We start from the raw sequence: 54,589 nt of genomic DNA, 5'->3' as shown, positions 1-54,589 counted from the left end.
GATCCGCCTGTCGTGCGGGATCACGTAGTCGCGCCACTGCGGCGTGATGGGGCGGCGGTTGGCGCCGGTCATCATGCCGCCGGCGTGCAGCTCGACGCGCAGGCCCGGCACGGTGCGCGCGGCCTCGACCAGCGGCGCGGCGGCGTAGCACCAGCCGCACAGCGGATCGAAGATGCAGTGCAGGGTGGCGGAGTCGGCGTTGTTGTTGGTTATTGCGGCCACTTCATTTCTCCCTTGATGACCTTGGCGCCCAGTTCGAGCGACGAGGCGTCTTCGAGCTTCGGGTAGCGCTGCTTCATGGCGGCGATCAGTGCGGCCGAGTCCTTGGCCTTGGTGGCTTCGGTCTCGAAGGCCTTCAGGTAGTCGCGCGTGAACTTCACCGACGCCACGGTGTAGGGCGCCGAGCCGTCGGCGTTCGGCAGGTAGTGGCCGGGCACGACGGTCTTGGGGTGCAGCGCGGCGATGCGGTCGAGGGTCTTGAGCCAGTCGCGGCGCGACTGCACCGTCTGCGTGTCGGCCACCCAGACGTGGATGTTGGCCGACACCGGAATGCCGCCGACCACCGCCTTCAGCGAGGGAATCCACGCGAACGTGCGCGCGGGCGAGGGGCCGTCCAGGCCGACGACCTGGATCTTCTTGCCTTCGAGCACGAGGCTGTCGCCGGCCAGCGGCTCGGGCACGACCAGCGCCTGGGGCGCGTTGTCCTTGAGGATCGGGCCCCAGTGCGCGAGCTTGCCGTCCTTGGAGGCCTGGATGGCGGCCACGGTCTGCGGCGTGGCGACGATCTTCGCGTCGGGGAAGGCGGCGCGGATCACGTCCAGGCCGAAGTAGTAGTCGGGGTCGCTGTGGCTGATGTAGACCGTGGTCAGCTTCTTGCCGCTGTCCTTGATCTTCTGCACCAGCGCCTGCGCGTCGTTGCGCTGGAACTGGGCGTCGACCAGCACGGCGTCGGTGGCGCCGGCGACCAGCACCGACGACACGGGGAACATCGACTTCGTGCCGGGGTTGTAGACGTCGATCTTCAGCGGCTGGGCGGCTTGGGCGGCGAGCGGCGCGAGGGCGAATGCGGCGGACAGGGCGGCGGCGGCAACGAGGGTTCTGCGGAACATGGCGGTGTCTTTCGGTCGATGGGTTGAGGGTGACAGCGTGAACAGACCGGATGTTAGGTTGCGCGAAACGAAACAAAAACCACCGCCAGCACAATGGATCGTTTCTGATATCGGACGAATCAGGCGGCTTCCGCGCGGTCCGTGGCGCAGCGCTCGAGGTGCGCGACCAGCAGCTGCGCCGAGGGCGACAGCGCCGCCTCGCTGCGAAAGCAGATCGCGAAACGCCGGCGCGCCCAGTCGTCGGTGAGCGGCATCAGCCGCAGTCCGAAGGCCTCGGTGAAGGGCCGGGCGACCTCCGCCGGCACGACGCTGATGGCCAGCCCGGCGCGCACCACGCGCAGCGCGGCGTCGAAGTTGGACACCAGCACGCGGTACACGAGCGGCTTGCCGGCCACGGCCGCCTCGCGCGCGAGCATCAGCTGCACGGCGCTGAGCGCGGGCATGCCGACGAATTCGTGGTCGAGCACCTGCTCGAAGCGCACCGCGTCATGGCGGGCCACGGGGTGCGACGGGTGGGCCACGATGGCCAGGTGGTCGGAGCGGTAGTCGCGCCGCTCCAGCCCGTCGAGGTCGGCCGCGTCCCAGCACAGGCCGATGGACGCGATGCCCTCGCGGATGCCGCGCACGATCTCGGGGCTCACGCGCTCTTCCATGTCGACGCGGATGTTGCGGTGCGCCGGGTCTTGCAGAAAGCCCGCCACGTCCTCGGCCAGCGACTCGGCCATGACCGAGGCCGACGCCAGGATGCGCACATGCCCGCGCGCGCCGCCCGCGTAGGCGGCCATGTCGCGCTCGATGCGGGTGGCGCTGCCGAGCATGGCGCGCGCGTGTTCGAGCAGCGTTTCGCCGGCCGGCGTGGGCACCACGCCGCGGCGCTTGCGCAGCAGCAGCGGCGTGCCGACCGTGTCTTCGAGCTGGGCCAGGCGCTTGCTGATCGCCGAGCCGACGATGTTCGCCTGCTCGCCCGCGCGCGCGATGCTGCGGCTGTCGCAGACAGCGACGAACAGGCGCAGGGTGGTCAGGTCGAGGTCTCTCATGAAGTTCCAATTTGGAAGCAAACGGCTTCCAAAATATACCTTCAGGACTGAATCGGAACTTCTACGATCGGCGTCATTCCCTCACGACGGAGACACGCTCTTGATTCACGCCTTCCTGCCGCCGCGCGCGGTCGTCCGCGAAGTGGGCCTGCGCGACGGGCTGCAAAGCATTGCCCGCGTGCTGCCCACGGCACGCAAGCTCGAATGGATCCGCGACGCGCACGCGGCCGGCCAGCGCGAGATCGAGGTCGGCTCGTTCGTGCCGGCGCACCTGCTGCCGCAACTGGCCGACACGGCCGAGCTGCTGGCGTATGCGAAGACGCTGCCGGGGCTTTTCGCCTCGGTGCTCGTGCCCAACCTGAAGGGCGCCGAGCGCGCCATCGCGGGCGAGGCCGACCTGATGATGGTGCCGCTGTCGGCCAGCCATGCGCACAGCCTGGCCAACCTGCGCAAGACGCCCGACGAGGTGGTGGCCGAGGTCGGCCGCATCCGTGCGGCGCGCGACGCGGCGGGCGCGAAGACGCTGATCGACGGGGGCGTGGGCACGGCCTTCGGTTGCACGCTGCAGGGCCATGTCGACCCCGACGAGGTGCTGCGCCTGATGCAGGCGCTGCTCGACGCTGGCGCCGACCGCGTGAGCCTGGCCGACACGGTGGGCTACGCCGATCCGGCCATGGTGCGCAGCCTGTTCGAGCGCGCACTGCGCATCGCGGGCGACCGCCTGTGGTGCGGGCATTTCCACGACACGCGCGGGCTGGGCCTGGCCAATGTCTACGCCGCGCTGGAGGTCGGCATCACGCGCTTCGACGCCTGCCTGGCCGGCATCGGCGGCTGCCCGCATGCGCCGGGCGCGAGCGGCAATGTCGACACCGAAGACCTCGTCTTCATGCTCGAGAGCATGGGCGTGCAGACGGGTGTCGATCTGCCGAAGCTGCTCGATCTGAGGAAGCGCGTGGCCGGCTGGCTCGACGGCGAGATGCTGCAGGGCACGGTGTGGCGCGCGGGCTTTCCGAAGACCTTTGCACCGTCGGAAGGCGTCGCCGCATGAGCACCGAAGCCAAACGCCTGCCGCTCGCGGGCATCCGCGTGGTCGAGTTCACGCACATGGTCATGGGGCCGACCTGCGGCATGGTGCTGGCCGACCTGGGCGCCGAAGTCATCAAGGTCGAGCCCATCGACGGCGACCGCACGCGGCACCTGCTGGGCGCGGGTGCGGGCTTCTTCCCGATGTTCAACCGCAACAAGAAGAGCATCGCGCTCGACCTGCGCCATCCGCAGGGGCTCGAGGCCGCGCTGCGCCTGTGCGCCACGGCCGACGTGGTGGCGCAGAACTTCCGGCCCGGCACGATGGACAAGTACGGCCTGGGCTACGCCGCGCTGGGCAAGCTCAATCCGCGCCTCGTGTACGTGAACCACACGGGCTTCCTGCCCGGCCCCTACGAGCACCGCACCGCGCTCGACGAGGTGGTGCAGATGATGGGCGGGCTCGCGTACATGACCGGGCGCCCCGGCGATCCGCTGCGCGCGGGCACGAGCGTGAACGACATCATGGGCGGCATGTTCGGCGCCATCGGCGCCATCGCCGCGCTGATGCAGCGCGCCGAAACCGGCCAGGGGCAGGAGGTGCAGTCGGCGCTCTTCGAGAACAACGTGTTCCTCGTCGGCCAGCACATGCTGCAGTACGCCATCACGGGGCAGGCGGCCGCGCCGATGCCCGAGCGCATTTCGGCGTGGGCGCTGTACGACGTGTTCACCGTGAAGGACGGCGAGCAGATCTTCCTGGCGGCCGTGAGCGACGCGCAGTGGAAGACCTTCTGCGATGCGCTGGGTTTCGACGACCTGAAGGCCGACGCCACGCTGCAGACCAACAACGACCGCGTGCGCCTGCGCCCGACCTTGCTGGCCGCGTTGCGCACCCGCCTGGCCGACCGTTCGGCCGCGGAGCTGTCGGCGATCTTCGAGGCGCGCGGCCTGCCGTTCGCGCCGATCACGCGGCCCGAAGACCTGTATGCCGATCCGCACCTGCAGGCCACCGGCGGCCTCGCCGACATCCGCCTGCCCGATGGCGAGCGGGCCGGCGAGATGGCGCAGACCACGCTGTTCCCGATCACGCTCGGTGGCGAGCGCCTGGGCGTGCGCCTGCATCCGCCGACGCTGGGCGAGCACACGCGCGCGCTGCTGGCCGAGCTGGGCTACGCGCACGAGCAGGTCGAGGCGCTGCATGCCGAAGCGGCCGTGGCCTGATTCTTCAAGCACCGACAAAGACAAAGAGAGACAAGACCCATGAGCCCGATTCCGTTTTCCTCTTCTTCATTCAACCGCCGTGCGCTGCTCGGCCTGGGGGTGTCGGCGGTCGTGCTGTCGGCCGCCCGCCCGGTGTTCGCGCAGGGCGGCGACAAGCCCGTGCGCTTCATCCTGCCGATCAGCGCGGGCTCGGGCGTGGACGCCATCGCGCGCGCCGCCTCGGTCGCGCTCGGCAAGGCGCTGGGCCAGCCGGTGGTGATCGAGAACCTGCCGGGCGCCGGCGGCATCACCGGCACCTCGGCCGTGATCAAGGCGCCGCCCGACGGGTTCACGCTCGGCATGGTGTCGAACAACCACGTGATCAACCCGAGCGTGTTCAAGAAGATGCCCTTCGACGCCATCGCCGACATCACGCCCATCAGCGTGGTCGGCGCCACGCCGCTGGTGCTGGCCGTGAACCCGAAGCTGCCGGCGAAGAACGTGAAGGAACTGGTGGCGTTGCTGCGCGCGAAACCCGAGGGCTACAACTACGCCTCGTCGGGCAACGGCACCATCATCCACCTCGCGGGCGAGATGTTCATGGACGAGGCCGGCGTGAAGGCGCGGCACATTCCGTACAAGGGCACCGGGCCGATGGTGACCGACATGATCGCGGGCCAGGTCGAGATGGGCGTGGTCGCGCTGCCGGCGGTGCAGCCGCATCTGAAGAGCGGCGCGCTGCGCGCCATCGGCCTGTGCGGCCCGGCGCGCTCACCGGCCGCGCCCGAGATTGCGACGATCGCGGAGCAGGGGCTGCCGAACTACGCGGTCGAGGGCTGGTTCGCGGTGATCGGCCCGCCGAAGATGCAGCCGGCCGACGTGAAGCGCGTGCACGAGGCCATCGTGGCCGCCTTTGCCGCGCCCGAGGTGCGCGAGGCGATGGACAAGCAGGGCAACATCGTCAAGCCCACGTCGCCCGAGCAGGCGGCGAGCTACTTCCGCAGCGAGGCCGCGCGCTATGCGGCGCTGGTGAAGAAGGCGAACGTGGTGCTGGAGTGAAGCCTTGCGCCTTCCCCTTCGCGAGAAGGGGGAGGCGAGGTGCGGGCGCTACGCCGGGCTCACCGCGCGGTACAGCGCCCGCACGAAATCCGACTGCGTGATCATCCCCGTCAGCCGCTTCTCTTCATCGATGATCGGAATGTGGTGGTGCCCGCCTTCGGAGAACAGCGGCACCAGCTCGACCACCGGCCGGTCGGCGCTGGCCACGCGCACCTGGCGCGTCATGATCTGGCCGACCACCTCGGGCTTGTTCGACATCACCGTGCGCGTGGCGCGGATCAGGTCGCGCAGCCGGCCGGCGATGCCGTCGTGGTGCTGCAGGTCGAGCTGGCGGAAGAAGTCGGCCTGCGTGACGATGCCGACCACGCGGCGCGTGCGGTCGGTCACCGGCAGCGCCTTGATGCGGTGCTGGTGCATCAGCGTCCAGGCTTCCTGCAGCGGCGTGCCGAACTCCACCGAGATCGGCGTGCGCGACATGATGTCGGCGCAGTGCAGCGTGCCCAGGCGGCGCTTGTATGACTCGAGCTCGGTCTGTTGAATGAGCGATTCGAGGTCGTCGCGGCTGATGTCGAGCACCTGGTTGTAGCGCGCCAGCACGGCGTCGATGTCGGCCTGGCTGAAGCGTGCGTCGGGCGAGGGCGGGCGCGCCACTTGCACGTGCGGATAGCGCCGCCCCGTGAGCGTGTTGTAGGCCACGCCGGCCAGCACCAGCAGCAGCGAGTTCACGAGCACCGGGAACAGCGCCGCCGAAAAATCGGTGGTGTGCGTGAGCACCGCCAGCAGCGCCGCCGCGCCGCCGGGCGGGTGCAGGCAGCGCGTGAAGAACATCAGGCCGATGGCCAGCGCCACGGCCACGGCGGCGGCCACGGCGGTGTCGGGAATCCAGCTGGCGCAGGCGATGCCCACCAGCGTCGACAGCGTGTTGCCGCCGATCACCGACCAGGGCTGCGCCAGCGGACTGGCGGGCACGGCGAACACGAGCACGGCGGTGGCGCCCATCGGCGCGACCAGCCACACCGCATGCTCCAGCGGCACGGCCAGCCAGCGGCACAGCAGGCCGGTGATCAACAGCCCGATGCCTGCGCCGCCCACGGCGCGCAGGCGCTCGCGCGCGTTGACGTTGGAAGGGCCCGGGAGCCAGGCGCGCAGATAGGTCCACAGTGCGGCGAATCGCATCCCCCCGTCCCCCTCAGGCTTCTTCGTGGGCCACCCGACGCCCGATGTCGGGCCAGCGGTGGTGCAGCCAGACCCAGGCGACCAGCCCGATCGTGAGCATCAGCGCGGAGGTGAGAGCCAGTGCCAGCGTGGAGTGCATCACCAGCGGCGCCACCGCGCCGGCCACGACGCCGTTGGCGGTGGAGCCGATCACGGCCTGCAGCGACGAGGCCATGCCGCGGCGCTCGGGGTGCAGGTCGAGCACCAGCAGCGTGACCACCGGCACCATCAGCGCCCAGCCGAAGGCGAACACCGCCAGCGGCCACACGGCCCAGGCCACGTGCGCCTGGAAGAAGATGTTGGCCACCACGTTGACCACCGAGGTGACCATCATGATCAGGAAGCCGTCACGGATCTGCCGCTTGGGCGCCACCTTGCCGGCCATGCGGCCGCTGGCGCGCGCGCCGAGCATGATGCCGCCGATGGTCAGCAGGAAGAACCAGAAGAACTGCTGCGGCTGCAGCGCCAGGTGGTCGCCCAGGAACGCGGGCGCGGCCAGCACGTAGAGGAACATGCCGTTGAAGGGCACGCCGCTCGCGAAGGCCAGCAGCAGAAAGCGCGGGTCGGAACACAGGTCGCGGTAGCCGCGCATCAGGTGGCGCACCTGGAAGGGCTGGCGGTGGTCCTTGTGCAGCGTCTCGGGCAGCAGCTTGTAGTTGGCGACGAACAGCACCACGCCCACGGCCACGAGGAACCAGAAGATCGAGTGCCAGCCCGCGTGCACGAACAGGAAGCCGCCCACGATGGGTGCGATGGCCGGCGCGACGCCAAAGTAGATCGTGACCTGGCTCATCACCCGCTGCGCCTCGGCCGGCGGGAACATGTCGCGGATGACGGCGCGCGACACCACGATGCCGGCGCCGGTCGACAGGCCCTGCAGGCCGCGGAACAGCACCAGCTGCGTGATGTTCTGCGACAGCGCGCAGCCCAGCGAGGCCAGCGTGAACACCGCCAGCCCCCACAGCACCACGGGCCGGCGGCCGAAGCTGTCCGACAGCGCGCCGTGGAACAGGTTCATGAAGGCAAAGCCGAACAGGTAAGCCGACAGCGTCTGCTGCATCTCGGCCGGCGTGGCGCCGATCGATTTCGCGATGCCCGAGAAGGCCGGGATGTAGGTATCGATGGAGAAGGGCCCGAGCATGCCCAGCACGGCGAGCAGCACGGCAAGCGCCCAGCGCGGGGCTTGCCAGAGTTTGTCTGCGTCGGGATTCATGGAAAGGCGGCTCCGTTGTACTTGTGTGTTGTGTGTCGGTGGAAAACGAGAACGCCCGCCGCCCGGGTGAGGGGCAAGGCGGGCGCTTGGGCTTCAGCGAACCTGGATTACAGGGTGTCGATGAAGCTGCGCAGCTTGTCGGAACGCGACGGGTGCTTCAGCTTGCGCAGTGCCTTGGCTTCGATCTGGCGGATGCGCTCGCGGGTCACGTCGAACTGCTTGCCGACTTCTTCCAGCGTGTGGTCCGTGCTCATCTCGATGCCGAAGCGCATGCGCAGCACCTTGGCTTCGCGCGGCGTGAGGGAGTCGAGGATGTCCTTGACCACGTCGCGAAGACCCGCTTGCATGGCGGCCTCGATGGGGGCCGTGTTGCTGCTGTCCTCGATGAAATCGCCCAGGTGCGAATCGTCGTCGTCGCCGATGGGGGTTTCCATCGAGATCGGCTCCTTCGCGATCTTCATGATCTTGCGGATCTTGTCTTCCGGGATCTCCATCTTGGCGGCCAGGATGCCGGCGTCGGGCTCGAAGCCGAACTCCTGCAAGTGCTGGCGCGAGATGCGGTTCATCTTGTTGATCGTCTCGATCATGTGCACCGGGATGCGGATGGTGCGCGCCTGGTCGGCGATCGAGCGGGTGATGGCCTGGCGGATCCACCACGTCGCGTAGGTCGAGAACTTGTAGCCGCGACGGTATTCGAACTTGTCGACCGCCTTCATCAGGCCGATGTTGCCTTCCTGGATCAGGTCCAGGAACTGCAGGCCGCGGTTGGTGTACTTCTTGGCGATGGAGATCACGAGGCGCAGGTTGGCCTCGATCATTTCCTTCTTGGCATCGCGCGAGGACGATTCGCCCTCGTTCATGCGCTTGTTGATGTCCTTGAGCTCGGTCAGCGGCACCACCACGCGCGACTGGATGTCGGTGAGTTTCTGCTGCAGTTCCTGCACCGGCGGGATGTTGCGCGCGAGCACGGCGCTCCAGGGCTTGCCGGCCGCGGCCTGCTTCTCGACCCACTTGAGGTTCAGCAGGTTGGAGGCGATGCGGTTGCCGTTCTTGTCGAAGCCGCTGAAGTCGCGGATGAACTCGTCCTGCGGGAAGCCGCACTTGTCCACGATGATGCGGCGCAGTTCGCGTTCCTTCTTGCGCACGTCGTCCACCTGGGTGCGCACCAGGTCGCACAGCTTCTCGATGGTCTTGGCCGTGAAGCGGATGGTCATCAGCTCGTCGGACACGGCCTGCTGGGCCTTGGTGTACGCGGGCGTGCCGTAGCCTTCCTTCTCGTAGATCTTGTGGATCTTCTCGAACATCTCGGCGATGCGGTCGAAGCGCGAGAGGGCTTCGTTCTTGAGTTCTTCGAGCTTCTTGGTCAGGGCCTTGGAGCCGCCCTTGCCGTCGTCGTCGTCTTCTTCGTCGAATTCGTCGAAGTCTTCTTCGGCCACGTAGTCGTCGGCCTCGTTGGGGTTCGAGAAGCCGTCCACGATGGTCGAGATGACGACCTTGCCTTCACGGATCGTCGCGGCCATTTCGAGGATCGCGGCGATGGTGGCGGGGGAGGCCGAAATGGCTTCCATCATGGCCATCAGGCCGCCTTCGATGCGCTTGGCGATTTCGATTTCGCCTTCGCGCGTCAGCAGCTCGACCGTGCCCATTTCGCGCATGTACATGCGGACCGGGTCGGTGGTGCGGCCGAATTCGCTGTCCACCGTGGACAGGGCGGCTTCGGCTTCTTCTTCGGCTTCTTCCACCGTGGTGGCGGTGGGCGCGGTGTTGTTCAGCAGCAGGGTTTCGGCGTCGGGCGTCTGCTCGTACACCGCCACGCCCATGTCGTTGAGCATGGTGACCACGACTTCCATGGTCTCGGCGTCGACCAGCTTGTCGGGCAGGTGGTCGGAGATTTCGCCGTGCGTGAGGTAGCCGCGGGTCTTGCCCAGCGTGATCAGGGTCTTCAGGCGCGAGCGGCGCTTGGCCAGGTCTTCTTCGGAGAGCACGGTCTCGTCGAGGCCGAACTCCTTCATCAAGGCGCGTTCCTTCGCCTTGCTGATCTTCATGCGCAGCGGCTTGACCTTCTCTTCGGTGGTCGCGACGGCCGCGGGCTCGTCACCGGCCAGGTCTTCCTCGATGTCCGACAGGTCGATGTCGCTCTCGCCGGCTTCCTTGGCGGCCTTGGGCTTGCGCCCGCGCTTGGCGCCGGTGGCGGGCGTGGCGGCAGCGCCGGCGGCCTTGGGCGGACGGCCAACTTTCTTGGCGGCGGGGGCAGCCGTGGCAGTGGCCGCGGCTTTTTTTGGATCGTCGAGAGAGGTCGATTTCGTGGGCACGGTTTTCACTTTCGTTGCGGCTGCCGTTTTGGACGCGGCGGCAGCCGTCTTGGTTGCCGGTTTGGCACCGGCTTTCAGCGGTTTCTCTGCTGCGGGCTTGGTGGCAGCGCTCTTGGCGCTTTTGGCAAGTGAAGGAGCAGGCTTCTTTGAACTGGGCATACGACCTCGTTACGACAAGAAAAGACAAGCGGGATCACAGGCGCGCTGTCACGCGGACAGCACCACCATGCCCGTGCACAGGCACGGACAAAACAATTGGGAAACGAGGAATTAATTCCTCACCAGGCAAGATGTCGGGCGAACATTTGGTGTGCAGTCCTTGCGGTTATTGACCCTTTCCGCCGGAATTTACCGTTGGAGTGCGTTGCGCTAGGGGTCGGCCCGGAGGTGCTGCTGTCGCTCTTGCCTAATTTCGCCAGTTGCGAAGCCCTACATTATAGCCTGTTGCGCAAATTTCAAGCAGTATCTGTCCCCGACGCGCGAATGCGGTCACGCAATTCGAGCCGGCGGGCTTCCAGTGCCTTGTAGCGTTCCAGGGCTTTCGGGTCTTTTCCGACCGAAGCGATGGCCTCGCTCTGCTGGGCCTTGAGCCGGTCGTCGAGCATGAAGTCGAGCACGCTCCCCAGCTCCTTGGCAGCCTCGGCCAAGTGCTGCTCTTCCTCGCCCTCGGGCACCGGCCCGGCCTCGGAAACGCTCATGAGGCGCTCGGCCAGCGGCGCGAAATCGAGCCCGCGCAGGCCTTCGCGCAGCGCCGCCCAGGGTTGCACGCCGTGCTCGTGCAGCTGGCTGTCCAGCCAGGTGAAGAGGGCGCCGTGCTCGCCCGGCAGGTCGCACAGCATCACGTGCAGCTCGTGCGACAGCGCCTCCCACTGCGCCATGTTCGACAGCACCAGCCGCACCGCCACGTCGGGCCGGCTCGGCGGCTTGCCGCGTCCGCGCAGCGGCTCGATGGGCTCCTCGAACTTGCCGCCCCAGCGCTTGCCCTTGGTGAACTTGCGCGGCTGGAACTTGGGCTTGCTCTCGTTTTCGTAGCGCGGCGGCTCATAGTCCTGCGTCGGCGGCATGTCCGGGTAGTAGTCGCCGGGGTCGTTGCCGTAGCTGTCGGGTTCGCTGTGGCGCTGCGGGGCCTGGGGCGGCGCACCGGCGCCCTTGCGCGGGCCGGGCGCGGCCGTGGCCCACAGGTCGGACAGCGCGGCGGCGTCGAGCTGGACCAGCGTGGCGATCTCGCTGAGCAGCTGCCGCTTGAGCGCGCCGTCGGGCATCGCGCTCCAGAGCGGGCGCACGTTGCTCGTCATGTGGGCGCGGCCCTCGGCGGAGCTCAGGTCGCAGCCTTCGCGGGCGGCTTCGAGCATGAAGCGCGACAGCGGCGTGGCCTCGGCCACGAAGCCCGCGAAGGCCTCGGCGCCGTGTGCGCGGATGTAGCTGTCGGGGTCGTGCTCGGCCGGCAGGAACAGGAACTTGATGCTGCGCGTGTCGGTGGCGTAGGGCAGGGCGCCGTCGAGCGCCTTGCGTGCGGCGCGGCGCCCGGCCGCGTCGCCGTCGAAGCTGAACACCACCGATTCGGTGAAGCGGAAGAGCTTTTGCACATGCTCGGTGGTGCAGGCCGTGCCCAGCGTGGCCACCGCGTTCGGGAAACCGAGCTGGGCCAGCGCCACCACGTCCATGTAGCCCTCGGTGACGAGCGCGTAGCCGCGGTCGCGGAAGGCGGCGCGGGCCTCGTACAGGCCGTAGAGTTCGCGGCCTTTGCTGAAGACGGGCGTCTCGGGCGAGTTCAGGTACTTGGGCTTTTCGTCGCCGAGCACGCGCCCGCCGAAGCCGATGCACTCGCCCTTGACGTTGCGGATCGGGAACATCACGCGATCGCGGAAGCGGTCGTAGCGCTTGGCCTCCTCGTCGCTGAGCTTGCCTTCTTCGTTGTTGACGATCACCAGCCCGCTCTCGGCGAGCAGCGGGTCGTCGTAGTCGGGAAACACGCTGGCCAGCGCGCGCCAGCCGGCCGGCGCATAGCCGATGCCGAACTGCTTGGCGATCTCGCCCGACACGCCGCGGCCCTTGAGGTAGTCGATGGCGCCGGGCGCCTGGCGCAGCGCCTTGCGGTAGGCGTCGCCGGCCTTCTCGAGCACGTCGGTCAGCGTGGCCTGCTTCTGGCGCTGGCTGGCGGCGCGGGCGCGTTCGGCGGGCGAGACGTCGTCCTCGGGCACGACCAGGCCGTACTGGCCGGCCAGGTCGTGCACGGCCTCGACGAAGCCCATGCCCGCATGTTCCATGAGGAAGCCGATGGCGTTGCCGTGCACGCCGCAACCGAAGCAGTGATAGAACTGCTTGGTCGGGCTGACCGAGAACGAGGGCGACTTCTCGCCGTGGAAGGGGCACAGCCCCATGAAATTGGCGCCGGCCTTCTTGAGCTGGACGTAGCGGCCGACGATTTCGACCACATCGGCGCGCGCGATGAGTTCCTGGATGAATGAAGCGGGGATGGTCATGGCTGCGGGGAGCGGCAAATCATACGCAAGCGCACGGGCGGCATACTGAACCCCGCCGCAAATCCACATCACGCATGAAGACGCCACTGCCTTTGCAACACGCCGCGCCGCTGCTGCGCCATCCGCTGCGCTTCGTCTGGGGCGCGCTCAAGGACTTTCGCGCCAACCAGGGGTTGCTGCTGGCGGGGGCGGTGGCGTACTACGCGCTGCTGTCGATCGTGCCGCTGTTGATCGTGAGCGTGATGGCGCTGTCGCACGTGATCGACCAGGCCGAGCTGCTGCGCACCATCGGGCGCTACCTCGAATGGCTGCTGCCGGGGCAGTCGAAAGCGATCGTGGCCGAGCTGTCGAGTTTCCTGGACCACCGCTCGGTGCTCGGGCCGGTGCTGCTGGTGACGATGATCTTCTTCAGCTCACTGGCGTTCAGCGTGCTCGAAAGCGCGATGGCGGTGATCTTTCACCACCGCAAGGACGATCACAAGCGCCACTTTCTCGTGTCGGTGGCGATGCCGTACCTCTACATCCTGAGCCTGTGCGCGGGGCTGCTGCTGGTCACGCTGGTGTCGGGGGCGCTGCAGCTGGTGGGGCAGGAAAGCGTCGACCTGCTGGGGCGCAGCTGGTCGCTGTCGGGTATTTCGGGCCTGCTGCTGTACCTGCTGGGGCTGGGCGGCGAGATCTTCATGCTGACCTCGCTCTACCTCGTGATGCCGGCCGGGCGCATGTCGCTGCGGCATGCGCTGCTGGGCGGCGTGACCGCCGCGCTGCTGTGGGAGGCCACGCGGCGCGTGCTGATCTGGTACTTTTCGACGCTGTCGCAGGTGAACATCGTCTACGGCTCGCTCACCACGGCGATCGTGGTGCTGCTGAGCCTGGAAATCGCCGCCATGCTGGTGCTGCTCGGGGCCCAGGTGATCGCGAACTACGAGCGCCTGGACCGCACCGGCAGCACGAAGCCGCCGGCGTCCGAGATCAGCGAGGGGCCAATCGAATCGCTCCGTCCAGACGAATCACCTCGCCGTTGAGCATGTCGTTCTCGATGATGTGCTTGGCCAGCTTGGCGTAGTCCTCGGGCGTGCCCAGGCGCGAGGGGAAGGGCACGCTGGCCGCCAGCGCGTCCTGCACTTCCTGCGGCATGCCGAACAGCATGGGCGTGCCGAAGATGCCGGGGGCGATGGTCATGTTGCGGATGCCGCTGCGCGCGAGGTCGCGGGCGATGGGCAGGGTCATGCCGACCACGCCGCCCTTCGAGGCACTGTAGGCGGCCTGGCCGATCTGGCCGTCGTAGGCCGCGACCGAGGCGGTCGAGATCAGCACGCCGCGTTCGCCCGTGGCTTCGGGCTCGTTCTTGCCCATGGCGTCGGCCGCCAGGCGGATCATGTTGAAGCTGCCGATCAGGTTGACCGTGACGGTCTTGCTGAACACGGCCAGCGCGTGCGGGCCGTTCTTGCCCACGGTCTTCTCGGCCGGCGCGATGCCGGCGCAGTTCACGAGGCCGACCAGCTTGCCCAGCTTGAGCGCGGCGGCCACGGCGGCCTGGCCGTCGGCTTCCTGGCTCACGTCGCACTTCACGAACACGCCACCGATCTCGCGGGCGACGGCTTCGCCCTTGTCAGCCTGCATGTCGGCGATCACCACCTTGGCGCCGTTGGCGGCCAGCATGCGCGCCGTGCCTTCGCCGAGGCCCGAAGCGCCACCGGTCACGATAAAAACTTTGCCGTCGATCTGCATTGAGAGTCTCCTGAAATGAGACCCGCATTATCAAAGACGGCCGTCGGCCAAAAAAAAAGGCCTCATCCGAAGATGAGGCCCTGAATTGGATCCGTGAGGACCCAAGGAGACAACTGGTGGTGGTCGGTGCTTAGCGCTTGCGCGAAGCGGTGGCCGTCTTGGCAGCGGCGACGGCTTGGGTCGACACGGCGTTGAAGTTGGCTTCGGCGACGTCCGACGCTTGCTTGACGGCCTTCTGGACCGATTCGAAAGCGTTGTTGGCGGCAGCCACGGCGCTCTTGAGCACGGCGACGGCGGTTTCCGAACCGGCGGGGGCGTTCTTGGAAGCGCTGTCGACGAGGCCGACGAAGGCTTGCTGGGCTTCAGCGGCCTTGGCTTCGAAAGCCTTCGAGAATTCGGCGCTGGTGCCTTGGGCGATGTCGTACAGGTGACGGCTGTAGGCAGCGGTCTTTTCGGCCAGGGGCTGGAACAGGCTGGCTTGCAGCGTCAGCAGCTCTTGGGCGTCCTTGACGCTCAGGGCAGCCTGGGCGGTGCTCTGGGCTTCGGTCAGGGCGGCCTTGGAAGCGGTCACGTTCAGTTCGACCAGCTTTTCGACGCCTTCGAAGGCCTTGGTGGTCAGGCCGAACAGGGTTTCGAGGTTGGCTTTTTGGGCGGCGAGGATTTGGTCAGCGGTCAGGGCCATTTGAGATCTCCAGAAAGGATGATGGGGTGGTCGATTCACGTTGCGCTGCGCCTCGTCGTCTATGTTGCGGTGCAGCATGGCCTCAAGTATAGGCAGCTGAACGCGGCGATCAAGTGGTTTTTGCTGCTCTGCAGCAATTTAGAAGCGGCCTTCTAAATCCGGCCTGCGCGGCCAGAATGCGGCCATGCGTGCTTTCTATTCCGGGCAGTTCGTCCTGCCCCTGCCGCCGGGCCACCGCTTTCCCATGTCGCGCTACGCGATGCTGCGCGATCGCCTGCAGGAGCAGCTGCCGGCCGTCGAGATGGACCCGGCCCCGCGCGCCAGCGACGACGAGCTGGCGCTGGCCCACACCCCCGAATGGATCGCCGCCGTCAGCGAAGGCCGCGTGAGCCCGCAGGCCATGCGCGAGATCGGCTTTCCGTGGAGCGAGGCGATGGTCGAGCGCTCGCGCCGCTCCACCGGCGCCACCATCGCCGCCTGCCGCGCCGCCTTCGCGGGCGGCGTGGCGGCGAACATGGCGGGCGGCACGCACCACGCCTACGCCGACAAGGGCAGCGGCTTCTGCGTCTTCAACGACGCAGCGGTGGCGGCGCGGCTGATGCAGGTCGAGCAGGCCCGTGCAGGCCGGCTGCTCAGGGTGGCCATGATCGACCTCGACGTGCACCAGGGCAACGGCACCGCCCGCATCTTCCAGGGCGACCCGAGCGTGTTCACGCTGTCGGTGCACGGCCAGAAGAACTTTCCGTTCCGCAAGGAGGCGAGCGACCTCGACGTGGAGCTGCCCGACGGCTGCGGCGACACCGACTACCTGGCGGCGCTGGAGCACGCGCTCGGCGAGCTCGACCGGCGCTTCTCGCCCGGCCTCGTGATCTACCTGGCCGGCGCCGACCCCTTCGAGCGCGACCGGCTCGGCCGCCTCAAGCTGAGCTTCGACGGCCTGGAGGCGCGCGACCGCCGCGTGTTCGACTGGACCTGGCAGCGCCGCATTCCCACGGCCTTCGCGATGGCCGGCGGCTACGCCAGCGACATCGCCGAGACGGTGCAGGTGCAGCTGGGCACCTTCCGGGTGGCGCTCGATTACTGGCGCCGCTGGCAAAATGCCGCGCGATGAGCGCCCCCACACCACCCACCTCAACCCCCAAGCCCACGCCCCACACCCGCAGCGCCTACCGGGCGTTTCGCAGCATCCCGACGCGCTGGGCCGACAACGACATGTACGGCCACGTCAACAACGTCGTCTACTACAGCTGGTTCGACACCGCGGTGAACGCGCTGCTCATCGAGCGCGGCGCGCTCGACATCCACGGCGGCCAGACCATCGGCTTCGTGGTCGAGACGCAGTGCAACTACTTCGCGCCGGTGGCCTTCCCGCAGACGGTGGAGGCGGGCATCCGCGTGGCGCAGGCGGGCCGCTCGAGCGTGCGCTACGAGATCGCGCTGTTCGCCGAGGGTTCCGACACCGCCGCGGCGCAGGGGCACTTCGTGCATGTGTACGTCGACCGCGCGACGCAGAGGCCGGTGCCATTGCCCGAGGCGCTGCAGCAGGTAGTCGATTCGCTGCGCGCCTGAGCGCCCGCTCATGAAAAACGGCGCCCGCAGGCGCCGTTCGTGGGTGAGTGGGGTGTGACCCCGCTTACATCGTCTTCTTCATGGCCTTGATGTCGGCCTTGCCCTGGGCTTCATCAGCCTTGGCCTGCTTCACGCAAGCGTCCTTGGCCGCGCCATTCTGGTCGTCGCACTTTTCCTTCGCGACTTCATAGGCAGCCTTCACCTTTTCTTCGGCCACCTTGCGGGCATGGCTGTCGCTCGGCTGGTACTGCTGCTCCAGCTCGGCCTTGGCCACTTCTTCCTTGCCCTTGGCTTCCTTCTGGCAGACGTCCTCGGCGTTGTCCTTCATCGTGTCGCACTGGGCCTTGGCGACCTTGTAGTCGGCCTCGACCTTTTCCTTGGCGACCTTGTACTCGTCCTTGGTCATCGCACCGGCCTGGCCGGCGACGAAGAAGGTGGAGGCGAGGGCGAGCATGACGAGGTGTTGTTTTTTCATGGTGTGTGTCCTTTGCGGTGAATGACAGGGAAAGGGAAGGGCGCAGGGCGCTTGCTTCTTTCTCAGTTCTTCTCGAACCAGAGTGCGTCCGGCGAGCGGCCGTCGCGAGATTCCCAGTCCTTGACCTGCTTCTCGGCCTCGTCGCGGCTGATGCCGTGGCGTTCCTGGATGCGGCCCAGCAGCTGGTCGCGCTTGCCGGCGATGACGTCGAAGTCGTCGTCGGTCAGCTTGCCCCATTGCTCGCGGACCTTGCCCTTGAGCTGCTTCCAGTTGCCTTCGATGGTGTCCTTGTTCATGCGAATCTCCTTGAGAAAGAGTGATGACCCGGCGGAACATGCCGCCGCCGTGAAATCAATGTCGCGTGAGTGATTCCCCCTGCCGGTAGGACGTGCAGGCCGGCACTCGTAGGCACAGGCCGACGCAGGCCGTGATAATGGAACGGACGCCGACGACAGAGACCCGAGACACCGCGCACCGCACCATGATCATTCACAGCCTGCTCGACACCGACCTCTACAAGTTCACGATGATGCAGGTGGTCCTGCACCACTTTCCGGGGGCGCGGGTCGAGTACCGCTTCAAGTGCCGCAACCCGGGCGTCAACCTCGCGCAGTTCGCGGGACAGATCCGTGACGAGATCCGCAGCCTGTGCTCGCTGCAGTTCCGCGACGCCGAACTCGCCTACCTGCGCTCGATGCGCTTCATCAAGAGCGACTTCGTCGACTTCCTGGGCCTGTTCCGGCTCAACGAGAAGTACATCAACGTCATCCCCCAGCCCTCGGGCGAGCTCGAGATCCGCATCAAGGGGCCGTGGCTGCACACCATCCTGTTCGAGATCCCGGTGCTGGCCATCGTGAACGAGGTCTACTTTCGCAACACGCAGAAGAACCCCGACTTCGAGGAAGGCCGCCGCCGCCTCGACCTCAAGATCAGCCAGCTGCAGGAAGCCGGCCTGGGCGACCTCAAGATCGCCGACTACGGCACGCGCCGCCGCTTCTCGAAGGACTGGCACGAGGAAGTGCTGCGCACCCTGACCCAGCGGCTCGGTGCCGTGGCCTCGCCGCCGGCCAAGTCGCCCGCCGGCGAGCGGCTGCCGCAACTGGCGGGCACCAGCAACGTGCTGTACGCCATGAAGCTCGGGCTCATCCCGCTGGGCACCATGGCGCACGAGTACCTGCAGGCCTGCCAGGCGCTGGGCCCGCGGCTGCGCGACAGCCAGATCTTCGGCTTCGAGAGCTGGGCCCGCGAGTACCGCGGCGACCTGGGCATCGCGCTGTCCGACGTGTACGGCATGAGCGCCTTCCTGCGCGACTTCGACCTGTACTTCTGCAAGCTCTTCGACGGCGCCCGCCACGACAGCGGCGACCCGTTCCAGTGGGGCGAGCGCATGCTGGCGCACTACCACGCGAACCGGGTCGATCCGCTCACCAAGACGCTGATCTTCAGCGACGGCCTCACGGTGCCGCGCACCATCGAGCTGTACCAGCAGTTCCGCGGGCGCTGCCTGCTGGCCTTCGGCATCGGCACCAACCTCACCAACGACCTGGGCTACGAGCCGCTGCAGATCGTCATCAAGATGATCCAGTGCAACGACCAGCCGGTGGCCAAGCTGTCGGACACGCCGTCCAAGAACATGTGCGAGGACGAGAAATACCTGGCCTACCTGCGCCAGGTGTTCGAGATCGAACAACCCCCCGTTTGAAGGCTGTACTGACCTGTCTGGTACGGTACAGCCCCCATGAAGAAAACGATCCGACTGACGGCAGCCGCGGCGCTGCCGATGCTCTTTCCCGCCCTGGCTTTCGCCGCCGATTTCGACGGTGCCGCGCTCTCGCCGCTGTGGGGCGTGCCGTTCGCCGGCATCCTGCTGTCCATCGCGCTCTTGCCGCTGGCCACGCCCGCGTTCTGGCACCACCATTACGGCAAGATTTCCGCCGCCTGGGCGCTGGCCTTCCTGCTGCCCTTTGCCGCGACCTACGGCGCGGGGCTGGCGGGCGTGCAGCTGGTGCATGCGCTGGTGGCCGAGTACATCCCGTTCATCATCCTGCTCACGGCGCTGTTCACCGTGGCGGGGGGCATCCACATCCGCGGCAACCTGCACGGCACGCCGGGGCTCAACACGGCGATCCTGGCCATCGGCGCGGTGCTCGCGAGCTTCATGGGGACCACGGGCGCCTCGATGCTGCTGATCCGGCCGCTGATCCGGGCCAACGACAACCGGCAGCGCAAGGTGCACGTGATCGTGTTCTTCATCTTCATCGTGTCGAACGCGGGCGGCTCGCTCACGCCGCTGGGCGATCCGCCGCTGTTCCTCGGCTTCCTCAAGGGCGTGGGCTTCTTCTGGACCGCGCAGCACATCCTGCCCGAGACGCTCTTCATCCTGGCCGTGCTGCTGGCGCTGTTCTATGCCATCGACCGCCACTTCTACCGCAAGGACGGCGTGCTGCCCGTCGACCCGACGCCCGACACGCCGCGCCTGGGCTTCGACGGCGCGGCCAATTTCTGGCTCTTGGGCGGCATCGTCGCGCTGGTGCTGCTGAGCGGCTTCTGGAAATCGCCTGTGGTGTTCGACGTGTTCGGCACCGAGGTCGGCCTGCCGGGCCTGGTGCGCGACGTAGGACTGGCGCTGATCGCCATCGTCTCGTACAAGCTCACGGCGCCCAAGGTGCACGCCGACAACCAGTTCGAGTGGGGCCCGATGGCCGAGGTGGCCAAGCTCTTCGCCGGGATCTTCCTGACGATCATCCCGGTGATCGCCATGCTCAAGGCCGGCACGCAGGGCCCGTTCGGCGCCATCGTGGCGGCCGTGACGCGCGCCGACGGCCAGCCCGACCCGGCCATGTACTTCTGGGCCACCGGCATCCTGAGCTCGTTCCTGGACAACGCGCCGACCTACCTCGTGTTCTTCAACACGGCGGGCGGCGACCCGGCGGCGCTCATGACCACCTATGCCAGCACGCTGGCCGCCATCTCGGCCGGCGCCGTGTTCATGGGCGCCAACACCTACATCGGCAACGCGCCGAACCTGATGGTCAAGGCCATCGCCGAAAGCCGCGGCGTGCGCATGCCCAGCTTCTTCGGCTACATGGCGTGGTCGGGGGCGATCCTGGTCCCGCTGTTCGTCCTGTGCACCTTCATCTTCTTCCGTTGATCCTTCCAGCCCTTCAAAGAAAGAGACACGTTCCATGAGCAGCAGCAAGCCCAAGATCCTGGTCGCGCGCGCGGTGTTCCCCGAAACCCTCGCGCGCCTCGCGCAGCATTTCGAGGTCGAGTCGAACCAGGCCGACGAGACCTGGAGCAAGGACCAGCTGATCGCGAAGCTGCAGGGCAAGCAGGGCGCCTTCACCACCGGCAGCGAGCGCATCGACGCCGCGGTGCTCGACGCCTGCCCCGAGCTGAAGATCTGCGCCAACATGGCCGTGGGCTACAACAACTTCGACGTCGACGCCATGGCCGCGCGCGGCGTGCTGGGCACCAACGCGCCCGACGTGCTGACCGAGACCACGGCCGACTTCGGCTTCGCGCTGCTCATGGCCACCGCGCGCCGCATCACCGAGAGCGAACACTTCCTGCGCGCGGGCAAGTGGGAAAAGTGGAGCTACGACATGTTCGCCGGCTCCGACATCCACGGCTCGACGCTGGGCATCATCGGCATGGGCCGCATCGGGCAGGGCATTGCCAGGCGCGGCGCGCACGGCTTCGGCATGAACGTGATCTATCACAACCGTTCGCGCCTCGACGCCGCGCTCGAGGCCGAATGCAAGGCCCGCTACGTCGGCAAGGAAGAGCTGCTCAAGACCGCCGACCACGTCGTGCTGGTCGTGCCGTACTCGCCGGCCTCGCACCACACCATCGGCGCGGCCGAGATCGCGCTCATGAAGCCGACCGCCACGCTGGTCAACATCGCGCGCGGCGGCATCGTCGACGACGCGGCGCTGGCCGTGGCGCTGCGCGAGAAGCGCATCGCCGCCGCCGGCCTCGACGTGTTCGAGGGCGAGCCCAAGGTCCACCCCGACCTGCTGACCGTGCCCAACGTGGTGCTCACGCCGCACATCGCCAGCGCCACCGTGCCCACGCGCCGCGCCATGGCCGACCTCGCGGCCGACAACCTCATCGCCTGGGGCACCGGCAAGGGGCCTCTGACGCCGGTCACGCCGGTGCCAGCGGCCACGAAGTAACCTGAAACCTGACCGCGAGCGCGACACGCCCCCACCTTGGAACTGACGGATCTGATTCTTCTCGCACTGGCCGCACTCGCCGTGGTGCAGCTGGTGCTGGTCATCTGGCTGCTGGCCCGCCGGCCACCCCCACCTGATCACAGCGAAATGCTGGGCGTGCTCGCCGCCATGGGCCGGGCCAACGAACGCACCGAGCGCGAGCTGCGCCACGAGATCGGCGAGGGCTCGCGCGGCGCACGCCAGGAAACCGCGCAAGCCTTCGCCACCTTCCAGCAGTCGCTGGTGCAGCAGGGCGCCGAGGCCACGCGCACGCAGAACGCGCAGCTCGACGCCTTCGCGCTGCAGCTCGCGTCGCTGCAGAAGACCCTGGCCGACACGCTGAACACCCAGCTGCAGGGGCTGAGCGAATCGAACGCGCGCCGCCTTTCCGAGGTGCGCACGACCATGGAAACGCAGCTCGCCCAGCTGCAGCAGAGCAACACCGCCAAGCTCGACGAGATGCGCAAGACCGTCGACGAGAAACTGCAGAGCACGCTCGAGGCGCGCCTGGGCGAAAGCTTCAAGCAGGTGGCCGACCGGCTCGAGCAGGTGCACAAGGGCCTGGGCGAGATGCAGACGCTGGCCGTCGGCGTGGGGAGCCTGCAGCGCGTGCTGACCAACGTGAAGACGCGCGGCGTGTTCGGCGAGGTGCAACTCGAGGCGCTGCTCGAGCAGGTGCTCACGCCCGAGCAGTACGCGCGCCAGGTCGAGACCAAGCCGCGCAGCGGCCAGCGCGTCGACTTCGCGATCCGCTTCCCGGGGCGCGGCGACGACGGCGCGCCGGTGTGGCTGCCGATCGACGCCAAGTTTCCGCGCGACGACTACGAACGCCTCATCGACGCCCACGAGCGCGCCGATGCGGCCGGCGCCGAGGCCGCGGCCAAGGCGCTCGAGACGCGCATCCGCGTCGAGGCCAAGTCGATCGCCGAGAACTACCTCGCGGCGCCGCACACCACCGATTTCGCGATCCTGTTCCTGCCGGTCGAAAGCCTCTACGCCGAGGTGCTGCGCCGCCCCGGCCTGATGGACGCCATCCAGCGCCAGCACCGCGTGACGCTGGCCGGCCCGACCACCTTGCTCGCCATGCTCAACAGCCTGCACATGGGCTTTCGCACGCTGGCACTGGAGCGCCAGGCCTCTGAAGTCTGGAAGGTGCTGGGCGCCGTCAAGACCGAGTTCGAGCGCTACGGCGAATGGGTGGCGCGCATCAAGGAACAGGTGGCCAAGGCCTCCGACACCATCGACAAGGCCGACACGCGCGCCAAGCAGATGCGGCTGGCGCTGCGCAAGGTCGAGGCCTTGCCCGAGGCGCAGTCGCAGGCGCTGCTGCCGCCCACGGCCGACACTGACAGCGAGGCCGACGACACCCCGTGAAAGGTTCTGAACTGCTGCGCGTCATCGTGGCGCAGGTCTGTTTGCACGCCACGATGGCGGGCATGCGGCTCGCCACACCGCTGCTCGCACTGCAGCAAGGCTACAGCGCAGCGGCCGTCGGCCTGCTGATCGCGCTGTTCGCGCTGACCCAGGTGTTTCTTGCATTGCCGGCCGGGCGCTTCGCCGACCGGCACGGGCTCAAGCGTCCGCTGTGGCTGTCGGTGATCGCGGCCTCGGGCGGGGCAGGGCTGGCGCTGATTTTTCCGGTGTTCCCCGTCATGTGCATCGCCGCGCTGCTGACCGGCGGCGCCACCGGCGCGACCGTCATCGCGCTGCAGCGGCACGTGGGGCGCTCGGCCACCGACCCGACGCAGCTCAAGCGCGTGTTCAGCTGGCTCGCCATCGCGCCGGCGGCGGCGAACTTCGTCGGGCCTTTCCTGGCCGGGATGCTGATCGACCACGCCGGCCGTGCGCCGGCCGACCTGCTGGCCTTTCGCATCTGCTTCGCCGTGATGGCCTTTTTGCCGTTGCTGTGCTGGCTGCTGGCGCGCGGCGCGCACGAGCCGCCGCGGGTGGCGCCGGTGCCGGGCGCCGCGCCCACGCGGGCCTGGGACCTGCTGCGCGAGCCGATGTTCCGCCGCCTGCTGTTCGTGAACTGGCTGCAGTCGTCGAGCTGGGACGTGCACGCCTTCGTGCTGCCGGTGCTGGGCCACGACCGGGGCATCAGCGCCTCGGTGATCGGCTCCATCCTCGGCGCCTTCGCGATCGCCGCGGCGGTCATCCGCATCGTGTTGCCGCTGATCGCGTCGCGTGCGTCGGAGCGCAGCGTGATCCTGAGCTCGACCGTCGTCACTGCGGCCGTGTTCGCCATCTACCCGCTGCTGAATTCACCGTGGACCATGGGCATCTGCTCCGTGGTGCTGGGTTTCGCGCTCGGCGCGGTGCAGCCGATGGTGATGAGCATGCTGCACCAGATCACGCCGCACGCGCGGCACGGCGAGGCGCTGGGGCTGCGGCTCATGACCATCAACGCATCGAGCGTCGCGATGCCGATGCTGTTCGGCTCGCTCGGTGCGCTGATCGGCATTGCCGGCGTGTTCTGGGTGGTGGGCGGCGTGCTCGCGCTGGGCGCCAAGGCGACCTGGGGATTGAAGCTGTGACGGCGGTTTGAATCCCACGTTGCAAATGACAGTAATTCTCATTTGATTGACAAAATACTGACTCGAAGTCAGTATCGGCGCCTTCTTTCTTCCTGACCCGAAGGCGTCCATGGACTCCCATTCCCCGTCGGCGACTGCCGATCCGCGCCGCCGCCTGGCCCTGGTGGCGGCGGTCTACCTCGGCAGCTTCATCGCCACGCTCGACGTCAGCATCGTCAACGTCGCGCTGCCCACGCTGCAGCGCGCGCTCGCCACCGACCTGGCCGGGCTGCAGTGGGTGATCGATATCTACGCGCTGTGCCTGTCGGCCTTCATGCTGTCGGCCGGCCCGATCGGCGACCGCTACGGCCGCAAGCGCGCCTGGCTGGCCGGCGTGGTGGTCTTCACCGTGGGCTCGGCGATGTGCGCGATGGCGTCGGGGCTGCCGATGCTGCTCGCGGGTCGCGCGGTGCAGGGCGTGGCTGGCGCGCTGATGATTCCGGGCGCGCTGTCGTTGCTGGCGCATGCCTTCCCCGAGCCGGCGAGCCGCGCGCGGGTGATCGGCGGCTGGTCGTCGTTCACGGCGCTGTCGTTGATCCTCGGGCCGATGCTCGGCGGGCTGCTGGTGGACCACGCGGGCTGGCAGAGCATCTTCCTCATCAACCTGCCGATCGGCGTGCTGACCGTGGCGCTGGGCATGTGGGGCCTGAGCGAGTCCTCGCACCCCGAGCACGCGGCGCTCGACCCGGCGGGCCAGGTGCTCAGCGTGCTCTGGTTGGGCGCGCTGACCTACGGACTCATTGCCGCGGGCGAACACGGCTGGGGCTCGCGCCACGCGGTGGTCGCGCTCGTCGCGGCGGGTGTCGGGCTGGCGCTGTTCCTGGTGGTGGAGGCGCGCGTGGAACGGCCGCTGCTGCCGCTCGCGCTGTTCCGCGACGCGCGCTTCTCGGTCACCAACTTCGCCTCGTTCGTGCTGGGCTTTTCCACCTACGCGAGCTTGTTCTTCTTCTCGCTGTTCCTGCAGCAGGTGCAGGGCTGGTCGGCCAGCGAGACCGGCTGGCGGCTGGTGCCGCAGTTCGTGGCGACCGGCCTCGTGGCCTCGCAGTTCGGCCTGCTGGCGCGCCGCTTCGAGGTGCACACGCTGATGGTCGCGGGCTACGGGCTGATCGGCGTGGCGATGCTGCTGCTGACGTTCTTCTCGGCCGACACGCCGTACCTGCCGCTGGCGCTGCTCTTCGTGGCGTTGGGGGCAGGCGCGGGCCTGGCCGTGCCGGCCACGAGCACGGCGGTGATGGCCTCGGTGCCCGCGCAGCGCTCGGGCATGGCGTCGGCGACCATGAACGCGCTGCGCCAGGGCGGCATGCTGATCGGCATCGCGCTGCTCGGCACGCTGATGCGCACGCGCGCCACCGCGCTGATGGCCGAATCGCTTGCGCGTGCCGGCGTGCCCGATGCATTGCAGGCCGCCGTGGCAGCGGTGTCTCGCCACGACCTTGGCGCGCTGGCCGCGCTCGACGCGGGCATGGCGCAGCGGCTGCTGAGCGATGCGCTCGCGGGCGGCTTCCACGCCGCGATGGCCTGCGCCGGCGTGGCCGGCCTGGTGGCGGCGGGGCTGCTGCTGCGCGTCAGGCCGCGGGCCGCCGCGCTCGCCGCCCCCACGCGCGCCTGAGCCGTTCGCCATGCCCGCCGTCCGCATTCCCTTCCTGCGCCGCAGTGCCCGGCGCCTTCCGGTTGTCTACAAGGAGACTTTCATGATCCGTCACGAACTCAGTCAATGGCCGCTGGTCATCAGCGTGTCCGCAGGCCTGCAGACGCTGGAAAGCCTGCAGGCCTTCACCGAGGACTGGAACCGCTGGCTCGACCGCGGCGAGCCCTTCGTCTCGCTGCGCGTGTTCGCGGACGCCGACGCGCTGGTGCATCCCGAGGGCAGCGCACAGTCTGCCAAGCAGTGGCTGCAGGCGCGCGGCGCCGACATCCGCCGCCATATGATGGGCATGGCGAGCGTGGTGCCCGCCGACCAGTTCGAGAAGATCAGCAAGATGAACGTCGAAAAACTCTTCGGCATTCCCGCGAGCACCTTCGCCCGCACCGACGAGGCCCTGGCCTGGCTGCGCGAGCGCGTGCTGGCCCCGCGCGGCCTGCGTCTCGATGCTGCGGCCGTACACGCCGCCATCGACACGGCACGCGCCGGTACCTGAGCATGACAAGCAGCAGCCCCGACGACGCTCCCGCCACCGCCGCACGCCGCCGCACCAAGGCGCCGCAGACCCGCGCCGTCGCGCTGATGGACGCCGCCGAGCAGCTGTTCATCGCCAAGGGCATCCCCGCCACCAGCATCGACGACATCGCCGCCGGCGCGCAGGTGGCCAAGGGCACCTTCTATCTGTACTTTCCGTCGAAGGAGGCGCTGCTCGGCGCGCTGCAGCAGCGCTTCGTCGACACCTTCTGCGCCCGCCTGCAGGAGGCGATGGACCGCCACGCGCCGGGCAAGCACCGCGCGCGGCTCAAGGCCTGGGTGGAAGCGGGGCTGGAAACCTACCTGGACAACGTCGCGCTGCACGACGTGGTGTTCCACGAGTACCGGCCCGAGGACCGGCGCATGCGCAACGACAACGTCGTCATCACGCAGCTGGTCACCCTGCTGAAGCAGGGCGACGCCGCGGGCGTGTGGGAGGTCGAGGACGCGACGCTGACGGCCGTGATCCTCTTCAATGCGCTGCACGGCGTGGCCGACGATGCCGTGGCCATGGGGCCGCACGCGAACCCCGTGGCCGACCGCCGCCGTCGCGCCCGCGCGCTCACGCGCTTCTTCGAGCAGGCCCTGCGGCCCGACGACAGCGACGACGCCTGAAAGGCGTTTGCGGTTTTTTCGTGGAACACCGCGGAACCGGCTTTGCCGGGCCGCTGGTGTTGCCCCCGGTAGGGGGTTGGCGAAGCGACACGACGTGCGCGTAGCCTGGGGGCGAGCTCTACAGCTTGTAGAAACGCTTGATGGCGTCCCACGCGTCTTCCGGTGCGTCGACGTATTCGAAGAGTTTCACGTCGCCAGGCGAGATCACGCCTTCGTCGACCAGGAAGTCGAAGTCGATCAGCTTCTTCCAGTAGTCCGAGCCGAAGAGCACGATCGGCACCGGCTTCGACTTCTTGGTCTGCACCAGCGTGATCACCTCGAACAGCTCGTCGAGCGTGCCGAAGCCGCCCGGGAACGCCACCAGCGCCTTCGCACGCATCATGAAATGCATCTTGCGGATCGCGAAGTAGTGGAACTTGAAGCTCAGCGCCGGCGTGACGTAGGGGTTGGCTTCTTCTTCCATCGGCAGCGCGATCGCCAGGCCGACCGAGAGGCCGCCGGCTTCGTGCGCGCCGCGGTTGGCCGCCTGCATGATGCCCGGGCCGCCGCCGGTGCACACGAAGAGCTTGTCCTGCGGTTCCTTCTTCTCGCTGTACTGCGCGACCAGCTTGCCGAAGGTGCGTGCCTTCTCGTAGTAGTGCGAGTTGCGCGAGAGCCGGCGCCAGCGCTCGGCCAGGGCCGTGTCGCCGGCCGCCTCGGCCTGCGCGACCAGCGCGGCGGCTTCGTCTTCGCTGCGGAAACGCGCGCTGCCGAAGACCACCACCGTGTTCTCGATGCCGTGGGCGCGCTGCTCCAAGTCGGGCTTCATCAGCTCGAGCTGCATGCGGATGCCGCGCGTTTCGCGGCGCAGCAGGAATTCGGGGTCGGCAAAGGCCAGGCGCGAAGGATCGGGATCGAGGGGCAGGCCCCGGTCGGAATGGGACTGCAGCGTGGCCCAGGCATCGGCCAGGCGCTTGTCGTGAATGTTGTGCGTGTTGTTCATGAAACGGTCGTCGAACGGAATTGGCTTGGCATTGTGCGCCGATGCAACCCGCATGCCCGCCAACGAAAAAGGCTCCTTGCGGAGCCTTCGTCGTGGTGGTGGTCAGCCGGGTGCAGACGCGCTCAGACGCGCTTGCGGTATTCGCCGGTGCGGGTGTCGATTTCGATCTTGTCGCCTTGCGACACGAACAGCGGCACGCCGACTTCGAAGCCGGTGGCGATCTTGGCGGGCTTCATGACCTTGCCCGAGGTGTCGCCCTTGACGGCCGGCTCGGTCCAGGTGATTTCGCGCTCGACGCTGGTCGGCAGTTCGACCGAGATGGCCTTGCCGTCGTAGAACACCACTTCGACGGCCATGCCGTCTTCGAGGTAGTTCAGGGCGTCGCCCATGTTCTCGGCTTCGACTTCGTACTGGTTGTACTCGGCGTCCATGCAGACGTACATCGGGTCGGCGAAGTAGGAGTAGGTGCACTCCTTCTTGTCCAGAACGATCTGGTCGATCTTGTCGTCAGCCTTGAAGACCACTTCGGTGTTGAAGTTGGCGATCAGGCTCTTCATCTTCATGCGCACGGTGGCGCTGTTGCGGCCGCCGCGGCTGTATTCGGTCTTGAGGACGACCATCGGGTCCTTGCCGTGCATGATGACGTTGCCGGCGCGGATTTCTTGAGCGATTTTCATATCAGGTTCTCTGGATGTTGGCCGCTCGGTGCGCGGGGCCCTCGGCGCTGCATGCCGTCGTATCTGGCCCCGCCGTACATGTCCCGCGGCAGGTTTGGCGAAAGGCGTCCCCGACCGTGGCGGCCAGGGCTGAATTCCGCAAAGCCCGCTATTTTAGCTTTTTCCGGCGACCAGCTGCCGCAACTGGGCCAGCAGATCGTCCTGCGCGAGCAGCCTGCCGCGCGCCGCACGGGCGGTTTCGCGCCAGGCCTCCACCGGGCCGGGCGCGGGCAGGGGCGCGCCGCCGAAGCCGTTCCAGGCGTGGTGAAAAAGCCGCAGCCCCGGCGGGGCGCCGAGCCAGTCGAGCCAGGCGTTGAGCTTGACGTGGTGCGCGTCATCGTCCTGCGGGTAGATCTGCCAGACCAGCGGCGCGCCGGCCCAGAGGGCGCGCACCAGCGAGTCCTCGCCGCGCACGAAATTGAGGTCGCAGGCCCACAGCAGGTGGTCGAAATCCGCCTGGCTGAGGTAGGGGAGGTATGAAATTGATAGCGAACTTTGAACGTCCAACGGGCGATCTGGCATGCACGCCTGCACGGCACGCGCGGCCCGGCCTGCGGTGACCAGCAGGCGCGTGGGCACCGGGTCGACGTCCAGTTGGGCGAGCAGGGCGGCCAGCGCGGGCGGCTCGTAACAGAAGAGCGACACCAGGCGCTCGCCTTCCTGCCAGGGAATCTGCTGCGCCTCCAGCCAGCGGGCGCGGTCGAAGCGCGCCTGGCGCGCCATCAGGTCGGGCTCGCGCAGCAGGCCGCCGGTCGCGGGCGTGAAGCCCGGGTAGAAGAAACGTTTCGTCAGCCCGGCGCCCGGGCCCTTGAACACGGGCGAGGGCAGGCGGTGCAATTTCTCGACATAGGGTTCGGCCGACAGGTACTCGAGGTTGATCCAGGCCTGTGCGTGGCCCGGGGCCTGCGCGAAGCGCGCGATGAGCTCGGGCTCCGGGTCGCAGCCGAAGGCCTCGACCAACACGTCAGGCACAGGGTCGGCGACGGCACGGCGCACGGCTTCGGCGTCGGACCAGTCGATCACCTGCACGTCGTCGCAGCCGGCCGGCGCCATCCAGTTCAGCGCCGTGGGGTCGTCGACCCACAGCCGCGCGCGCTCGCCCGCCGCCGCCAGCTGGCAGGCCAGGCGCCAGCAGACGCCCAGGTCGCCGTGGTTGTCGATGACCTTGCAGAAGATGTCCCATTGCATGCGCGTGCCCATGGCCGCGAGTGTGCCTGTCTTCGCGGTCGCTCAGGCGCGGGCGAAAACGCGGCCCGCTTGCTATGCTGCCCTCGCCACAACAACCATCGGAGAGAGCCAGACCATGAGGATGCAGACCCGTCGCCGTTCGTCGTTTTCTTCTTCGCCCTTGAGCAGCGCCAAACGCGGCGTGCTCGCGCTCTCGCTGGCCCTGGCCAGCATCGCCGGCGCCCAGGCCCAGACCGCGCCGCTCACCGCGCAGCAGCAGCGCTTTCGCGAGATCTACAAGGAACTGATCGAGATCAACACCACCCACTCGGTGGGCGACAACACGGTCGCGGCGCGGGCCATGGAAAAGCGGCTGGTCGACGCGGGCTTCGCGCCCGGCGACATCCAGATCTTCGAGCCCTTCCCGAAGAAGGGGAACCTGGTGCTGCGCTTCAAGGGCGACGGCAGCAAGAAGCCGCTTCTGCTGCTGGCCCACATCGACGTGGTCGAGGCCCGCCGCGAAGACTGGAAGACCGACCCCTTCAAGCTGCAGGAAACCGGCGGCTACTTCACGGCGCGCGGCGCCATCGACGACAAGGCCATGGCCGCGGCGCTGGTCTCCGTGCTGGGGCAGCTCAAGCAGGAAGGCTTCAAGCCCAAGCGCGACATCATCCTGGCGCTCACCGCCGACGAGGAGCGCGGCGACGCGCTGAGCAACGGCGCCTTCTGGCTCATCAACAACAAGCCCGAGCTGCTGCAGGCCGAGTTCGGCATCAATGAGGGCGGCGGCGGCGAGCTGCGCGGCGGCAAGCCGAACCTGCACCGCATGCAGGTGGCCGAGAAGATGTACACCACCTACATGCTCGAGGCGCGCGACGTGGGCGGCCACAGCTCGGTGCCCACCAAGACCAACCCGATCTACGCGCTCTCGGCCGGCCTGGAGCGCCTGGGCAACTACGCCTTCCCGATCAAGCTCGCGGACGTCACCAAGACCTACTTCGCACGCAGTGCGCCCTTTGCCACCGGCCAGCTGGCCGACGACATGCGCGCCATCGGCACCGGCAACCCCGACGCTGGCGTGCTCGAGCGCATGACGGCCAACCCGGCCTACAACGCGCAGCTGCGCACCACCTGCGTGGCGACGATGGTGCAGGCCGGCCATGCCGAGAACGCGCTGCCGCAATCGGCCAAGGCCACGGTCAACTGCCGCATCCTGCCGCACGACGATCCGGAGGAGGTCGAGCGCCTGCTGACCCAGGCCGTGGGCAACGACAAGATCGTGGTGCGCAACATGGGCAAGCCGCTGCGCAGCCCGGCCTCGCCGCTGAACGGCGATCTCGTGAAGACGGTCGAGACGCTCACGCAGCAGATGTGGCCCGGCGTGCCCGTGGTGCCCGCCATGAGCACCGGCGCCACCGACAGCCGGTTCCTCCGCAACGCCGGCATCCCGATGTACGGCGTGACCGGCATGTTCCTCGAGCCGGCCGATGCGCGCGCGCACGGGCTGGACGAGCGCATCGAGATCCAGCGCCTGTACGACGGGCGCGAGTTCCTGTACCGGCTGGTGTCGGAAGTCGCGAAGTAAACAGGCGGGTGATCAGGCAAGGGGGCTGGCGCAGCGAAGGCGGCGCCAGCCCCCTTTGTCGTTCAGGGCGCGAAGGTGTCGCCCAGCACGATGCCTTCGCGGCGCGGGTCTGCGCCGCCGGTCAGTGCGGGCTTGCCGCCGACATTCGTGCGGATGATGGTGCTCACGCCGCTGGACTGCGCCCCCAAGTTCACCGTGTGGCCGAGCGCGCGCAGGCCGGCAATCAGCGGGTCGTTGTTGCCCGAGTTGGAGGTGTCGATGGTCGGGTGCTCGCCGCCCACGTTGGTGAGGCTGTAGGTGGCGCCAGGGGGCGTCGGTGGTGGGGTGTTGGTGGCACCGAAGTCGACCAGTGATGTGGCTTGTTGCGCATCGAGTCCCCAGTCGAGCGCGCCGACCAGTGTCTTGACCACGTACTGGATGATCGTGCCGCCGCCCGGCGAGCCGGTGCCCATCACGAACTCGCCCATGCTGCCGTCGGTGTTCTTCTTGAACACCAGCGTCGGCGCCATCGTGCTGCGCGGGCGCTTGCCGGGGGCGACGCGGTTGGCGAACTTCACGTTTGGGGTCACCGAGGTGTCGATCGGGTTGAGGGCGAAGTCGGTCAGCTGGTTGTTCAGCAGGAAGCCCTGCGTCATGTGGAACGAGCCCATGCTGCCTTCCACCGTCGTGGTCATCACGACCACGTTGCCTTGCTTGTCGACGACGGTGAAGTGCGTGGTGCCATGCTCTTCGGTCTTGTCGATGCCCAGCGGCACGTCGCCCCGATCGCCAGCCTTGGCGAGGTTCATGCTCTTCGTCAGGCTGATGAGGCTGGCGCGGCCCTGCAGGTAGGACTTGTCGATCAGCATGGCGGGGCTGCCGCCGGGCAGCGGCACGAAGTCGGTGTCCGCCACGTACTTGTCGCGGTCGGCATACGCCAGCCGCTCGGCCTCGCTCACCAGGTGCACGCCCATCACGCTCGGCTTGCCGCCTTCGAGGTCGATGGCGGTCGGCTTGTACAGGCCCAGGTTGAAGGTCTCGAGGATGCCGAGGGTCGCCACCACCGCGATGCCGCCCGAGGACGGCGGCGACATGCTGCAGATGTAGTACTCGCGGTAGGTGCCGCAGACCGGGTCGCGGCGCTTGGCCTTGTAGTTGGCCAGGTCGGCCAGCGTGGTCTTGCCGGGCGTGATGGCCGAGCCGTCGCTGGCCGCCGTGGTGACGCCGATCTTGTCGACGATGCCCTTGGCGATGTCGCCTGTGTAGAAGGCGTTGGCGCCCTGTGTGGCGATGGCGTTCAGCGTCCTGGCGTAGGCCGGGTTCGTGAGCCTCGCGCCCAGCGCCTTGGGCGTGCCGTCGGCGTTGAAGAAATAGGCCGTGGCGTCGGCGTCGCGCTTCAGGCTCGATGCGGAACCCGCGATGGCGGTCGCCATGCGTCCGCCGATCAGGAAGCCGTCGGACGCCAGCGTGATGCCATAGCCGAACAGGTCTTTCCAGGGCAGCTTGCCGTGGTCTTGATAAGCGATGTCGAGCATGCGCACGGCGCCGGGCGTGCCGATGGAGCGGCCGCTCGCTCGGGCGCCGCCGGGCTTGGGTGCGGTCTGGTCGTTCGTGTCGTCGATCCAGCGCAGGTAGTTCTCGGTGGCCGCGGCAGGCGCCGTCTCGCGACCGTCATAGGCCTGCACCTTCTTCGTCGCCGCGTCGTAATGGAGCATGAAAGCACCGCCGCCCAGCCCGCTCGACTGCGGCTCGACCAGGCCGAGCACGGCCTGCACCGCCACCGCCGCATCGACCGCGCTGCCGCCGGCTTTCAGCACGTCGCAGCCGGCGCGCGTGGCCAGCGGATGGTTCGCGACCACCATGTAGTTCTTGGCGTACACCAGCTTGTGGCCGGGCACATAGCCCGACGCCGGCTCGGGCGCGGCCGGATCGCCCGGGTCGCCCGAGCCGACGACCACGGAGGTGCCGCTGCTCGGGATCTGGCAGCCGTTGTCGGCGGCGGGCGGGGCCGTGGGCGCGGGCTGGTTGGCTGCGTTGATCGCGGCGATGGCCGCGACCAGTGCGGCGTTGTTCTGCGCGTTGTTGCTGTTGCCGCCGCAGCCGGCCACGGCCAGCGAGAGCGCGAGGGGCGTCAACGCCCACCATGCGCGCACGGAGTTCTTCTTCATGAATATTTCCCTTTGCTGTTAATTTGAATGCCAAAAAAGACAATGGGCGCTCCCCGGCGCCCGCTGCGATCTTGAGCACATTCCGTTCCTGTCCGTGTCGCCTTTGCGTCGGGCCCAGCCGGCCCTCACGCCGCGCGCCACAATAGCCGTCATGTCCGACGTGCATTCCGATCAATTGCTCAGCGAAGTCGCGGCCCTGCCGCAGTTGCCGGGTGTCTACCGCTATTTCGACGCGGCCGGCGCCGTGCTGTATGTGGGCAAGGCGCGCAACCTCAAGAAGCGGGTTGCCAACTACTTCCAGAAGAGCCACGGGGGCACCCGCATCGGCCACATGATCTCGAAGATCGTGCGCATGGAGACCACGGTGGTGCGCTCCGAGGCCGAGGCGCTGCTGCTCGAGAACAACCTGATCAAGACGCTCAAGCCGCGCTACAACATCCTGTTTCGCGACGACAAGAGCTACCCCTACCTGAAGATCGCCTCGCACGGGTTTCCGCGGCTGGCCTACTACCGCGGCGCGGTCGACAAGAAGCACCGCTACTTCGGTCCGTATCCGAGCGCGTGGGCGGTGAAGGAATCGATCCAGCTGCTGCAGAAGGTGTTCCGCCTGCGCACCTGCGAGGACACGGTGTACGCCAACCGCACGCGGCCCTGCCTGCTGTACCAGATCAAGCGCTGCAGCGGCCCCTGCGTGGACCTCATTTCGCCCGAGGCCTACGCGCAGGACGTGGCCAGCGCCGAGGCCTTCCTGCTCGGCGACACGCAGGGCGTGCTCTCCACGCTGGAGCAACGCATGACGGCGCACGCCGAGAAGCTCGAGTTCGAGCAGGCGGCCGAGCTGCGCAACCAGATGTCAGCCATCTCGCGCGTGCTGCATCAGCAGTCGATCGAGGTGGTGTCCGACAAGGACGTCGACATCCTCGCGGTCAAGGTGCAGGGCGGCAAGGCCTGCGTCAACCTCGCGATGGTGCGCGGCGGGCGCCACCTGGGCGACCGCGCGTACTTTCCGGTGCACGTGGACGACGCGGCGCAGATCCACCACGGCGAGCTCGACGCCGAAGACGGCGCTGACCCGGTGGTCGCCGACCCGATCGAGGTGCAGGTGCTCGAAGCCTTCATCGCCCAGCACTACATCGACGTGCCGGTGCCCGCCACGCTGGTGCTGGGCCGGCAGGTGAGCCGCGCGCTCATCGAGGCGATTTCGCAGCAGGCCGGCGCGCGCGTCACGGCCGTATTCCAGCCGCACGAGCAGCGCCGCCACTGGCTCGAGATGGCCGAGACGAATGCGGGCCTGCAGTTGGCGCGGCTGCTGGCCGAAGAGGGCTCGCAGCAGGCGCGCACCCGTGCGCTGGCCGATGCGCTCGAGCTGGCCTCGGACGACCTGGAGAACTTCCGCGTCGAGTGCTTCGACATCTCGCACACGGCGGGCGAGGCCACGCAGGCCTCGTGCGTGGTGTTCGCGCACCACACGATGCAGAACCGCGAGTACCGCCGCTACAACATCGAGGGCATCACGCCCGGTGACGACTACGCCGCCATGCGCCAGGTGCTGCACCGCCGCTACGGCAAGCTGGCCGAGGCGCTCGCGGCCGAGACGCAGGCGCTGGCGCCGGGCGATGCCGAGAGCGAAGGGGCCGAGGGCGTCGAGGCGCCGCCGCCCCGGACGCCGGCCGCGCGCATGCCCGACCTGGTGCTGGTCGATGGCGGCAAGGGCCAGGTGTCGATGGCGCGCGAGGTGTTCAGCGAACTGGGCCTGCCGCTGTCGCTGATCGTCGGCGTCGAGAAGGGCGAGGGCCGCAAGGTCGGGCTCGAAGAACTGGTGTTCGCCGACGGCCGCGAGAAGGTCTACCTCGGCAAGGATTCGGCCGCCCTGATGCTGGTGGCCCAGATCCGCGACGAGGCGCACCGCTTCGCCATCACCGGCATGCGGGCCAAGCGCGCCAAGGTGCGCGTGGGCGGCAGCCAGCTCGAAGACATTCCGGGCATCGGCCCGAAGCGCCGGGCGCGCCTGCTGCAGCGTTTCGGTGGCATCCGCGGCGTGGCGGCGGCGAGCGTCGAAGACCTCGCCTCGGTCGAAGGCATTGCCACCGAACTGGCCGAGGAAATCTATCGCGCGCTGCGTTGAAGCCGGGATTGCCCCCGTCCTTCCGGCGCTTCACGCGTGCATGACACAATCGCCCGCATGTTCTGGACCCTACCGACCATCATGACCTGGACGCGCATCGTCGCGATTCCGTTGATCGTCGGCGTTTTCTACCTGCCGATCAGCGAACCGACGCGCAACCTGATCGCCACGGTCATGTTCATCGTGTTCGCCGCCACCGACTGGCTCGACGGCTACCTGGCGCGCAAGCTCAACCAGACCTCTTCCTTCGGCGCCTTCCTCGATCCGGTGGCCGACAAGTTTCTCGTCTGCGCCGCGCTGCTGGTGCTGGTGCATCTGCAGCGCGCCGACGTGTTCGTGGCGCTCATCATCATCGGCCGCGAGATCGCAATCTCGGCGCTGCGCGAATGGATGGCGCGCATCGGCGCCGGCAAGAGCGTGGCGGTCCACATGATCGGCAAGGTCAAGACGACCGTGCAGATGGTCGCGATTCCCTTCCTGCTCTATGACGGGCACCTCTTCAAGGTGATCGACACCGGCCTCTGGGGCCAGTGGCTGATCTGGATCTCGGCGGTGCTCACCGTTTGGTCGATGGTCTATTACCTGCAAAAGGCCATTCCCGAGATCCGGGCCCACTCCAAATGACCGCGGCCGTCTCGGTCCGCAACGCAGGCTGGCTGCGGGTGATGCCGGCGGTCTTCGTGCTGATCTGGAGCACGGGTTTCATCGTTGCGCGCTATGGCATGCCCTATGCGCCGCCCCTCAAGTTCCTCGCCGTGCGCTATGCGCTGTCGCTCGCCTGCTTCGGCGTGTGGGTCATGCTCGCGCGCGTGGCGTGGCCGGCGAAGCGCGCGCAATGGGGGCACCTGGCGGTCACGGGTGTGCTGATGCAGGCCGGCTACCTGGGCGGCGTCTGGGCGGCGGTGCATGCGGGCATGGGCGCGGGGCTTGTCGCGCTGTTGGTCGGCATCCAGCCGGTGCTCACGGCGGTGTGGCTGTCCTTCAACGGCGGGCGCATTTCGGGACGGCAGTGGACCGGGCTTGCGCTGGGTTTCGCCGGGCTGGTCTTGGTGGTGTCGCGCAAGCTGGGGCAGGGCGCCGAGGTCAACGCGCTGACGATGGGGCTGGCCGTGATGGCGCTGCTGTCGATCACGGCGGGCACGCTGTACCAGAAGCGCTTCGTCGCGCCTTGCGACGTGCGCAGCGCCAGCGCGGTGCAGATGGCCGCCGCGCTGCTCGTGACCCTGCCTTTCGCCGCGCTCGAGGCGCAGGCCATCGAATGGAACACGCATTCGATCGGCGCGATGGCGTGGTCGGTGCTGGCGCTGTCGCTGGGCGGCAGTTCGCTGCTCTATATGTTGATCCAGCGCGGCACGGCCACCGCCGTCACCAGCCTGCTGTACCTCGTGCCGCCGTGCACGGCGCTGATGGCCTGGCTGCTGTTCGCCGAACCGATCACCTGGACCACGGTGCTGGGCATCGGGCTGACGGCTGTCGGCGTGAGCCTCGTGGTGCGCGCGGAGCGCTGACGGCGCTTTCTCTTTTTCAGCGCCCGGCCGGCTTGGCCGGCTTCCAGGGCTCCGAACGGAACTGCTCGACGAGGTGATCGACCAGCAGGCGCACGCGGCGCGGCGTCTTCGGTCGCCACGGCGCGACCCAGTGGATATCGGCGTCGGGCATGCTGTACAGCGGCAGCACGCGCACCAGTTCACCGCTTGCGAGCTGCGGTGCGATGTCCCAGAGGCTGCGCAGCATGACACCGTGGCCCGCGAGGCACCAGTCGCGCACCATTTCTCCTGAATTGCTCGTGAGCGGACCTTGCACCCGCACGCGCGCCGTGCTGCCGTCGCGCGCGTGGCGCAGCGTCCAGAGCGCGAACTGGCGCGACTGCGCGGCGTCGCCGTTCTCGCGCGCGATCAGGCAGTCGTGCGTGGCCAGCGCTTCCACCGTGGCCGGTGTGCCTCGGCGTGCCAGGTAATCGGGCGAGGCGGCCAGCACGCGCTGGTTGCGCGCGATGCGGCGCGTGGTCCAGTCGGCGGCGCGGTGCTGCTGCACCGCCCACAGCCAGACCGCGCCGTCGTAGCCTTCGGCGCCGAGGTCGGGCAGCTGCTCGGTCAGCAGCAGCTCGACCTGCAGGCCGGGGTGCTGCGCCTGGAAGTCGGCGAGTGCCGGGCCGAGCCAGTGCCGGCCAAAGCCGAAGGTGGCCGCGAGGCGGACCGTGCCGATCAGCGCGTTCTGCCGTTCGCCGAGTTCGCTTTCGAGCGCCGCGAAGCCTTCGAGCAGCGTGCGCGCATGCAGGCACACGGCCTCGCCTTCGGCCGTGACGCTGAGCCGCCGCGTCGTGCGGTCGAACAGCCGCTGCCCGAGCCGGGCCTCCAGCGCGCCGAGCCGCTTGGTGATGACCGAGGGCACCACGTCGAGCGTGGCGGCCGCGCCGGCCAGGCTGCGCTGGTCGCGGATGGCCAGCACCAGTTCGAGATCGCCGCGTTCCATTGCGTGGGGATTCATGCCAAAGTGGAAAGTATGAATTGGCTGATTGTTGCTTGATGACCGCCGGGGTGCAACGCACAATCGCGGCGTGACGGCTTCCTTCCTCGACTTTCCCCGCTTCGACATCGCCCGCGATGGCGTGCGCATCCACGGTCGCATCGGCGGGCAGGGCGCTCCCTTGCTGCTGTTGCACGGCCATCCGCAGACGCATGCGATGTGGCACCGCGTGGCACCCGCGCTGGCCGAGCGCTTCACGGTGGTGGCCGTGGACCTGCGCGGCTACGGCGACTCGGGCCGTCCGGCGGCCGACGCCGAGCACGCGGTCTACAGCAAGCGGGAGATGGCGCGCGACGCGCTGGCCGCCATGCATCACCATGGCTTCGAACGCTTCGTCGTGCTCGCGCACGACCGCGGCGCGCGTGTGGCGCATCGGCTCGCGACCGACCATCCCGGCGCGGTCGAGCGCATGCTGCTGCTCGATATCGCGCCGACGCTGGCCATGTACGAAGGCACCTCCGAAGCTTTTGCCAAAGCTTATTGGCACTGGTTCTTCCTGATCCAGCCGCCGCCGCTGCCCGAGGCGCTGATTGCGTCCGACCCGGTGCGCTACGTGCGCAGCGTGATGGGCGGGCGGCATGCGGGGCTCGCGCCGTTCGCGCCCGAGGTGCTGGCCGAGTACGAACGCTGCATCGCCATCCCGGGCACGGCCGAATCCATCTGCGAGGACTACCGCGCCTCCGCCACCATCGACCTCGTGCACGACCGCGCCGACATCGCCACCGGCCGCCGCCTCGCGCAGCCGCTGCGCGTGCTGTGGGGCGAACACGGGGCGGTGGGGCGCGCGTTCGATGTGCTTTCGCTGTGGCGCGAACGGGCCGACGACGTGTCGGGCCGCGCGCTGCCCTGCGGCCACTACATCCCCGAAGAAGCCCCCGACGCCTTGCTGGCCGAGGCGCTGAATTTTTTCGTTTCCCCTGAACACCCAGGAGCCACTTCATGAGCACCCACAGAATCGCAGTCATCGCCGGCGACGGCATCGGCAAGGAAGTCATGCCCGAGGGGCTGCGCGTGCTCGATGCGGCGGCGCGCAAATTCGGCATCGACCTGAAGTTCGACCACTTCGACTTCTCGAGCTGGGACTATTACGAGAAGCACGGCCAGATGCTGCCCGACAACTGGAAGGACCAGATCGGCGGCCACGACGCCATCTTTTTCGGCGCGGTCGGCTGGCCCGAGAAGATTCCCGACCACGTGTCGCTGTGGGGCTCGCTGCTCATGTTCCGCCGCGAGTTCGACCAGTACATCAACCTGCGTCCCGCGCGCCTGATGCCCGGCATCGTCGCGCCCGTGGTGCGCCGCGACGGCACGCCGCGCGCGCCCGGCGAGATCGACATGTACATCGTGCGCGAGAACACCGAGGGCGAGTATTCGAGCATCGGTGGGCGCATGTACCAGGGCACGCCGCGCGAGATCGTGGTGCAGGAAACCGTGATGTCGCGCGTGGGTGTCGACCGCGTGCTGAAGTTCGCGTTCGAGCTCGCGCAGTCGCGGCCGAAGAAGCACCTGACCAGCGCCACCAAGTCGAACGGCATCTCGATCACCATGCCGTACTGGGACGAACGCGTGGTGGAAATGGCCAAGGGCTACCCGGGCATCACGCTGGACAAGTTCCACATCGACATCCTCACGGCGCACTTCGTGCAGCGGCCCGACTTCTTCGATGTGGTGGTGGCGAGCAACCTGTTCGGCGACATCTTGTCGGACCTGGGCCCGGCCTGCACCGGCACGATCGGCATCGCGCCCAGCGCCAACCTCAACCCCGAGCGCACCACGCCCTCGCTGTTCGAGCCGGTGCACGGCTCGGCGCCGGACATCGCCGGCCAGGGCATCGCCAACCCGATCGGCCAGATCTGGTGCGGCGCGATGATGCTGGAGTTTCTCGGCCACAAGGACGCGCACGACGCGATCCTGGCGACCATCGAGAAGGTGCTCGCGCCCCAAAGCGGCGCACCGCGCACGCCGGACATCGGCGGTCGGGCGGGCACGGCCGACCTCGGAAAGGCAATTGCCGAGGCCCTTTGAAAAGTACGTCGCGAAACGCCCCTAAAATCGCGCGCTCCGCTGGGCTGCAGTGCGTTGTGTCTTATTGACACCCCGCAGACCAGTGGTTGTAATCCTCGCTGGCAGTGCGCTGCCGAGGCGTCAGGCCTGCCATGTTCTTGAGTCGCTCCCGTCGCGGCCAGGTCGCAGCTGACGAAAGCCGACCAACTTTTTTTCGACAAGGGGCCCTTGTGAACAAGACCGAACTGATTGAGCACATCGCAAAGAACGCCGATATTTCCAAAGCCGCAGCGACCCGTGCGCTCGAATCCACCATTGGCGCCATTCGTACCACGCTCAAGAAGGGCGGTTCCGTGTCGCTCGTCGGTTTCGGCACTTTCGCAGTCGGCAAACGCGCAGCCCGCACCGGCCGGAATCCCCGCACCGGCGACGCGATTAAAATCAAGGCAGCCAAGATCCCGAAGTTCCGTCCCGGCAAGGCGCTCAAAGACGCGCTGAACTGAGGCTGTAGACTCGGAGAGTATTCCAGGTGGGGTGCTTAGCTCAGTTGGTAGAGCGGCGCCCTTACAAGGCGTAGGTCGGGGGTTCGAGCCCCTCAGCACCCACCACCACCCGATGCAAAGGCGAACACCGGTTCGCCTTTTTTATTGCCGTCCGGCGCCCGTCGAAAAAGAGTGTTCAAGCATGTTTGATACCTTCCGCAAGTACAACAAAGTCGTGATGATTTTCTTGTTCTTGCTGATCATTCCCTCGTTTGTCTTCTTTGGTGTCGAGCGCTACCAGGGCATGGGCGGCGACGAGAAGGTGGCCCGCATCCAGGGTCACGACATCACCAAGCCCGAGTGGGACCAGCAGCACCGCGTCGAGACCGATCGCATCCGTCAGCAGTCGCCCAACGTCGATCCGACGCTGCTCGACTCCGACGCGCTGCGCTACGCCACGCTGGAACGCATGGTGCGCGATCGCGTGCTGGCGGCTGCGGCGGTCAAGACCAACATGTCGGTGTCCGAAGACCGTCTTACGCGCATGTTCGCGCAGGACGCCGGCCTGGCTGCGTTCCGCACGGCCGACGGCAAGTTCGACCGCGAAGCCTTCCTGCGCGCCACCGGCCGCACGCCCGAGCAGTACGAAGCATCGGTGCGCGCCGACATGGCCTCGCAGCAGGTGCTGCTGGGCGTGACGGGCACGAGTTTCGCACCGGCCGCACTGACCGCGGCCACGGTGAATGCCTTCTACGACCGCCGTGAAATCCAGGTCGCGCGCTTCGCGCCCGAGAGCTTCGCCTCGAAGGTCACGGTCAGCGATGCCGACATCGAGACCTACTACAAGGACCACACGTCGCAGTTCCAGGCGCCGGAGCAGGCCAGCATCGAGTACCTCGTGCTCGACCTCGAAGCCGCGAAGAAGAACATCGTCGCGAACGAAGCCGACCTCAAGACCTACTACGAACAGAACACCGCGCGCTTCGGCACCAAGGAAGAACGCCGTGCAAGCCACATCCTGATCACCGCGCCGGCCAGCATGTCCAGCGGCGACCGCGCCAAGGCGAAGGCCAAGGCCGAGCAGCTGCTGGCCGATGTGAAGAAGGCACCGGCCACCTTCGCCGACGTGGCACGCAAGAACTCGCAGGACCCTGGCTCGGCCGAGAAGGGCGGCGACCTTGACTTCGTCACGCGCGGCGCGATGGTCAAGCCGTTCGAAGATGCGATGTTCGCGCTCAAGAAGGGCGACATCAGCGACCTCGTCGAGACCGAGTTCGGCTATCACATCATCCAGCTGACCGACATCAAGCCGGCCGTGGTGCCGCCTTTCGAGAAGGTGCGCGCGACCATCGAGAACGAAGTGCGCGCCCAACAAGCCACGCAGGAATTCGCGAAGGCTGCGGAAATTTTCACGGACACCGTGTACCAGCAGCCCGAGAGCCTCAAGCCGGCCGCCGAGAAGCTGAAGCTCACGATCCAGACTGCGACCAACGTGCCGCGCACGCCCGCACCGGGCGCCACCGGCCCGCTCGCCAGCCGCAACTTCCTGCAGGCGCTGTATGCCTCCGACTCGCTCGACCGCAAGCAGAACACCGAAGCTATCGAAGTCGGTCCGAACCAGCTCGCATCGGGCCGCGTGACGCAGTACACGGCCGCGCATCCGATTCCGCTGGCCGAGGTGAAGGACAAGATCCGCGCACAGCTCATCACCGAGCGCGCCGCAGCACTGGCCAAGACCGAGGGCGAAGCCAAGCTCGCCGCCTGGAAGGTGAAGGCCGACGGCGCCACCTTCGGCGCGCCGGTCACGGTGTCGCGCATCGATGCGCAGTCGCAGCCCGCACCGGTGATCGACGCCGCACTGCGTGCCGACGGCGCCAAACTGCCCGCGCTGCTCGGCGTGGACCTGGGCACGCAAGGCTATGCCGTGGTCCGCGTGACCAAGGTCGTGCCGCGCACGCCGCCGACGGCCGAACAGGCGCAGCAGGAAAGCATGCAGATCGCCCAGTCGGTGACTGCCGCCGAAGCCGCTGCCTACTACGAGCTGCTGAAGCAACGCTTCAAGGTGGAGATCCTCGTGCCGAAGCCGGCCGACACGCTGCCGACCGCTGCCGCGGCGCGCTGAGACAGACGGGCAACTGCTGCTCGCCACAAGCCCGGGTTCGACGACCCGGGCTTTTTTTTTGGTCGCACGAGGGACAAGCGCGTGTCGCGCTTCTTGCCAGAATCCGGCGCATGGGAACCCTTTACCTCGTGCGCCACGGGCAGGCCAGCTTCGGTGCTGCCGACTATGACAACCTGAGTGAACTCGGACACCGGCAGTCCGTGCGCCTGGGCGAGTACTGGCGCGAACGCGGCATGCGTTTCGATGCCGTCATCACCGGCACCCTGAAGCGCCATAAACAGACCTGGGAAGGCATCGCGCAGGGGCTCGGGCTGTCGCGCGACGACGTGCTGCCCTGGCCGGGGCTCAACGAATACGACAGCGAGGCCGTCATTGCCACGGTGCACCAGGGCAAGCTCGAGAAGCCTGATTCACCCGAGATGTACCGCCATCACTTCCGCCTGCTGCGCGATGGGTTGGGTGCATGGATGCAGGGGCGCACGGCGCCAGTCGGCATGCCGAGCTATGTCGACTTCCTGGCCGGTGTGACCACGGCGCTCGACCATGTGCGCGAACGACACCACGGCGCAAAGGTGCTGGTGGTGTCGAGCGGCGGGCCGATCAGCACCGCGGTCGGCCATGTGCTCGGCACGAGCGCCGAGACGACCATCGAACTCAACCTGCGCATCCGCAACAGCTCGGTGACCGAATTCGCCTTCACGCCGAAGCGGCACATGCTCGTGACCTACAACACCTTGCCGCACCTCGACGGCCCGGCGTACGAGGACTGGGTCACCTACTCCTGAACGGCGTCAGGCCTGCCAGACGCCATAGCCGGCGCGGCGCAGGGCGATGCCCAGGTCGACCTCCATCAGCCGTGCATCGTCATACGGCATCGGGTTGTAGCGTTCGTAGAGCGCGGGCAGCAGTCGCAGGCCGAACTCCTGCACGAAGCGGTTGGCCTGGATGCCGGCCTTGTGCTTGTCGAAGCGGATGTCGGGGTCCAGGCCGGTCATGCCGACATAGACGAAGGGCTTGCCGAGCTGGTAGTCGGGGTTGGCGCGCCGGAAGCGGCCGTTGTTCCAGACGCGGTCGTCGAGTTCGACCACATAGACGTGGTGACGGGCGCGTGGTTTGCGGGGCATCGGCGGGAAGGCCTCGCGAGGCTGGCTGAAGAAGTGTGGGGCCCAGGCAGCCGGAAGAACCGCCGGCCGCGTTGCGCGGCACGGCGTCAGGGGCATCAGCTCTTGCGCTTGATGAGGCCGTAGAGAATCAGGAGCACGATCGCGCCCAGCACGGAGGCGATGAAGCCGGCGCCCTGGCCGGCGGTGTACCAGCCCATTGCCTGGCCGAGGTAGGTCACGCCCAGCGAACCTGCAATGCCGATCAGCGTGGTCACGATGAAGCCGGCGGAATCGTTGCCCGGCTTGACGGCCCGCGCCACGAGACCCACGACGAACCCGATCAGGATAGTCCAGACGATGCTCATGAAGAAGTTCCTTTGATGAAGTGAAGTGGCGAAAGCCGGGTCCGGTCGGGCCGCTCGCATTCATGATAGCGGAGCCATTCGCGGCTCAGCGTCGTCCAGGCACATCGAATGGGCGACTGCGAAGTTATGCCCATGGGGCAGGGCGCATGTGTGGCGGCAGGCCATCGCTGAGGGTCTCTGGAGGCGCTGGGCTGCATGTCGGTGTGGCATTTCGGCGTCTTTGGTGATCGCGGGATCGAAAGCCGCGATTTTTAACGCTACAATCAGAGGCTCTACGGTGGCTGTAGCTCAGTTGGTAGAGTCCCAGATTGTGATTCTGGTCGTCGTGGGTTCGAGTCCCATCAGCCACCCCAAAAAATTCAGTCCCAGCGCTATTTCTTAATAGCACCCAAGGGATTCCAACGCCGGGCTTGCCCGGCGTTGTCATTTCTGGCTTCGCCGTCGCTTCAAGCGCCTGGTTGCACGCCGCATTCTTTCCCCGCTACCCGCGATTTTGAAAGTACCCAAAATGGTGCGCATGTGTTGCGGATTGTTGCATTCCGCCAATGCGCCTGCATTTTTCTGCTGAAAAGGCGCTTGTGGCAAAAGTGGTTTGAATTAGAATTCAGCCGTTTTCAATTCACAACAGGAGTCCAACAATGGCTTCGTCACTCGCCGATATCAATTCCCAGATCCAGAAGCACGACGAGCAGATTGCGCAATTGCGCAAGCAGGCCGAAGACCTGCGTAACCAGGAACGGGCCGGCGTGATCGAAGAAGTGCGCAGGAAGATTGCGGAATACGGTTTGACCGCTTCCGATCTGAAGCTGGGTGGTGGCCGTGCTGCTGCAACCAAGCGCAGCGCAGGTCCTGCAGCCGCCAAGGCCGCCGCCAAATACCGCGGCCCGACGGGCGAAACCTGGTCCGGTGGCCGTGGCCGCAAGCCGCGCTGGGTCACGGAAGCCCTGGCAGCCGGCAAGTCGCTCTCCGATTACGAGATCAAGTGATTGCCTGCCGAATCAGTTGGACATTCGCCCAATAAAAAAGCCCGCTTCGGCGGGCTTTTTTATTGGATGGCGCACACAGCGATGTGCGCGCGTGCGATCAGTTCACCATCACCAGTTTTCCCTTGACGCCGCGCGATCCCATGTGCGCATAGGCGGCCTTCAATTCGGCCATCGGCATCGTGCTGTCGATCACCGGCTTGATTTTTCCCTGGCCGTACCACTGGGCCAATTCGGCCATCATCTGTGCATTGGCCTTGGGTTCGCGCTTGGCGAAATCGCCCCAGAACACGCCCACGAGCGACGCGCCTTTGAGCAGCGTGAGATTCAATGGCAGCGACGGGATCGGGCCCGATGCAAAACCGACCACCAAATAGCGACCACGCCAGCCAATCGAGCGGAATGCCGGTTCTGCGAAATCGCCGCCCACGGGGTCGTAAATCACATCAGGGCCTTTGCCGTCGGTCGCGGCTTTGATGGCATCGCGGAAACCATTGGGCAGCGCGTGCGTCGTGTAATTGATGGTCGCGTCGGCGCCGATCGAGTGGCACAGTTCGCACTTTTCGTCGGTCGAGGCTGCCGCGATCACTTTGGCACCCGCCGCCTTGGCGATCTGGATGGCCGCGGTGCCCACGCCGCCGGCCGCGCCGAGCACCAGCACGGTTTCGCCGGCCTTGAGCTGCGCGCGGTCCATCAGTGCGTGCCACGAGGTGGCGTAGATCATGATGAAAGCGGCAGCATCCACGTGGCCGAAACCTTCGGGCAGCGGCATGCACAGCGCGGCGGGCGCCAGCGTGTGGGTGCCGAAGCCGCCTGTGCCCGACAGGCACGCCACGTTCTGCCCGACCTTGAGGTGTGTGACGCCTTCGCCCACCGCCTGGATCACGCCCGCATATTCCGATCCGGGAACGAAGGGCAGCGGCGGCTTCATCTGGTACTTGTTCTGCACGATCAGCAGGTCGGGGAAATTCAGGCTGGCCGCCTTGATCTCGATCAGCACCTGGCCCGGGCCCGGCGTGGGGGTGGGCAGTTCTTTCCAGGTCAGCGCGTCGACGCCGGTGGGGTTTTCGCATAGCCATGCGTGCATGCTCGGGGTCTCCTTCGAATGAGTCGTGTGGGCAATGAATTCGGGGCGATGATAGGCGGCGCTGTGGTGCGGCGTTGTCCCTGCTGCGACGCACCCCGCACCTACAATCCGCTGCACCCAGAAGCACCATGAAGATACTTATTTCCAATGACGATGGCTTTCAGGCGCCGGGCATCGTCGCGTTGCACGACGCACTCAAGGACATCGCCGACGTCGAGGTGGTGGCACCCGAGCACAACAACAGCGCCAAGTCGAACGCACTCACGCTGGCCGCGCCGCTGTACGTGCACAAGGCGCACAACGGTTTCCGCTATGTGACGGGCACGCCGGCCGATTGCGTGCACATCGCGCTCAAGGGCCTGCTCGACTACCGCCCCGACCTGGTGGTCTCGGGCATCAACAACGGCGCCAACATGGGCGACGACACCATCTATTCAGGCACCGTGGGCGCGGCGATGGAGGCCTACCTGTTCGGCATCCCGGCCATCGCCTTCTCGCAGATCGAAAAGGGCTGGGCGCACGTGGATGCGGCGGCCCAGGTGGCGCGCCGACTGGTGCAGCAGATCGAGCGCGAAAAGATGCTCGGCGGCCCCGCCTTCCTGCTCAACGTGAACGTGCCGAACCGCCCGTTCGACGAACTGAAACCGGTCAAGGTGTGCCGGCTCGGGCGCCGCCACGCGGCCGAAAAGGTGATCACGCAGGACAGCCCGCGCGGCGAAACCATGTACTGGATCGCCGGTGCAGGCAGCGCCAAGGACAGCGGGGAGGGCACCGACTTCCACGCGACCGCGGCCGGCCACATCGCGCTGACGCCCTTGCAGATCGACCTGACCGACCACGCCAACCTGGGCCAATGGCGCGAGACGGTCGCCCGTCTCGGCAATTGACGACATGGCGACCCCTCCACGGCCCAGTTTCCCGGTTCGACTGACCCCCACCGCTTCGGCCGCCACGCGCGGGCGCATGCCCGCCGTGCCGGTCAAGCCGATGGTCCCGTCCACGCCTTCGATGGCGTCCGATGCCGTGCGGGCGCGCATGGTGCAAAAGCTCGCGGCGCAGGGCATCACCGATGCGCGCGTACTGCGCGCCATGGGGACCGTCGAGCGGCACCGTTTCGTCGACAGCGCGCTGGTCAACCAGGCGTATGAAGACACCAGCCTGCCGATCGGGCTGGGGCAGACCATTTCCAAGCCCAACGTGGTGGCCCGCATGATCGAGCTGCTGCTGGGTGCGCCGGCGCTGGTCGGCAAGCCGCAAGAACGGCTGGGCCGCGTGCTCGAGATCGGCACCGGCTGCGGCTACCAGGCCGCGGTGCTGAACGAAGTGGCGACCGAGGTCTACAGCATCGAACGCCTGCGCGGACTGCACGAGCGCGCGCGCACCAATCTGCGGCACTTCCGCCTGGCCACCGTCCACCTGATGTTGGGCGACGGCATGATCGGCTACGCGAAGGGCGCGCCGTACGCGGGCATCATCGCCGCGGCAGGCGGCGAGGCCGTGCCCGAGGCCTGGATCGCGCAGCTCGCGGTGGGCGGGCGCATCGTCGCGCCGACCCATTCCGCCACTGGTGGACAGGCCCTCGTCGTGATCGACAAGACCCCCCGTGGGCTCGAGCGGCGCATTCTTGAGGCGGTTCACTTTGTCCCCCTAAAATCGGGCATCGCTTGAAGGAATAACAAATGCAGGGTTTTGGCAATCGGAGTTTGTTCGCAGGCATCACGTTGGCTGTTGTGCTCGTGATCGCGGGCTGCTCCGCACCGCGCGGTCCCGCACCGGTCGAAGACCGGGGCACCATGACGCGCGCACCCGGGGCAACGACGCCCGGCGGTCCTCCCATCACGACCGACGCGTCCGGCAAACCGCTCCCCGGTATCGAGAACTACGGCAAGCCCGGCTACTACGCCGTGCGCCCCGGTGACTCCATCCGCCGCATCGGCAGCGAAACGGGCCAGCGCTGGCAGGACATCGTGCGCTGGAACAACCTCGACAACCCCGACCTGATCGAAGTCGGCCAGGTGTTGCGCGTGATTCCGCCCACCGGTGGGAGCACGGCGGCTGCCACGGCACCGTCCACCTCTGCGCCTGCCGCGGCCACCGAGGCGACGACCAAGCCGGTGGCCCCGCAGGCGTCCGTCACGCCGGCCGTGCCGGCCAGCGGCGCGAGCGGCACCACCAAGCCGCCGGTCACGGCCTCGCCTTCGGGCCCGAGCAGTTCGGGTGACGACGACCTGGGCTGGATCTGGCCTGCCAGCGGTTCGCTGATCGCCGGTTTCGACGAAGCCAAGAACAAGGGCTACGACATCAGCGGCAAGGCCGGCGACCCCGTGCTCGCCGCGGCCGACGGCCGTGTGGTCTACGCCGGTGCCGGCCTGCGCGGCTACGGCAACCTGATCATCCTGAAGCACAACAACACCTACCTCACGGCGTATGCGCACAACCAGACGCTGCTCGTGAAGGAAGACCAGTCGGTTCAGAAGGGCCAGAAGATCGCCGAAATGGGCAACAGTGACGCTGATCGCGTGAAGCTGCATTTCGAGATCCGCCGCCAGGGCAAGCCCGTCGACCCGTCGCGCTATCTGCCCAACCGGTGATGCCATGGCTGCCTCCCGCCCTCTTCGCACACTGCCCGTGCGTGGGCTGGCGGGGCAGGGCAGCCCTTCACCTCGAAGCAACGGTGGCCGCAATGGTCATCAGGACAGCGGCGACGAGCCGCTGAGCACGGACTCTCTTCCCGACGACCCCGCAGCGGACCCGTCGACTCCCTCAGCAGCATCGGCCCCGCCCCACGGCACCGCCGCCGAGGTCATGGGCGGCGAGGGCGCCGATGCCCTGACTATCTACCTGCGCCAGGTCCGGCGCACCGGACTCTTCACTCCCGCCGAGGAATATGCCACCGCCTGCGCCGCACGCGCCGGCGATTTCGCGGCGCGGCAGTCGATGATCGAGCACAACCTGCGGCTCGTGGTCAACATCGCCAAGAACTACCTGGGGCGCGGCATGCCGCTGTCCGACCTCATCGAGGAAGGCAACCTCGGGCTGATGCATGCCATCACGAAGTTCGAGCCCGAACGCGGATTTCGCTTCTCTACATATGCGACCTGGTGGATCCGCCAATCGGTCGAGCGCGCCGTTATCACGCAGTCGCGGGCGATCCGCCTGCCGGTGCATGTTGTGCGCGAACTGCAGCAGGTCCTGCGGGCGCGTCGTACGCTCGAGGGCGACGCGGAGTTCCTCGCGAGCCGGCCGGACGGCGTGCGCGTCGAGGACGTGGCCGCGCTGCTCGGCCGCGAGGTGCAGGCGGTGGCCGACCTGCTGGCGCTGGCCGAGGCGCCGCGTTCGCTCGATGCGGGCGACGCGCGCGGCGAAGAAGGCTTCACGCTGGCCGACACCGTGGCCTCCGACGACGAGCAGGGCAACCCTGCCGGCGTGACGCACACGCACGAGGTGGAGCGCCTGCTCGACCAGTGGGTGCAGGCCCTCAATGCGCGGGAGCGCGAGGTGCTCGAAGGCCGCTACGGCCTGCACGACCGGGAGCCCGAGACGCTCGAGGTGCTGAGCGTGCGGCTGGGCCTGACGCGCGAGCGCGTGCGGCAGATCCAGAACGAGGCCCTGGCCAAGATGCGCAAGCAGCTGGCGCGCTCCGGCGTCGGCCGTGACGCGCTGTTCTAGCGGTGTAAAGAAAAGAAGGTAACCCGTCGCGCCGGGACCGCCCCGGCCACGCTGAGACAATCGGGGGATGACGGAATCCATCGAAGAAAAGAAAGTCCCCGCGAGCCCCGCCGATGAATGGCTCCAGGTCGAGTCGCTCGACCTGGACGCGCAAGGCGTCTCCCACAAGTCCGACGGCATGGTCGTGTTCATCGAAGGCGCATTGCCCTTCGAGGAGGTGCAGTTCAACGTCCACCGCCGCAAGAACAACTGGGAGCAGGGCACGGTCACGCAGATCCGCCGCGAATCCTCGCAGCGCGTGCGCCCGGGTTGCCCGCACTTCGGCCTGCACACGGGTGCGTGCGGCGGCTGCAAGATGCAGCACCTGGACGCCGCCGCCCAGGTGGCCGTGAAGCAGCGTGCACTGGAAGACAACCTCTGGCACCTGGGCAAGGTCAAGCCCGAGAACCTGCTGCGTCCGCTCGAAGGCCCGGCCTGGCACTACCGCTACCGCGCGCGCCTGTCGGTGCGCCATGTGGTCAAGAAGGGCACGGTGCTGATCGGCTTCCACGAGCGCAAGAGCCGCTACCTGGCCGACATGCAGGTCTGCCCCGTGCTGCCCAAGCAGGTCAGCGCCATGCTGATGCCGCTGCGCGCGCTGATCGGTTCCATGGATGCACGCGACACCTGCCCGCAGATTGAGCTGGCCTGCGGCGACGCGCCGGACTCCACCGCGCTGGGCACCATCGCCCTGGTGCTGCGTCACCTGGAGCCGCTGTCGGGCGCCGACATCGGGCGGCTCAAGGCGTTCACGGCCGAGAACGAGGGCGTTCAATGGTGGCTGCAGGCCAAGGGCCCGGACACCGTGAAGCTGCTGGAAGAGGGCGGTACGCCGCTGGCCTACCGCCTGCCCGCGTTCGGTGTGACGATGCCGTTCAAGCCCACCGATTTCACCCAGGTCAACCCGCACATCAACCGCGCGCTGGTCGGCAAGGCGCTGCGCCTGCTCGACGTGCAGCCCGAGGAGCGCGTGATCGACTGGTTCTGCGGCCTGGGCAACTTCACGCTGCCGCTGGCGAGCCAGGCGCGCGAGGTGCTGGGCATCGAGGGCAGCGACACGCTGGTGGCACGCGCCACCGACAACTTCCAGAGAAACCAGCCTGCAACGCCCGAGCGGCGTGCGCTCTCGGCCACCCGGTTCGTGGCGCGCAACCTGTTCGACATGACGCCCGAGATGCTGGTGGCCGACGGCAGCGCCGACAAGTGGCTGGTCGATCCGCCGCGCGAAGGTGCCTTCGCGCTGGCCAAGGCCATGGCCGACCTGCACCAGCAGCCTGAATTGCGCACTGGTGGCTGGACGCCGCCCAAGCGCATCGTCTACGTGAGCTGCAACCCGTCGACGCTGGCGCGCGACGCCGGCCTGCTGGTGCACCAGGCGGGCTACCGCTGCACCTTCGCGGGGGTGGTGAACATGTTCCCGCACACCGCGCACGTCGAGTCGATCGCGGTCTTCGAGCTGGAATGAAAAAAGGCCCCTCGGGGCCTTTTTTCTTAGGGTCGGAGCAAGCCGCTCAGTCGCGCTCGCCGCCGAAGATGCCCAGCAGGGCCAGCAGGCTCTGGAACACGTTGAACATGTCCAGGTACAGGGCCAGCGTGGCGCTGATGTAGTTGGTTTCGCCGCCGTCCATGATCTGCTTCAGGTCATAGAGCATGTAGGCCGAGAAGATGCCGATGGCCGCCACCGAGATCACCAGCATGCCGGTGCTCGAGCCCACGAAGACGTTGATGACGGCGCCGAGCATCAGCACCAGGGCGCCGACGAACAGGAACTTGCCCATGCCCGACAGGTCGCGCTTGATGACCGTGGCCAGCGAAGCCATCACGAAGAACACGCCGGCGGTGCCGCCGAAGGCCGTCATGATCAGTTCGGGGCCGTTCTTGAAGCCCAGCACCATCGCCAGCAGGCGCGACAGCATCAGACCCATGAAGAAGGTGAAGCCCAGCAGCACCGGCACGCCGGCGGCGGAGTTCTTGGTCTTCTCGATCGCGAACATGAAGCCGAAGGCGCCGCCGAGGAAGACGATCAGGCCGAGTCCGCCGGTGAGCGAGCGGGTGATGCCGGTGCTCACGCCGATCCAGGCGCCCAGCACGGTGGGCAGCAGGCTCAGCGCCAGCAGCCAGTAGGTATTGCGCAGCACGCGCTGGCGTTCGGCCTGCGGCAGTGTCTGGCCGTAGCCGGTGGAAGTGTCGAGGGTGGTCACACGGTCGTTCATGGCCGAAGCTCCTGAGGTTGCTGCATGCAATGACACGCAGTTGGGCGCATTCTAGGGGGCTGCAAGAGGGGGCCTTGCAAAGACCGTATGCCCGTTGTTCTTAAGCCCCCGCGGGACGCTGCGGCGCCCCGCCGTTATGCTGTCGGGTTTCGACGCAACCTGAGCTTATCCATGAAGACCAAATCATTCCTCGAACTCGCCGACGTCAAGGCCATCGCCGCTGCAGCGGAAGCCGAGGCCCTGAAGAACAACTGGGCCGTGACCATCGCCATCTCCGACGACGCCGGCAACCTGCTCTGGCTGCAGCGCCTGGACGGTGCCGCCGCGCTGTCCTCGCACATCGCTCCCGCCAAGGCGCACACCGCCGCCATGGGCCGTCGCGAGAGCAAGGTCTATGAAGACATCATCAACGGCGGCCGCACCGCGTTCCTGACGGCGCCCCTGGTGGAAGGCCTGCTCGAAGGCGGCGTGCCGATCGTGAAGGACGGCCACGTTATCGGCGCCGTGGGCGTGAGCGGCGTGAAGTCGAACGAAGATGCGCAGATCGCCAAGGCCGGCATCGCCGCGCTCGACCTGTAAGCCTTTTCATTCGCCCAAAGCAAAACGCCGACCAGATGGTCGGCGTTTTCTTTTTCGGGGCTTCAGCGTGAAAAAAAGCTTGGCTAGTCGGCGAACCGTTGGCTAGCAAAAAACGACCCTTCGGAGATGAATCTCCTCGAGTCGCCCCACGATGAAACTTGCGCGAGGGGCGGGCTGAACGACCTACTTGGTCAGGATCAGCTTGCCGAGTTTGGTGGCCTGAAGCCGGTAGAGCGAGCCGTTGTGCATGATGCCCACGGTCTTGCTTCCTTTCAGAAGCTCCGTGCTTTCGACCATCGGCGCCGGACGCGCTGCCTGGATCGATGCATGACCGCCACCCGATTGGTCGAGCGAAGGGTGGTTCAGGACAGAAAAGGCATTCGGGGTGGCTGGCATCTGGAGTTCCCTTTATGGAAGCGATGAGTGAATGATAATGATTCTCAATATAAAGTCAATCGTCGCGATCAACTTTTTTTCGATCATTTCCTCACTCGTTCAGATCACTTCGTGTCGGGCTCGGTGATGAAGCCGATCTTGCGCACGCCGGCTTCGCGTGCCTCGGCCATGGCCTTGGCCACGCGCTCGTAGCGCACGGCCTTGTCGCCGCGGATGTGCAGCTCGGGCTGCGGTTCCTTGGCGGCTTCGGCGGCCAGGCGGTTCGGCAGCTCGCTGTCGTCGATCTTCTGTTCGTTCCAGTAGTAGGCGCCGTCGGCCGTGACGCTGAACAGGATGTTCTGCGGCTTGGGCTGCTCAGGCTCGCTGCTGGCGCGGGGCAGGTCGATGTTGACCGCGTGCTTCATGACCGGCACGGTGATGATGAAGATGATCAGGAGCACCAGCATGACGTCGACCAGCGGCGTCATGTTGATCTCGTTCATCACCTCATCGGGTTCGTCTTGCGTTCCGAAAGCCATGATGCTGCTCAGCCCTTCTTGAGCGGAACCACGACGGCTTCGCCGCTGCCGCTTTGCACGCGGGCGCCGGTCACGAAGTAGGCGTGCAGGTCGTGGGCGAAGCTGTTGAGCTTGGTCAGCACGAACTTGTTGCCGCGCACCAGGGCGTTGTAGCCCAGCACCGCGGGAATGGCGACTGCCAGACCCAGGGCCGTCATGATCAGTGCTTCGCCGATCGGGCCGGCCACCTTGTCGATGGTCGCCTGGCCAGCCGAGCCGATGCTCATCAGCGCGTGGTAGATGCCCCAGACCGTGCCGAACAGGCCGATGAACGGCGCCGTCGAACCCACCGAAGCGAGGATGGCCAGGCCGGTCTGCAGGCGCGCCGTGAAGGCGTCGATGCCGTTGCGCAGGGCGCGCGTGATCCAGTCGCTCACGTCGAGCGCGTCATGCAGGTGCGCCTTGGTGTTGCGGTGGTGGGCGGCGGCTTCGCGGCCCTCGAGCGCCAGGGCGCGGAAGGGGTTGCTGTCGTCGGTGCCCAGCTTGTTCAGGGCGGTGGCGAAGTCTTCGCTGTGCCAGAAGTCCTGCGAGTGCTTGGCCAGGCGCTTGTATTTGATGACGTCGAGCGCCTTCACGATGATCACGATCCACGATGCGAGGGACATGCCGATCAACAGAACCGCGACAGCCTTGGTGACGAAGTCGCCCTGATTCCAGACGTTCATCAAGCCAAATTGGGAATCCATACGAAGTTGCTCCAGAGAAAAATTAGTTCAGGACGTAGTTGACGGGGGCGTCGTAAGACATGGCCTGCACCACGCCGTTGACCTTGCCGGGCACGAACCGGCATTTCATGATGTATTCGACGGCGGCCTCGTCGAGGCGGTCGAAGCCGCTGGACTTCTTGACCTCAGCGCTCTTGGGCAGGCCGTCGGCGCCCACGAGCACGCGCACGATCACCTTGCCCTGCTCGCCGAGCCGCTTGCTCATGGCGGGGTAGACCGCCTTCGGGTTCTGCAGGTAGTCGGCATTGCTCGACGGCAGCTGCACGGCGGGCGGCGCCGGGGGCGACGGCGGCGGTGCGGGAGGGGCCGGCGGCGCGGGCGGTGCCGGTGG

53 protein-coding genes, 2 tRNA genes and 1 pseudogene (1 of these 56 cut by a window edge) are annotated in these 54,589 nt (G+C 67.4%); 32 read left to right on the top strand and 24 right to left on the bottom strand.

Going from position 1 to position 54,589, the window contains the following annotated elements; genetic code table 11:
• The 3 genes and pseudogenes from AC07YS_RS22875 to AC07YS_RS22865 form a co-directional block, all read right to left on the bottom strand.
• A protein-coding gene (locus AC07YS_RS22875) for a DsbA family protein (protein ID WP_495270031.1) crosses the window boundary here: on the bottom strand, positions 1 to 213 show its 5' portion. Its footprint begins 507 nt before the window's first position; 213 of the gene's 720 nt are visible here — the first part of the coding sequence; it begins with the start codon at positions 211 to 213; its stop codon lies beyond the left edge, outside the window.
• Positions 214 to 215: 2 nt separating this feature from the next.
• Positions 216 to 1,109, bottom strand: a pseudogene (locus AC07YS_RS22870) (MBL fold metallo-hydrolase); the annotation flags it as partial.
• Between the two features lie 119 nt (positions 1,110 to 1,228).
• Positions 1,229 to 2,146: a LysR family transcriptional regulator gene (locus AC07YS_RS22865; protein ID WP_487849267.1), complete on the bottom strand. Its 918-nt coding sequence runs from the start codon at positions 2,144 to 2,146 to the stop codon at positions 1,229 to 1,231.
• A gap of 100 nt (positions 2,147 to 2,246) precedes the next feature.
• Between AC07YS_RS22865 and AC07YS_RS22860 the strand changes: the two genes are divergently transcribed.
• Genes AC07YS_RS22860 through AC07YS_RS22850 form a run of 3 tightly spaced genes read left to right on the top strand, consistent with a single transcriptional unit; the run spans position 2,247 to position 5,428 of the window.
• Complete coding sequence (locus AC07YS_RS22860) at positions 2,247 to 3,194, top strand: hydroxymethylglutaryl-CoA lyase (RefSeq protein WP_495270027.1); 948 nt, start codon at positions 2,247 to 2,249, stop codon at positions 3,192 to 3,194.
• Positions 3,191 to 4,390 carry a CaiB/BaiF CoA transferase family protein gene (locus AC07YS_RS22855; protein ID WP_095744605.1) on the top strand — a complete coding sequence of 400 codons (1,200 nt, stop codon included), beginning with the start codon at positions 3,191 to 3,193 and terminating at the stop codon, positions 4,388 to 4,390. The genes AC07YS_RS22860 and AC07YS_RS22855 overlap by 4 nt, the downstream gene beginning before the upstream one ends.
• A 39-nt stretch (positions 4,391 to 4,429) precedes the next feature.
• Positions 4,430 to 5,428, top strand: a complete 999-nt coding sequence (locus AC07YS_RS22850; protein WP_307694239.1) for a tripartite tricarboxylate transporter substrate binding protein — start codon at positions 4,430 to 4,432, stop codon at positions 5,426 to 5,428.
• 48 nt (positions 5,429 to 5,476) lie between these two features.
• Here the strand turns inward: AC07YS_RS22850 and AC07YS_RS22845 are convergent, their stop codons facing one another.
• From AC07YS_RS22845 to dnaG, 4 genes are all read right to left on the bottom strand, one after another.
• Positions 5,477 to 6,604 carry an HPP family protein gene (locus AC07YS_RS22845; RefSeq protein WP_159272592.1) on the bottom strand — a complete coding sequence of 376 codons (1,128 nt, stop codon included), beginning with the start codon at positions 6,602 to 6,604 and terminating at the stop codon, positions 5,477 to 5,479.
• 13 nt (positions 6,605 to 6,617) lie between these two features.
• A complete protein-coding gene (locus AC07YS_RS22840) occupies positions 6,618 to 7,856 on the bottom strand; it encodes a multidrug effflux MFS transporter (protein ID WP_062470580.1) in 1,239 nt (412 codons plus the stop codon).
• A gap of 107 nt (positions 7,857 to 7,963) precedes the next feature.
• Entirely contained in the window at positions 7,964 to 10,327 is a 2,364-nt protein-coding gene (gene rpoD / locus AC07YS_RS22835; protein WP_495270028.1) for an RNA polymerase sigma factor RpoD, read from the bottom strand.
• Positions 10,328 to 10,623: 296 nt separating this feature from the next.
• Entirely contained in the window at positions 10,624 to 12,651 is a 2,028-nt protein-coding gene (gene dnaG / locus AC07YS_RS22830) for a DNA primase (RefSeq protein ID WP_495270029.1), read from the bottom strand.
• Positions 12,652 to 12,725: 74 nt separating this feature from the next.
• Between dnaG and AC07YS_RS22825 the strand changes: the two genes are divergently transcribed.
• The gene (locus AC07YS_RS22825) at positions 12,726 to 13,673 is read left to right on the top strand and encodes a YihY/virulence factor BrkB family protein (RefSeq protein ID WP_062470568.1); all 948 of its coding nucleotides are present in this window, start codon (positions 12,726 to 12,728) and stop codon (positions 13,671 to 13,673) included.
• Here the strand turns inward: AC07YS_RS22825 and AC07YS_RS22820 are convergent.
• Together AC07YS_RS22820 and AC07YS_RS22815 are read right to left on the bottom strand one after the other, a co-directional pair.
• Positions 13,621 to 14,379: a 3-hydroxyacyl-CoA dehydrogenase gene (locus tag AC07YS_RS22820; RefSeq protein ID WP_056590186.1), complete on the bottom strand. Its 759-nt coding sequence runs from the start codon at positions 14,377 to 14,379 to the stop codon at positions 13,621 to 13,623. The genes AC07YS_RS22825 and AC07YS_RS22820 overlap by 53 nt on opposite strands.
• A gap of 130 nt (positions 14,380 to 14,509) precedes the next feature.
• On the bottom strand, positions 14,510 to 15,061 hold the full coding sequence (locus tag AC07YS_RS22815; RefSeq protein ID WP_062470565.1) for a phasin family protein: 552 nt from the start codon (positions 15,059 to 15,061) through the stop codon (positions 14,510 to 14,512).
• A gap of 184 nt (positions 15,062 to 15,245) precedes the next feature.
• On the opposite strand from AC07YS_RS22815, the gene AC07YS_RS22810 reads away from it, so the two are divergent.
• Positions 15,246 to 16,172 (top strand): histone deacetylase family protein, encoded by a 927-nt coding sequence (locus AC07YS_RS22810; protein ID WP_495270030.1) that lies wholly within the window; start codon positions 15,246 to 15,248, stop codon positions 16,170 to 16,172.
• Positions 16,169 to 16,630 carry an acyl-CoA thioesterase gene (locus AC07YS_RS22805; protein WP_492695178.1) on the top strand — a complete coding sequence of 154 codons (462 nt, stop codon included), beginning with the start codon at positions 16,169 to 16,171 and terminating at the stop codon, positions 16,628 to 16,630. Before AC07YS_RS22810 ends, AC07YS_RS22805 begins: the two co-directional genes overlap by 4 nt.
• A gap of 64 nt (positions 16,631 to 16,694) precedes the next feature.
• Here AC07YS_RS22805 and AC07YS_RS22800 read toward each other — a convergent pair whose 3' ends face one another.
• A complete protein-coding gene (locus AC07YS_RS22800) occupies positions 16,695 to 17,105 on the bottom strand; it encodes a hypothetical protein (RefSeq protein WP_495269729.1) in 411 nt (136 codons plus the stop codon).
• Between the two features lie 62 nt (positions 17,106 to 17,167).
• Complete coding sequence (locus AC07YS_RS22795) at positions 17,168 to 17,401, bottom strand: CsbD family protein (protein WP_062470554.1); 234 nt, start codon at positions 17,399 to 17,401, stop codon at positions 17,168 to 17,170.
• 185 nt (positions 17,402 to 17,586) lie between these two features.
• On the opposite strand from AC07YS_RS22795, the gene pncB reads away from it, so the two are divergent.
• The 8 genes from pncB (at position 17,587) to AC07YS_RS22755 (ending at position 26,686) form a co-directional block, all read left to right on the top strand.
• Entirely contained in the window at positions 17,587 to 18,807 is a 1,221-nt protein-coding gene (gene pncB, locus AC07YS_RS22790; protein WP_070059637.1) for a nicotinate phosphoribosyltransferase, read from the top strand.
• Positions 18,808 to 18,843: 36 nt separating this feature from the next.
• Positions 18,844 to 20,256: a sodium:proton antiporter gene (locus AC07YS_RS22785; RefSeq protein WP_495269730.1), complete on the top strand. Its 1,413-nt coding sequence runs from the start codon at positions 18,844 to 18,846 to the stop codon at positions 20,254 to 20,256.
• Positions 20,257 to 20,290: 34 nt separating this feature from the next.
• Complete coding sequence (locus AC07YS_RS22780) at positions 20,291 to 21,283, top strand: 2-hydroxyacid dehydrogenase (RefSeq protein WP_369632165.1); 993 nt, start codon at positions 20,291 to 20,293, stop codon at positions 21,281 to 21,283.
• Positions 21,284 to 21,325: 42 nt separating this feature from the next.
• Positions 21,326 to 22,696: a DNA recombination protein RmuC gene (locus tag AC07YS_RS22775; protein WP_369632760.1), complete on the top strand. Its 1,371-nt coding sequence runs from the start codon at positions 21,326 to 21,328 to the stop codon at positions 22,694 to 22,696.
• A complete protein-coding gene (locus tag AC07YS_RS22770; RefSeq protein ID WP_070059634.1) occupies positions 22,693 to 23,856 on the top strand; it encodes an MFS transporter in 1,164 nt (387 codons plus the stop codon). The genes AC07YS_RS22775 and AC07YS_RS22770 overlap by 4 nt, the downstream gene beginning before the upstream one ends.
• A gap of 109 nt (positions 23,857 to 23,965) precedes the next feature.
• On the top strand, positions 23,966 to 25,504 hold the full coding sequence (locus AC07YS_RS22765) for an MFS transporter (RefSeq protein ID WP_495269731.1): 1,539 nt from the start codon (positions 23,966 to 23,968) through the stop codon (positions 25,502 to 25,504).
• Between the two features lie 82 nt (positions 25,505 to 25,586).
• Positions 25,587 to 26,033: a hypothetical protein gene (locus tag AC07YS_RS22760; protein ID WP_139705435.1), complete on the top strand. Its 447-nt coding sequence runs from the start codon at positions 25,587 to 25,589 to the stop codon at positions 26,031 to 26,033.
• A gap of 2 nt (positions 26,034 to 26,035) precedes the next feature.
• Positions 26,036 to 26,686, top strand: a complete 651-nt coding sequence (locus tag AC07YS_RS22755) for a TetR/AcrR family transcriptional regulator (RefSeq protein WP_307694228.1) — start codon at positions 26,036 to 26,038, stop codon at positions 26,684 to 26,686.
• A gap of 118 nt (positions 26,687 to 26,804) precedes the next feature.
• On the opposite strand, the gene AC07YS_RS22750 is transcribed toward AC07YS_RS22755, so the two are convergent.
• The 3 genes from AC07YS_RS22750 to earP form a co-directional block, all read right to left on the bottom strand.
• Complete coding sequence (locus tag AC07YS_RS22750; protein WP_070059745.1) at positions 26,805 to 27,668, bottom strand: LOG family protein; 864 nt, start codon at positions 27,666 to 27,668, stop codon at positions 26,805 to 26,807.
• 122 nt (positions 27,669 to 27,790) lie between these two features.
• Positions 27,791 to 28,345, bottom strand: coding sequence for an elongation factor P (efp, locus tag AC07YS_RS22745; protein WP_062479082.1), 555 nt, complete (start codon positions 28,343 to 28,345; stop codon positions 27,791 to 27,793).
• 153 nt (positions 28,346 to 28,498) lie between these two features.
• Positions 28,499 to 29,584 (bottom strand): elongation factor P maturation arginine rhamnosyltransferase EarP, encoded by a 1,086-nt coding sequence (earP, locus tag AC07YS_RS22740; RefSeq protein WP_495269732.1) that lies wholly within the window; start codon positions 29,582 to 29,584, stop codon positions 28,499 to 28,501.
• Between the two features lie 103 nt (positions 29,585 to 29,687).
• Between earP and AC07YS_RS22735 the strand changes: the two genes are divergently transcribed.
• Entirely contained in the window at positions 29,688 to 31,136 is a 1,449-nt protein-coding gene (locus AC07YS_RS22735) for a M20/M25/M40 family metallo-hydrolase (protein WP_495269733.1), read from the top strand.
• 62 nt (positions 31,137 to 31,198) lie between these two features.
• Here the strand turns inward: AC07YS_RS22735 and AC07YS_RS22730 are convergent, their stop codons facing one another.
• Positions 31,199 to 33,283: a gamma-glutamyltransferase family protein gene (locus AC07YS_RS22730; protein ID WP_495273914.1), complete on the bottom strand. Its 2,085-nt coding sequence runs from the start codon at positions 33,281 to 33,283 to the stop codon at positions 31,199 to 31,201.
• Positions 33,284 to 33,434: 151 nt separating this feature from the next.
• Between AC07YS_RS22730 and uvrC the strand changes: the two genes are divergently transcribed.
• From uvrC to AC07YS_RS22715, 3 genes are read left to right on the top strand one after another with little or no spacing between them, the layout of a single operon-like run.
• Complete coding sequence (gene uvrC, locus AC07YS_RS22725) at positions 33,435 to 35,408, top strand: excinuclease ABC subunit UvrC (RefSeq protein WP_495269735.1); 1,974 nt, start codon at positions 33,435 to 33,437, stop codon at positions 35,406 to 35,408.
• A 57-nt stretch (positions 35,409 to 35,465) separates the two neighbouring features.
• The gene (gene pgsA / locus AC07YS_RS22720) at positions 35,466 to 36,032 is read left to right on the top strand and encodes a CDP-diacylglycerol--glycerol-3-phosphate 3-phosphatidyltransferase (protein WP_062479069.1); all 567 of its coding nucleotides are present in this window, start codon (positions 35,466 to 35,468) and stop codon (positions 36,030 to 36,032) included.
• The gene (locus AC07YS_RS22715; protein WP_495269736.1) at positions 36,029 to 36,916 is read left to right on the top strand and encodes a DMT family transporter; all 888 of its coding nucleotides are present in this window, start codon (positions 36,029 to 36,031) and stop codon (positions 36,914 to 36,916) included. The genes pgsA and AC07YS_RS22715 overlap by 4 nt, the downstream gene beginning before the upstream one ends.
• A 16-nt stretch (positions 36,917 to 36,932) precedes the next feature.
• On the opposite strand, the gene AC07YS_RS22710 is transcribed toward AC07YS_RS22715, so the two are convergent.
• Positions 36,933 to 37,895, bottom strand: coding sequence for a LysR substrate-binding domain-containing protein (locus AC07YS_RS22710; protein WP_495269737.1), 963 nt, complete (start codon positions 37,893 to 37,895; stop codon positions 36,933 to 36,935).
• 70 nt (positions 37,896 to 37,965) lie between these two features.
• Here AC07YS_RS22710 and AC07YS_RS22705 point away from each other — a divergent pair, with 70 nt between their 5' ends.
• The 6 genes from AC07YS_RS22705 to AC07YS_RS22680 all read left to right on the top strand — a co-directional run bounded on the left by AC07YS_RS22705 (position 37,966) and on the right by AC07YS_RS22680 (position 43,327).
• Positions 37,966 to 38,877, top strand: a complete 912-nt coding sequence (locus AC07YS_RS22705) for an alpha/beta fold hydrolase (RefSeq protein WP_495269738.1) — start codon at positions 37,966 to 37,968, stop codon at positions 38,875 to 38,877.
• The gene (locus AC07YS_RS22700; RefSeq protein ID WP_062479058.1) at positions 38,874 to 39,959 is read left to right on the top strand and encodes a tartrate dehydrogenase; all 1,086 of its coding nucleotides are present in this window, start codon (positions 38,874 to 38,876) and stop codon (positions 39,957 to 39,959) included. The genes AC07YS_RS22705 and AC07YS_RS22700 overlap by 4 nt, the downstream gene beginning before the upstream one ends.
• A 209-nt stretch (positions 39,960 to 40,168) precedes the next feature.
• A complete protein-coding gene (locus tag AC07YS_RS22695; RefSeq protein ID WP_007830705.1) occupies positions 40,169 to 40,441 on the top strand; it encodes an HU family DNA-binding protein in 273 nt (90 codons plus the stop codon).
• 29 nt (positions 40,442 to 40,470) lie between these two features.
• Positions 40,471 to 40,546, top strand: a tRNA-Val gene (locus AC07YS_RS22690).
• Between the two features lie 76 nt (positions 40,547 to 40,622).
• Positions 40,623 to 42,542 (top strand): SurA N-terminal domain-containing protein, encoded by a 1,920-nt coding sequence (locus AC07YS_RS22685; RefSeq protein WP_495266484.1) that lies wholly within the window; start codon positions 40,623 to 40,625, stop codon positions 42,540 to 42,542.
• Between the two features lie 110 nt (positions 42,543 to 42,652).
• A complete protein-coding gene (locus AC07YS_RS22680) occupies positions 42,653 to 43,327 on the top strand; it encodes a histidine phosphatase family protein (RefSeq protein WP_095744680.1) in 675 nt (224 codons plus the stop codon).
• A gap of 6 nt (positions 43,328 to 43,333) precedes the next feature.
• On the opposite strand, the gene AC07YS_RS22675 is transcribed toward AC07YS_RS22680, so the two are convergent.
• Positions 43,334 to 43,666 (bottom strand): hypothetical protein, encoded by a 333-nt coding sequence (locus AC07YS_RS22675; RefSeq protein WP_095744681.1) that lies wholly within the window; start codon positions 43,664 to 43,666, stop codon positions 43,334 to 43,336.
• A gap of 95 nt (positions 43,667 to 43,761) precedes the next feature.
• Positions 43,762 to 44,010 carry a GlsB/YeaQ/YmgE family stress response membrane protein gene (locus tag AC07YS_RS22670; RefSeq protein WP_062479046.1) on the bottom strand — a complete coding sequence of 83 codons (249 nt, stop codon included), beginning with the start codon at positions 44,008 to 44,010 and terminating at the stop codon, positions 43,762 to 43,764.
• 277 nt (positions 44,011 to 44,287) lie between these two features.
• Here AC07YS_RS22670 and AC07YS_RS22665 point away from each other — a divergent pair.
• Both AC07YS_RS22665 and AC07YS_RS22660 read left to right on the top strand, forming a co-directional pair.
• Positions 44,288 to 44,363: transfer RNA gene (locus AC07YS_RS22665), tRNA-His, on the top strand.
• Between the two features lie 285 nt (positions 44,364 to 44,648).
• A complete protein-coding gene (locus AC07YS_RS22660) occupies positions 44,649 to 44,996 on the top strand; it encodes an H-NS histone family protein (protein WP_056583066.1) in 348 nt (115 codons plus the stop codon).
• A gap of 97 nt (positions 44,997 to 45,093) precedes the next feature.
• On the opposite strand, the gene AC07YS_RS22655 is transcribed toward AC07YS_RS22660, so the two are convergent.
• Positions 45,094 to 46,080: an NADPH:quinone oxidoreductase family protein gene (locus AC07YS_RS22655; protein WP_495269743.1), complete on the bottom strand. Its 987-nt coding sequence runs from the start codon at positions 46,078 to 46,080 to the stop codon at positions 45,094 to 45,096.
• A gap of 128 nt (positions 46,081 to 46,208) precedes the next feature.
• Here AC07YS_RS22655 and surE point away from each other — a divergent pair, with 128 nt between their 5' ends.
• The 5 genes from surE to rlmD all read left to right on the top strand — a co-directional run bounded on the left by surE (position 46,209) and on the right by rlmD (position 51,253).
• Positions 46,209 to 46,967, top strand: a complete 759-nt coding sequence (gene surE, locus AC07YS_RS22650) for a 5'/3'-nucleotidase SurE (protein ID WP_062479041.1) — start codon at positions 46,209 to 46,211, stop codon at positions 46,965 to 46,967.
• A gap of 4 nt (positions 46,968 to 46,971) precedes the next feature.
• Positions 46,972 to 47,748 (top strand): protein-L-isoaspartate(D-aspartate) O-methyltransferase, encoded by a 777-nt coding sequence (locus AC07YS_RS22645; protein WP_062479039.1) that lies wholly within the window; start codon positions 46,972 to 46,974, stop codon positions 47,746 to 47,748.
• An 11-nt stretch (positions 47,749 to 47,759) separates the two neighbouring features.
• Positions 47,760 to 48,671: a peptidoglycan DD-metalloendopeptidase family protein gene (locus AC07YS_RS22640; RefSeq protein WP_495269739.1), complete on the top strand. Its 912-nt coding sequence runs from the start codon at positions 47,760 to 47,762 to the stop codon at positions 48,669 to 48,671.
• Positions 48,672 to 48,675: 4 nt separating this feature from the next.
• On the top strand, positions 48,676 to 49,749 hold the full coding sequence (locus AC07YS_RS22635) for a sigma-70 family RNA polymerase sigma factor (protein ID WP_495269740.1): 1,074 nt from the start codon (positions 48,676 to 48,678) through the stop codon (positions 49,747 to 49,749).
• A 67-nt stretch (positions 49,750 to 49,816) separates the two neighbouring features.
• Entirely contained in the window at positions 49,817 to 51,253 is a 1,437-nt protein-coding gene (gene rlmD, locus AC07YS_RS22630; protein WP_495269741.1) for a 23S rRNA (uracil(1939)-C(5))-methyltransferase RlmD, read from the top strand.
• Between the two features lie 46 nt (positions 51,254 to 51,299).
• On the opposite strand, the gene AC07YS_RS22625 is transcribed toward rlmD, so the two are convergent.
• A complete protein-coding gene (locus tag AC07YS_RS22625) occupies positions 51,300 to 52,001 on the bottom strand; it encodes a Bax inhibitor-1/YccA family protein (RefSeq protein ID WP_062479032.1) in 702 nt (233 codons plus the stop codon).
• A gap of 171 nt (positions 52,002 to 52,172) precedes the next feature.
• On the opposite strand from AC07YS_RS22625, the gene AC07YS_RS22620 reads away from it, so the two are divergent.
• Entirely contained in the window at positions 52,173 to 52,580 is a 408-nt protein-coding gene (locus AC07YS_RS22620; RefSeq protein ID WP_495269742.1) for a GlcG/HbpS family heme-binding protein, read from the top strand.
• Between the two features lie 183 nt (positions 52,581 to 52,763).
• On the opposite strand, the gene hemP is transcribed toward AC07YS_RS22620, so the two are convergent.
• From hemP to AC07YS_RS22600, 4 genes are all read right to left on the bottom strand, one after another.
• The gene (gene hemP, locus AC07YS_RS22615; protein ID WP_062479029.1) at positions 52,764 to 52,976 is read right to left on the bottom strand and encodes a hemin uptake protein HemP; all 213 of its coding nucleotides are present in this window, start codon (positions 52,974 to 52,976) and stop codon (positions 52,764 to 52,766) included.
• Positions 52,977 to 53,080: 104 nt separating this feature from the next.
• Complete coding sequence (locus tag AC07YS_RS22610; RefSeq protein WP_062479026.1) at positions 53,081 to 53,494, bottom strand: ExbD/TolR family protein; 414 nt, start codon at positions 53,492 to 53,494, stop codon at positions 53,081 to 53,083.
• Positions 53,495 to 53,502: 8 nt separating this feature from the next.
• Positions 53,503 to 54,219, bottom strand: coding sequence for a MotA/TolQ/ExbB proton channel family protein (locus AC07YS_RS22605; protein WP_062479023.1), 717 nt, complete (start codon positions 54,217 to 54,219; stop codon positions 53,503 to 53,505).
• Between the two features lie 22 nt (positions 54,220 to 54,241).
• Positions 54,242 to 54,589, bottom strand: a 348-nt coding sequence (locus AC07YS_RS22600; RefSeq protein WP_495275470.1) for an energy transducer TonB, incomplete at its 5' end; no start/stop codon positions are given.

The sequence above is a fragment of the Variovorax sp. GW458-11-26-14-LB1 genome (assembly GCF_059423965.1).
Note: the sequence above shows the minus strand (reverse complement) of the source record. Positions and strands in the feature narration are given on the sequence as shown.

What these genes read in the sequence shown, in the direction of transcription:
- AC07YS_RS22865 (WP_487849267.1), bottom strand. Translation starts at nt 2,146, where the DNA reads ATGAGAGACCTCGACCTGACCACCCTGCGCCTGTTCGTCGCTGTCTGC.
- AC07YS_RS22855 (WP_095744605.1), top strand. Translation starts at nt 3,191, where the DNA reads ATGAGCACCGAAGCCAAACGCCTGCCGCTCGCGGGCATCCGCGTGGTC.
- AC07YS_RS22850 (WP_307694239.1), top strand. Translation starts at nt 4,430, where the DNA reads ATGAGCCCGATTCCGTTTTCCTCTTCTTCATTCAACCGCCGTGCGCTG.
- AC07YS_RS22845 (WP_159272592.1), bottom strand. Translation starts at nt 6,604, where the DNA reads ATGCGATTCGCCGCACTGTGGACCTATCTGCGCGCCTGGCTCCCGGGC.
- AC07YS_RS22840 (WP_062470580.1), bottom strand. Translation starts at nt 7,856, where the DNA reads ATGAATCCCGACGCAGACAAACTCTGGCAAGCCCCGCGCTGGGCGCTT.
- rpoD (WP_495270028.1), bottom strand. Translation starts at nt 10,327, where the DNA reads ATGCCCAGTTCAAAGAAGCCTGCTCCTTCACTTGCCAAAAGCGCCAAG.
- dnaG (WP_495270029.1), bottom strand. Translation starts at nt 12,651, where the DNA reads ATGACCATCCCCGCTTCATTCATCCAGGAACTCATCGCGCGCGCCGAT.
- AC07YS_RS22825 (WP_062470568.1), top strand. Translation starts at nt 12,726, where the DNA reads ATGAAGACGCCACTGCCTTTGCAACACGCCGCGCCGCTGCTGCGCCAT.
- AC07YS_RS22820 (WP_056590186.1), bottom strand. Translation starts at nt 14,379, where the DNA reads ATGCAGATCGACGGCAAAGTTTTTATCGTGACCGGTGGCGCTTCGGGC.
- AC07YS_RS22815 (WP_062470565.1), bottom strand. Translation starts at nt 15,061, where the DNA reads ATGGCCCTGACCGCTGACCAAATCCTCGCCGCCCAAAAAGCCAACCTC.
- AC07YS_RS22810 (WP_495270030.1), top strand. Translation starts at nt 15,246, where the DNA reads ATGCGTGCTTTCTATTCCGGGCAGTTCGTCCTGCCCCTGCCGCCGGGC.
- AC07YS_RS22805 (WP_492695178.1), top strand. Translation starts at nt 16,169, where the DNA reads ATGAGCGCCCCCACACCACCCACCTCAACCCCCAAGCCCACGCCCCAC.
- AC07YS_RS22800 (WP_495269729.1), bottom strand. Translation starts at nt 17,105, where the DNA reads ATGAAAAAACAACACCTCGTCATGCTCGCCCTCGCCTCCACCTTCTTC.
- AC07YS_RS22795 (WP_062470554.1), bottom strand. Translation starts at nt 17,401, where the DNA reads ATGAACAAGGACACCATCGAAGGCAACTGGAAGCAGCTCAAGGGCAAG.
- pncB (WP_070059637.1), top strand. Translation starts at nt 17,587, where the DNA reads ATGATCATTCACAGCCTGCTCGACACCGACCTCTACAAGTTCACGATG.
- AC07YS_RS22785 (WP_495269730.1), top strand. Translation starts at nt 18,844, where the DNA reads ATGAAGAAAACGATCCGACTGACGGCAGCCGCGGCGCTGCCGATGCTC.
- AC07YS_RS22780 (WP_369632165.1), top strand. Translation starts at nt 20,291, where the DNA reads ATGAGCAGCAGCAAGCCCAAGATCCTGGTCGCGCGCGCGGTGTTCCCC.
- AC07YS_RS22765 (WP_495269731.1), top strand. Translation starts at nt 23,966, where the DNA reads ATGGACTCCCATTCCCCGTCGGCGACTGCCGATCCGCGCCGCCGCCTG.
- AC07YS_RS22760 (WP_139705435.1), top strand. Translation starts at nt 25,587, where the DNA reads ATGATCCGTCACGAACTCAGTCAATGGCCGCTGGTCATCAGCGTGTCC.
- AC07YS_RS22755 (WP_307694228.1), top strand. Translation starts at nt 26,036, where the DNA reads ATGACAAGCAGCAGCCCCGACGACGCTCCCGCCACCGCCGCACGCCGC.
- AC07YS_RS22750 (WP_070059745.1), bottom strand. Translation starts at nt 27,668, where the DNA reads ATGAACAACACGCACAACATTCACGACAAGCGCCTGGCCGATGCCTGG.
- efp (WP_062479082.1), bottom strand. Translation starts at nt 28,345, where the DNA reads ATGAAAATCGCTCAAGAAATCCGCGCCGGCAACGTCATCATGCACGGC.
- earP (WP_495269732.1), bottom strand. Translation starts at nt 29,584, where the DNA reads ATGGGCACGCGCATGCAATGGGACATCTTCTGCAAGGTCATCGACAAC.
- AC07YS_RS22735 (WP_495269733.1), top strand. Translation starts at nt 29,688, where the DNA reads ATGAGGATGCAGACCCGTCGCCGTTCGTCGTTTTCTTCTTCGCCCTTG.
- AC07YS_RS22730 (WP_495273914.1), bottom strand. Translation starts at nt 33,283, where the DNA reads ATGAAGAAGAACTCCGTGCGCGCATGGTGGGCGTTGACGCCCCTCGCG.
- uvrC (WP_495269735.1), top strand. Translation starts at nt 33,435, where the DNA reads ATGTCCGACGTGCATTCCGATCAATTGCTCAGCGAAGTCGCGGCCCTG.
- pgsA (WP_062479069.1), top strand. Translation starts at nt 35,466, where the DNA reads ATGTTCTGGACCCTACCGACCATCATGACCTGGACGCGCATCGTCGCG.
- AC07YS_RS22715 (WP_495269736.1), top strand. Translation starts at nt 36,029, where the DNA reads ATGACCGCGGCCGTCTCGGTCCGCAACGCAGGCTGGCTGCGGGTGATG.
- AC07YS_RS22710 (WP_495269737.1), bottom strand. Translation starts at nt 37,895, where the DNA reads ATGAATCCCCACGCAATGGAACGCGGCGATCTCGAACTGGTGCTGGCC.
- AC07YS_RS22700 (WP_062479058.1), top strand. Translation starts at nt 38,874, where the DNA reads ATGAGCACCCACAGAATCGCAGTCATCGCCGGCGACGGCATCGGCAAG.
- AC07YS_RS22685 (WP_495266484.1), top strand. Translation starts at nt 40,623, where the DNA reads ATGTTTGATACCTTCCGCAAGTACAACAAAGTCGTGATGATTTTCTTG.
- AC07YS_RS22680 (WP_095744680.1), top strand. Translation starts at nt 42,653, where the DNA reads ATGGGAACCCTTTACCTCGTGCGCCACGGGCAGGCCAGCTTCGGTGCT.
- AC07YS_RS22675 (WP_095744681.1), bottom strand. Translation starts at nt 43,666, where the DNA reads ATGCCCCGCAAACCACGCGCCCGTCACCACGTCTATGTGGTCGAACTC.
- AC07YS_RS22670 (WP_062479046.1), bottom strand. Translation starts at nt 44,010, where the DNA reads ATGAGCATCGTCTGGACTATCCTGATCGGGTTCGTCGTGGGTCTCGTG.
- AC07YS_RS22660 (WP_056583066.1), top strand. Translation starts at nt 44,649, where the DNA reads ATGGCTTCGTCACTCGCCGATATCAATTCCCAGATCCAGAAGCACGAC.
- AC07YS_RS22655 (WP_495269743.1), bottom strand. Translation starts at nt 46,080, where the DNA reads ATGCACGCATGGCTATGCGAAAACCCCACCGGCGTCGACGCGCTGACC.
- surE (WP_062479041.1), top strand. Translation starts at nt 46,209, where the DNA reads ATGAAGATACTTATTTCCAATGACGATGGCTTTCAGGCGCCGGGCATC.
- AC07YS_RS22645 (WP_062479039.1), top strand. Translation starts at nt 46,972, where the DNA reads ATGGCGACCCCTCCACGGCCCAGTTTCCCGGTTCGACTGACCCCCACC.
- AC07YS_RS22640 (WP_495269739.1), top strand. Translation starts at nt 47,760, where the DNA reads ATGCAGGGTTTTGGCAATCGGAGTTTGTTCGCAGGCATCACGTTGGCT.
- AC07YS_RS22635 (WP_495269740.1), top strand. Translation starts at nt 48,676, where the DNA reads ATGGCTGCCTCCCGCCCTCTTCGCACACTGCCCGTGCGTGGGCTGGCG.
- rlmD (WP_495269741.1), top strand. Translation starts at nt 49,817, where the DNA reads ATGACGGAATCCATCGAAGAAAAGAAAGTCCCCGCGAGCCCCGCCGAT.
- AC07YS_RS22625 (WP_062479032.1), bottom strand. Translation starts at nt 52,001, where the DNA reads ATGAACGACCGTGTGACCACCCTCGACACTTCCACCGGCTACGGCCAG.
- AC07YS_RS22620 (WP_495269742.1), top strand. Translation starts at nt 52,173, where the DNA reads ATGAAGACCAAATCATTCCTCGAACTCGCCGACGTCAAGGCCATCGCC.
- hemP (WP_062479029.1), bottom strand. Translation starts at nt 52,976, where the DNA reads ATGCCAGCCACCCCGAATGCCTTTTCTGTCCTGAACCACCCTTCGCTC.
- AC07YS_RS22610 (WP_062479026.1), bottom strand. Translation starts at nt 53,494, where the DNA reads ATGGCTTTCGGAACGCAAGACGAACCCGATGAGGTGATGAACGAGATC.
- AC07YS_RS22605 (WP_062479023.1), bottom strand. Translation starts at nt 54,219, where the DNA reads ATGGATTCCCAATTTGGCTTGATGAACGTCTGGAATCAGGGCGACTTC.